The organism is Acinetobacter sp. SM34, from assembly GCF_022012365.1.
GTDB lineage: Bacteria > Pseudomonadota > Gammaproteobacteria > Pseudomonadales > Moraxellaceae > Acinetobacter.
On the sequence record NZ_JAKLTP010000002.1, the window covers coordinates 1 to 57,671 of the forward strand.

The following is a 57,671-nucleotide window of genomic DNA, read 5'->3' on the forward strand; positions in this document are numbered from 1 at the left end:
CAGCGTATTCTATAGAGTTTTTAAACCAACACAACCCCTATTATAGAATTTTCTATAATTTCGCATTCGAGTGTTTGTTTTTTAACCCAGAAAGATATTTTTAGCATATTTAAAGGTTGTTTTGAGTGTTTTTTACACATTGCAACATTCATTTTTTAGATCATCTCGACCATTTTTATTTTTAATCTTCCCTCTCAAAATAATAAAACCAGCTTTATGCTGGTTTTATTTAAATTTATTAATTGGAATGCTCTGCTAGCCATGACATAAACTTCTGACGTTCTGCCTTATTTGCTTTTTGCCATAATTGAATCAGTTGCTGATCGCCAGTGATTGCTAAAGCTCCTGACTCACTAGAGGCAACCGCCGCTACTTTAGGTTGAACTGCCATTTGTGTATATACAGGGGCAGGCTGATTCTCCAAAGCTGTTTTCTTTTGAGTTAAATCTGTAGTTTTTGAAAATATACCCTGTCCCAGCCAAGGTTTTTGCTCTGTGTTTGCACCCGCTTGTTGAACCACTATCTGATTATTTTTATCAAACAGTGCCACAATGGGTTGTTCAGCATATTTTTTGGCCGCTTCAAAATTTGCTGGTGCATTGACCAAGTCTAGTCGATATTCTGTACCATCTTTTAAATCTGGTGTTTTAATAGTCACAACACCAGATTTCACAATATCGTGTTCACCATTCAAATGTTCAAAATACTGGGTGTAACGCACACTGATATTACTAATCCCTGCATCGACTTTATATTGATTGTTCTTGGCACGAAATAATCCGGAATTAACTTCCTGATCATTCACCGCTAGTATTTTAATTTCTTCTGGAGCTGAAATAGTGACTGCCGAAAATGCAGCACCACTTACACTTACCATCAATGCAGCTGCAGCAAAAGTTAATTTTAAGCTCATCCCACTATCTCTTCTTTGAATATTAAAAATATATTGCACTATGCAATTAACAAATGACAATTTTATGACAAAGCTATTTTCAATACAGCTGTATTTTCAAGACTTTGTTGAGATAAGCTTTGCAACTTAACTGATTTATCTGCAATTCGCTTTAGCAATAAAAAGAGTGCTGTTTTAGCACTCTCTTAACTTCACTTAAAGGAAACATTCATCAGTTAAATCTTTTGAAACGCATACTATCATCAAGAAATGTTTTTTCTCCCGCTGATGCTTCAATTGAACCAAACACCAGTTCAGCACGTAATTTCCAGTTTTTAGGAATATCGAAAGTAGCTGCCACTTCATCATCAATTACAGGATTGTAATGCTGCAATGAGGCACCAATATGCTGTTCTGCCAATGATGACCATACGGCAAATTGTGCAATTCCAGTGGAATGCTCTGACCATGCCGGAAAATGTTCAGCATATAAGGGAAATTGTTCTTGAAGCGACTTTACCGCATCTTGGTCTTCAAAAAACAATACCGTGCCATATCCTGCTGCAAAACTGTTAATTTTTGCATTGGTATTTTCAAATGCACCTTCTGGCACCATTTTACGTAACGTTTCGCGCACAATACTCCAGAATTTCGCATGCGATTCACCATATAGAGTCACGACACGTGAAGTTTGTGAATTGAAAGCAGAGGGGCTATTACGCACTGCATCTTTAATGATTTCTTCTATTTTATCTGCTGTGATCGAAACATTTTGACCAATTGCATAAATAGTACGGCGTTGTTTCATATGGGCTAAAAATGACATGGTTTCACCTTCTTTGAATTTTAATAAGCGTAATTAGAATATATTGATCTTATGTTAATTTTAGAATTATTCCACAATTAAAAAAGTGACATTGTGTTTTATTTATGGAACAGTTTCATAGCTAATTTCAACTGATATAAAATAAAAAAGCACCCATTAAAAGTGCTTAATTGATACAGCGATGAGATTAATTCAAAATTCTAAATCGTTCAGCGTTCTGAGGTTCCTGTTTGATCTCTGCTTCTTGCTCTATAGAACCGAATACAAGTTGTGCCCGTAACAACCAGGATTCATCAATATGAAAATGTTCCGAAACTGCCGTATCAATACTCGGATTATAATGTTGCAAACAAGCACCAATACCAGAATCAGCTAAGGCTGTCCATACTGCATATTGCGCCATACCCGATGTCTGTTCTGACCAGATTGGAAAATCATCGGCATTAAAAGGAATTTTCTTTTGCAATTTTTGTATGATGTTCTGATCCTCATAGAACAGTACGGTTCCATATCCTGCCATACATTGCTCTATCTTCATTTCCGCACCGGAAAATACATGTACGGCAACTAATTTACGTTGTACTTCTTTGACAATTTGCCAAAATTGCTCATGGGAATCACCAAATAAAACCATAATTCTAGAACTTTGAGAATTTAACGCAGACGGACAACTTTTTACTGCTTCCTGAATAAGCTGGGTCAAGTAAGCCTGGCTAAAATGAACCTTCTTCCCCAGCACATAAATACTGCGACGCTTTTTTAAATGATCGACAAAAGTTAATTCATGCATCTCATCTGTGGTTCTTTTTTTAAATTTCAATTCTTTGGTGATATCTGCCGTTAGAACCTGACCAATTTTATCTAATAACGCCACAGCAGTACTCCCCAATACAAATGCTAAGCTTGTAATATTTTTAATATTCTAGCGGTTTTATTGAGGGATTCTTTGAATTAGATATTTTTGAATGTCGTTTTTTAAATCAAACAGTTATCGCAAAAACAACAAACTCCGCATTTAGCGGAGTTTGTGTGAAATATAACGCATTTTACTTTTCAGTTTCAAATAACGCGGCAACAAATGATTTTGCCGAAAACGGACGTAAATCATCAATTTTCTCGCCCACACCAATAAAGCGAATAGGCACATGGGTACGGCTTGCAATGTTAAATAACACCCCACCTTTAGCGGTACCATCCAGTTTGGTAATGGTTAGTCCTGTCAAACCTACAGCTTCATCAAACATTTCAACTTGATTAATTGCATTTTGACCTGTGCCTGCATCGACCACCAACATAATTTCATGCGGTGCTGTAGCATCAATTTTTTGCATCACTCGTTTTACTTTGGTGAGTTCCTGCATTAAATTACTTTTATTATGTAAACGTCCTGCAGTATCAGCAATCAGGACATCTACACCTTTGGCACGTGCACTTTCAAAAGCATCAAAGATCACAGAAGCACTGTCTGCACCATGACCCTGTGCGACAACTGAAATATTATTGCGCTCACCCCAAATCTGAAGCTGTTCAGTGGCTGCTGCACGGAAAGTATCCCCCGCGGCCAACATGACTTTTTTACCTTCACCCTGTAAACGTTTTGCCAGTTTACCAATGGTTGTGGTTTTACCTACGCCATTCACACCCACGACTAAAATCACAAATGGACTTTTGTTCGGATCAATATGTAAAGGTTTAACACGCGGTGCCAGCAAAGCCACCAATTCTTCTTGCAGTGCTTTGTAAAGCGAGTGTGAATAGATCAAATCGCCACGTTCAGTACGCTCGGTCAAATTGGCAATAATGGTTTTAGTGGCTTCAACACCAATATCAGCAACCAGTAATTGCTCTTCAACTTCTTCCAGCAATTCATCATCGATTTCTTTACCACCAATGAGAATATTAACCATACCATCGGCAAGGTTTTTACGGGTTTTGGTCAACCCTACTTTCATGCGGCTGAAAAAGCCGCCTTTAGATGTCTCATCTTGCTCTGTTTCTGTGGCTACAGGCGCAGAAACAGTAACTTGTTCATTTTGAGTTTCAACAATAGGGATATTTACCGCGGGTAAATTCGGTAAAGTGACATCGTCATCCCCGATATCAGCATCAATCAAAAATTTATTTTGCCCATTAGATTGCTGTTGCATGCCGAATCCTTGAAAAGCATTGCGTTAAAAAATAAGAATTCTAGCATAGTTTTGTCGCGCATTTCCCAGTAGACATTGAACACACCAAAAACCAACAACTTAAGCTTGCTTTCAAATTGGAGTTTCTGAAAAAATATTTATAAATTTAATTCATCACTTGGGTAAGTCTTGTGCTCAAAAGTTACCACTCACTTTTTCCAAAGCTGAATTTTTCTAAAAAGTATATGTTAACGATCAGCTTGGTATTGCTTACGCTGCAAAGCGATTTAACGCAGGCAGAAACGCGGAGTGAACTGGCACGTACCACCTTTGAAACTACACTGAAGAATGGTTTAAAAGTGATTATCCGGGAAGACCATCGTTCTCCCATGGTGATGACGCAAATTTGGTATCGCGTGGGCAGTAGTGATGAATCGGGAAATCTATTAGGGATCTCACATGTACTGGAACATATGATGTTTAAAGGCACACAAAAAGTTCCCAATGACGAGTTTACCCGCTTAAGCCGTATGTATGGTGGCAGGGTCAATGCTTCGACTTTTACCAATTACACCAATTATTATCAGCTCTATCCTAAAACCTATTTACCGATGGCCTTGGAACTTGAAGCAGACCGCATGAGCAACTTGTTGTTTCGCCAACAAGATTTTGAACCGGAAATTAAAGTGGTGATGGAAGAACGGCGCTTGCGTACCGATGACAACCCGACAGCACTGGCTTTTGAACGTTTTAAATGGATTACTTATCCAACCAGCCATTATCGCCAACCGGTGATTGGATACATGAAAAACCTGCAAAACATTCAGCTGGAAGATGTCAAAAAATGGTATCGCGACTGGTATAGCCCGAATAATGCCATCTTGATTATTGTCGGCGATGTAAACGCTGAAAATGCCTTACTGCAAGTGCAAAAGTATTTTGCCGATATTCCTGCCCGAAAAACCCCGCCACGTAATGACGTATTAGAGTTTGATCATGTTGGTTATCGTCATATGGAACTGAATCTGCCGGTTAAAGTGCCGAATCTGTTTATGGCGTGGAACGTGCGTTCCCTACCTACAGCAAAAAATCCACAAGATGCTTACGCATTAACCATTATCAAAAACATTTTGGACAGTGGAATTTCTTCACGACTGCAAGATCGGCTGGTGCGCGATAAAAAAATATTGACCGCAGTCAGTGTGTCCTATGACCCTTATAGTCGCGGAGACAGCTTGGTGAGTATTTCGGCCTTGCCCGCGGAAGACGTGAGTTTGCAAGAGGCTGAAAAAGCTATTCAGGCTGAAATTGAGCTGTTAAAAACAGAGTTGATTAAACCCGAAGAAGTCAATCGCGTGACAGCGAAATATGTTTCCAATTTAGTCTATAGCCAAGATGACATTGCCGGGCAAACCCGGATGATGGGCAATCTAGAAATCAATGGTTTAAGTTTTCGTTTGATGGATGAATTACCAAAACATTTTGAAACCGTCAGCCCACAGGATATTCAGCGCGTGGCGAATGTTTATTTTAGCCGGGACAATCTGAGCACCTTATACCTCTCGCCTGAAAATAAAGCCCAATAGTCGAATTTGCCATGATCAAGCTGCCTCCTTTTCTTATTTTCAGTACCATGATCGGGTGTCAAGTCGTAATGGCGGATGTGGCTTTAGATACCATTCCAGATGACAATCCAACACAGCTCAAATCTATTCCACTTTTACAAAGCTTAAAAATTCCCAATCAACAAAGTCAATTTTATGCCCCTTATGTGCATGAGCTGAAAAATAAATATAAAGTTCGCACGCTCTTTGTAGAATCAGCAGATTTGCCTATGGTTGATATTCAGCTGACATTTAATGCTGGCTCAGCCCGAGATGAAGAAATTGCACCCGGTTTATATGGCATTGCCAATATGGCGGCAAAACTGATTGATGAAGGCACAGAAAACTATACGGCCAATGAAATTGCCAATGCTTTTGAAAGTGTGGGAGCGCGATTTAGTGCCCAAGCGTATCGGGACATGTTCATTGTAAAATTACGGGTATTGTCTGATCCTCAAAAGCTTGAACCCGCCTTGGCGATGATGATGGAGCTTTTGAAGCATGCCAGCTTTGAAAAATCCAGTATCAGTCTGGTATTAAGCAACACGCAAGTCGGACAAAAGCAAATTCAGGAAAGCCCAAGCCGAATGATGAGTGTTCTGTTTTATCGGGCTTTATATGGGAAACATGCCTATGCCGAACCGATTAGCGGAACTCAGCGTAGCATCAGCAAAATCACACCAGCACAATTAAAACAATTTAGTGATCAATTTTTGGTGGCACAGAACCTGAACATTGCCATTACAGGTCAACTCAGTACCAAACAGGCACAACAACTTTCTGAACATATTTCCGGGAATATGAAACAAGGTGAACAAGCTAAACCCTTGGCTCAACCCGTCGATAAATCAAGTTTTGATATTCGCCACATTAAATTTAGTTCAAGTCAGGCACATGTAATGATGGGTCAATTAGGCCCCTCACGCTTCGATCCGGATCGCCTAGCCTTGGAAGTTGCCAATCAGATGTTTGGTGGAAGTGGCTTCAACTCTATCTTGATGAAAGAACTGCGGGTTAAGCGCGGTTTGAGTTATGGGGCTTATAGTTCATTTTCCTTTAGCCAGGCTCCAGGAGCCTTTAGCTTCAGCTACTCTACCCGTCAAGATCAACTGCTCGATAGCCTGCAAGTCGCCCATCAGGCTTTGGTCAATTTTGTCCAACAACCCATTGACCGGAAACAGCTGGAAGAAACCAAAGCAGGCATGTTACGTGCCTTTCCGAATAATTATAGTAGCAATGCCAATATTAACGCCCAGTTAGGTTCTATAGGATTTTACAACCAGCCGGCAGACTACTTGAGTCACTATCCAAAATTATTAGAAAAAATTACTGCACAAGATGTGCAGAATGCCATTCAAAAACATCTACATCCTGAACGTCTTACCATCATTATAGTGAATGAGAAATTAGATAAAGCCGCATTGGAAGCAGTACTAAAACAAGACCTGAATCCGCAAACTCCCAAAAACACACCTGCAATCAAGCAGATCCCGGAAACTATTATTGCTCCGGTTGCAAAGGCGGTAACTGATGCGCCTGTGTCATCTCCAACTGATGCGCCTGCATCAATTTAAAATAGTGGGCATAAGGAATCTGAGGTTGCTGCATCAGCAGCAAAGCCATTTCTTGAGTATCTGGATAATTGGCTTGAGCTGAAAGTTTCACAACATTTTCAAATTGTTGAACCGAAATGGGGCGATGCAGAGCAATGAAAGCAAGACTCAGGATAATGACGATGATTGTAGCGATAAATCCGTTATAAATATCTTCAAGCTTTATTTGAGATTTTAATTGAACAATTTTTTGTAAAGCAATATGCATAACCTACCTCGAACTCAAGGTAGTGTAGGATGCGGCATGCAGAAGTACAAGCAGATTTGCTCAATTTCGCCGCATTTGTAACAGAAATTGAGCAAATCAAAATGATCTAGTAACCAACTACATTCCTGATGACCGCATAATAAAGCACCAGAGCAATAATCCCCATGACCAGGGCAATTGCAAATACACCCACCCCTCTTTCTGCATGCACAGGATGCAGTTCATCATCATCCGCTATGCGCAGCAATTCACCATTATAGAGGCTATAAAAATCCTCACGTTGTTGCACATCGAGCTGGCGAGTAAAATCATAAACCCTTTTACGCTGTGCCAAGCAAAAATTACCCAGATGAATTTCCTGGTGGAAAATGGCTTCATCCAAATTTCTACGATGCTGATGCGCGAGTTCAATGATTTGATCTGGAGTAGGAGGCAAATCAAAGGTGAAACCGTCTAATGTTTTTGTCATGTTATTCTCCTTATATTTTCAAATTCCTCTACTAAGATACTAAGCAAAAATTATTTTGTATATTGTTTAATCATGTAACCTTGATTTTAATGCTATAGCCCACATATATTGTTTGACAATCTGAGTTCAATGTAATATTACTTTAACAATACTTAGTTAAATTAGTATCAAGACAAATTTAATCGTCTTACTAGCAATCATAATTACAATAAGGAGTTTAATATGATTCAACAACTCTCTCCTCAAGATCTAGAACATGCATATGCAGATGCCGTGAATACCATTCAATCTCAAATGAATTTTTCAGATGCAGTTCAAAAATTGGAAGAAGTCGCTCGTGCCGGGCATGGTAAAGCCGCTTTATTTTTAGCAGAACTTTACTATCAAGGCTTCCGGGTAGAACGTGACTCGCTCAAAGCACAATACTGGCAGAAACTGGCCACGATGCAAGCCTAATCAAACGTCACCAAGGTGGCGTTTTTTAATCCCTTTTGTTTTTAAATACATATTTATTTACATTGTTTCTCAAAGCTTACACAGAACTTTCATTTAAATTTCTTACAATAACTGCTGAATTCACTACATGTCTCTGGTATGAATCGAATTAACTCATTACAACTGGTTCCTAAAGACTTATTTTTTAAAATCACGATTTTAAAATCAATGATGTACTGCGGTGTTCTTTGGGGACTCTATCATCAACAAGGCTGGGCCATGATGGCCGACCATGAAGATTACATTTTTCCATTTTGGCTGAACGGCATTCAGGCACAGAAATATGCACAGTTGCACTGGCCAAATTATACACCGCGTAAAATTACGCCAAAGGATTTTCAGGAATCCTTGCTGCCGACCTTAACTCGCTTAAATGTAACACCTGCACTCTGTCATTCGTCGAGTCGAAAATTTAAATTGACCACTCAACAAATGCGGCATTTCTTTTTTTCTGATTCTGTGCAACCGGCTTAATGTTTTCTGCCAACAGCAATAATGAAAAATAGGGAAATGTAAATTTTTATTTATGACCCGAAAAGTATTTGCATTTTTCTTATTTCGCGCTAAGTTTAATGTCAAATGAATAACAAAAAGGATGATAATAAATGACCAATGTAGCACAAGTTATTCAGAACAAAATTGAGAAAACGATTTTTACTATTAGTCCTGAATCGACGGTACTTGAAGCAATTTCACTTATGGCAGCTAAAGGCATTGGTGCACTGGTCGTGACTGACCAAGAAAAAGTGGTTGGTATTCTGTCTGAACGTGATTACATGCGTAAAGTGACGTTGATGGAACGGACCTCTAAAGAAACGACAGTCGGTGAAATCATGACTGCTAAAGTACTGACCGTGACTAAGTCCACCAGTGTTGAAGACTGTTTAAGTTTAATGACTGATCGTCATTTACGTCATCTTCCTGTAGTTGAAAATGCAAAACTGGTAGGGTTAATCTCGATTGGTGATTTGGTAAAAGCTGTAATGGATGATCAGCGCAAACTCATTGATCAGTTACAACAATATATTGCGAGTTAAGATTTAATGCCTAAAAAACCTCTCATGTCGAGAGGTTTTTTTTAATCCCTCTAAATCTCCCTTTAATAAAGGGAGACTTTTAACCATCCTCTTTTAAAAGATAAGCCATATATGGCACTAGAGAGATTTTTATAATTAATTCAAACCCAATTTTGCAGCCACATAGTCTGAGTCTTTATCACCACGACCCGATAGATTCACGACAATTTTCACATCTTTGGCCATTTTTGGTGCTTCACGTAAAGCCCATGCCACAGCATGTGAACTTTCCAGTGCAGGCACAATTCCCTCTACACGTGAAAGAGTCATAAAGGCATCCAGACACTCTTGGTCTGTCGCAGTGGTATATTCCACACGGCCCAAGTCTTTTAGCAAGCTATGCTGTGGACCCACGCCCGGATAATCCAGACCTGAAGCAATCGAGTGTACCGGTAAAGGCTCACCTTGCTCATCTTCAAGCACATAACAGGCCATACCATGAAGCTGGCTTGGTTTACCCAGAGTCAAGGTTGCCGAATGCATATTAGTATCCAAGCCATGTCCTGCAGGTTCTACACCTACAAGTTTAACGTCTTGATCATTTAAGAATGCTGTAAAAGCGCCCATCGCATTGGAACCACCGCCAACGCATGCAACCACATAATCAGGATTTGATCCAAAACGATCCTGGGTTTGAACCTTGATTTCATCACCAATAATAGACTGAAAGTCACGCACCATTTTCGGGAATGGATGTGGACCTACCACTGAACCAATCGCATAGATGAAGTTTTTCGGATCTTTTAAGTATTCTTCAAAGGCACTGTCCACGGCATCTTTTAGGGTAGCGGTGCCACGTGTAACTGAAATCAGGGTCGCACCCAAAATCTTCATCTTCACTACATTGGGATGTTCTTTTTCAATATCCACTTGACCCATATGAATTTCACATGGAATACCCACCAAGGCACACGCGGTTGCAAGTGCCACACCATGCTGACCTGCACCCGTTTCAGCAATTACTTTTTTCTTACCCATATATTTAGCAAGTAAAGCTTCGCCTAAACAATGGTTAATCTTATGTGCACCGGTATGGTTTAAATCTTCGCGTTTCAGGTAGATTTGTGCTCCACTCAATTGATCGGACAGACGTTTGGCATGAAACAGTGGACTTGGACGACCGACATAATTGGTAAATAAATCAGCCAATTCATTTTGAAATTCAGCAGTATGGCGGATTTGCTCATACGCCACATTGATTTCGTCCATCGCTTCTTTTAAATGAGGTGGAATAAACTGACCACCGTATTGTCCAAAGAAACCTTCTTCATTGGGTAATGGGATGCCATTAATTTGATGATCCATTTTCAATTCCTTCATTTAAAAAGAACGCATTTGATTTCAATACGCTTAACGAGCCAAATATTTTGTCATATCTTCCACACCCTTTAAGGTCATGGGATACATATGATCTTCAAAAATCTGTTTAATTTGACCAATAGTATGGGTGTAATGCCAATAACTGTCTTGTTCTGGATTAAGCCAGGCCGTCTTTTCAAAATGTTGACGTAAACGCTGTAACCAGACATTACCTGCTTCATCATTCATATATTCAACAGAACCACCCACAGAGTTCAACTCATAAGGTGCCATACTGGCATCCCCTACCACAATTACCCGATAGTCGCGCCCATAAGTATTGAATAAATCCCAAGTATTCATGCGGGTATTAGAACGGCGGATATTGTCTTTCCAGACATAGTCATACAAACAGTTATGAAAATAAAAATATTCTAAAGTTTTAAATTCGGTTTTGGCCGCGCTGAACAGTTTTTCACATTCGGCGATATACGAGTCCATCGACCCACCAACATCGAACAACATCAGCACTTTAATACGATTGCGACGTTCCGGAACCAGCTGTACATCTAAAATGCCCTGCTTGGCCGTTTCACGAATGGTCCCGTTAATATCCAGTTCTTCAGCAGCGCCCTGACGGGCAAACTTGCGTAAACGGCGGAGTGCCATTTGCATTTGCCGTGTACCGAGTATTTGCTCATCATCCAGGTTTTGATATTTACGCTGCTCCCAAACCTTGACTGCAGAACGTTTACGCTCTGGCCCACCAATACGCACACCTTCAGGATGATCGCCATAGGCACCAAATGGCGATGTGCCACCAGTACCAATCATCTTGTTACCACCTTGATGCTTCTTGTGCTGCTCACGAAGACGCTCTTCCAGCATCTTCATCAGTTCTTCCAGCGAGCCTGCTTTTTTCAGCTCTTCACGTTGTTCTGGAGTGAGATGCTTTTCTAAAAGCTCGAGGTCGAACCAGTCTTTCGGCAGTTTATGTACCTGATTGAGCAAATCATCCAGATCAAAAGTGGAAATACCATCGAAGTAATCTTTCATTGCACGATCAAACTTGTCAAAGAAACGCTCATCTTTGATCATGACCGTTTTAGCCAGTTGATAGAACTCGTCCTGATTGGCAAAAACCAGCCCTAAAGCAACCGCTTCATTCAGATCAATCAGTTCACGCGTTGATACTGGCACACCGTATTTGCGTAAGGTATAAAACAATCGCACAAACATGGCGATGTCTCCTTAACGACGCGACATAAAGGCTAAACGTTCAAGCAATTGCACATCTTGCTCGTTTTTAATCAGCGCACCATACAGCGGTGGAATCGCCTTGGATTTGTCATGCTTGCGCAAAATATCTTCTGGCATGTCATCTGCCATCAGCAGGCTTAACCAGTCAATCAGTTCAGAAGTGGATGGTGGTTTCTTTAAGCCCGGAATCTGGCGAAGCTTGAAGAATACTTGTAAAGCTTCATTCACCAAAGCTGTAGACACTTGCGGGAAATGCACATCAATGATCTCGCGCATGGTCGCTTCATCAGGGAATTCAATATAATGGAAGAAACAGCGGCGCAAGAATGCATCCGGCAATTCCTTTTCATTATTTGAAGTAATAATCACGATAGGACGTTGTGTCGCCGTGATGGTTTCACCTGTTTCATAAACAAAAAACGACATTTTGTCGAGTTCATGCAACAAGTCATTCGGAAATTCGATGTCTGCCTTGTCAATTTCATCAATCAACAACACACAGCGCTCTTCACTGGTGAAAGCTTCCCACAATTTTCCTGGCTTGATGTAGTTTTTAATGTCATAAACACGATCATCGCCTAACTGGCTATCACGCAAACGCGATACAGCATCGTATTCATACAAGCCTTGCTGTGCTTTCGTAGTTGACTTGATGTGCCAGGTGAGCAGCTTCAGCCCCAGGCTTTCAGCCACCTGTTCGGCAAGTAGCGTTTTACCTGTCCCCGGCTCACCTTTAACCAAAAGCGGTTTTTGCAAACGACGTGCAGCTTTGACAGCAAGTTTTAAACTATCAGTCGCAATGTACTGATCTGTACCGATAAATTGTTGGGTATCAACAGACATGATCTAACCTTATTGTTTTACTTAAAGCGGTGAACTATTTTTGTTTAATTCGAATTTTGCCTTGTTGGCAGTGTATTTTGACCATAAGGCACCAATGACCAAACCTACTCCGAGCACAAACAAGATCAGAGAGGCATTTGACCAAATCAGCGTCTTTTCTTTGGTGAGCACACCGAACAGCAAGCCGAAAATAGCTGGAGCGATAGCAGCATTATTTCCTTCAGAAACTGTGGGTGTCAGTAAAATGGCAAAGCCGATGAGCCAGGTCATGCCACCTAAAGGTTTAGGCAAACGTTTTGCAATCGCATACCAAGCCCATAGAATAATCAGACTGCCTACAAGATAAACCGTGACAGCAATACTATCTTCAGGAATTGAATCTAGTAGTGAAAGAAAACCATTCATCTTACAACTCCTGATTAACCATTAAGCACCACGAAGCCCTTCAGGTGCAACAGCATTTGGATTGATTAACCCTTCTGGAGGTACTTGAATAAAGAAGCCTTTAGTTTCAATAGAGTCGATCACATGCAACACATTTACACGTGCCAATTTACGACCTTCAGATAACTCTAAATCCATAACAAAAGTTGCACGACCAAATGCAACGCGCATCGCTTCCGGTAAAACTTCTAGCGGATTGATTGCCTCAGCTTCATTTTCAGTGGCTTCTGGACGGGCGATGTAAAGATACATTTCATCTTTTTTGCTAGATTTAAAAATTGAACATTGCATAGTTGGAACAGTACTCATAAAACTCAGGACAAAGCATACAGCAAAAAAAAGACTGATACATTAATGATTATTAACGCATCAGTCGTGATTGTATATAAATGTTAATTCTTTAAACAGAATGGCTAAAAATTAATCTATCACTTTCATTTGGGTAGACAGATAATTTTCATCTGCATGCAGAACTTCAATCAATGGCTTGGTCAGTACATCATAACGCCAGCCGAGCAGATAAGCAGGTAAATCCTGCTCATCATTATGAAAGACCACGTGCTGATACAGTGCATTCAGCCATTTTTTACGCATCAATACTTCTTTAGGTACTGTTGTTTCCTGCACCACAGCCTGAATGACATTATCGACTTTTTCACCAATCTCTTTGGATGAGTGACGAATTGGACGTGCCATACGCAGTGGCCATTCTGCCTGTTCAGGCAAGAATTTAAGTAAATCCAGAATGGTTTTACCATATTCACGCACAATATTTTGACGGATATCTTTAATGCTGGACAACTGGAACTGATTACGCGGATTTTTTTCCACCAGATCAATCAGGGTAGAATTTTTCAGGATAAAGCTACGCGGATAATTCAGGGCTTTGACCATCTGCTCACGCCATACAGCCAGCTGCTGTAACTGCATCAATTGACGACGTGAATGACGATAATTGCCAATATCGTGATAAAGCAACTCTACAGGCGTTTCCTGACCAATTTCATGAGTCAGATGACGACAATCTTCTAGTGCAAAATCCAGTAAATATTTATCGCTTAATTGCTGCTGAATTTTATTGGACAGGTTCATCAGATACAGTACGTCATTCGCCGCATAGGTGAGTTGCTCAGAGCTTAACGGACGTGCCAACCAGTCAGATCGGGTCTGGTCTTTATCAATTTCAACATCCAGCATGTGCTTTAATGCATTTTGATAGCTCATCTGTAGCCCATGCCCTAAAAAAGACATACCAACCTGGGTATCAAAAACATTTCTTAAGCTTTTTTGCTGTGAATAATGATAGATTAAATCGATATCTTCACTGCAGGCATGGAAGATATTCTGCTGAGCATCAAACAGTCTTGCCCAGAATAACGACAAATCCAGACTTGTGCCATCCAGCAAAAACACCTGATCGGCAACATTGATTTGAAATACACCCAATTTGGGCCACAGGGTATCGACCTTGATGAATTCGGTATCCAATCCATAAATGGAGGTCTGCCCCATCAAGTGCAAAATATTGTCTAAATCTTTTTGTTGCTGAATAAACTGAAACATATTACCGAGTCTAAAAACCAGATTCTCTTAAATGTATTTTAACCTATATATAAAATTTAGATATAACTAAATTTACATTTGGCCCGTATATTCTCTATTTATAAGTATTTTTTAAAAAAGGCAACCATTTTTTATATATTTTTTGTATAAGTTTAAATTAAATTCAAATAAATGTTACTTAAGTCTTGTTTCATATCTTAAATGATAAAATAAGCACCTAAGTACTTATTTCATACGCATACGATTATGCACCGCCTGACTTAAGGTATGACTATCGACATACTCAAGCTCTCCTCCTTGAGGAACACCTTGAGCTATCCGGGTCATCTGTACAGGCAAATGCTTGGTGGCTTCAACCAGATAATGTGCTGTCGCCTGACCTTCTACAGTAGCATTGGTTGCCAATATCACTTCAGAAACAGTACCCTGACTTAGGCGCTGAATCAGATAAGGAATCCCGATTTCTTCAGGGCCAATACCATCTAGCGGCGACAAATGCCCACCCAGTACATGGTACTTGCCACGAAAACTGCCACTTTGCTCAATCGCCATGACATCTGCAGGTGATTCCACCACACAGAGTAGCTGATCATCACGCTCATGTGACAGGCAAATGTCACACACTTCATTTTCTGTCAGTGAATGACAAACACTACATTCATGAATATAGGTCGTGGCTTCATTCAAAGCATGTGCCAAGCCGACTGCACCTTCACGGTTTTTCATGATCAAATGCAATGCCATGCGCTGAGCCGATTTCGGCCCAACACTTGGCAAAATACGTAAAGCTTGAACCAGTTGATCAAATCGATCACTAAACACTGGGCGTATTCCTTAGAATAAACCAGCAAGGCCTGGTGGCAAGCCCATACCAGAATTAGCGGCTTTCATTTTTTCTTCAGAAATGGCTTCAGCTTGACGTGCAGCATCATTCATTGCAGCTGCGATTAAATCTTCAATCATGTCGGCATCATCTTGAAGCAATTCAGGGCTGATTTCGATACGTTTCACCACATTGCGGCAAGTCATGGTTACTTTAACCAAGCCACCGCCTGCTTCAGCCTGGACTTCAGTTTGTGCAAGCTGTTCTTTGGCTTTTTTCATGTTGTTTTCAACATCTTTCTGCATGCGCTGTGCTTGCTGCATCAACATATTAATGTTCATAAAATTCTCCGAACAATCAATTACTAAATTAATGTTTATAAATTAGATTAAATCTAAACCACGACCAATGTCGCGAATAATATCATCAATATCTTCTAAACCAACAGATACGCGAATTAATCCTTCACGAATACCTGCAGCTTCTTTGGCCTCAGGTGAAAGCTTACCGTGAGTAGTGGTTGCTGGATGGGTAATGGTGGATTTGGCATCACCCAGGTTACCAGTAATTGAAATAAATTGGGTGTTGTCGACCACTTTCCAAGCCCCTTCACGGCCACCTTTCACTTCAAATGACACAATCCCGCCAAAGCCGCTTTGTTGTTTAGCTGCAAGTTCATGACCGATATGTGAAGGCAAACCAGCGTAATATACTTTTTCGACTTTGTCGTGCTGATTTAGGAATTCAGCCAGCTTTTGTGCGCCTTCTGAATGCGCTTTCATACGTAAACGTAAAGTTTCCAGGCCTTTCAAGAACACCCAGGCATTGAATGGACTCATAGATGGACCAGTAGTACGCACATAACCAAATACTTCTTCAAGCAGTTTATGATTACCCACCACAGCACCACCCAAAGCACGTCCTTGACCATCCAGATATTTGGTTGCCGAGTAAATGACTAAGTCCGCACCAAATTGAATTGGTCGCTGTAAAACAGGAGTACAGAAGCTGTTATCAATCGCCAGCAATGCACCATTGGCGTGGGCAATATCGGCCAAGGCCTGAATATCCGCCACTTCAGCTAATGGGTTGGATGGAGATTCAACAAACAGCAATTTGGTTTCAGGTTTGATGGCATTTTTCCATGCATCAAGATCGGTTAAATCGACAAAATCGACACTTACACCAAATTTAGCCACATATTTTTCAAACAGGGAAACCGTAGAACCAAACACAGCACGTGAACAGATCACATGATCGCCCAATTTCAAGTATGACATTGCCACAGCCATGATTGCTGCCATACCAGAACTGGTTGCCACTGCACGTTCAGCACCTTCCAAAGCCGCAAGACGTTTTTCAAACATTGCAACAGTCGGATTGGTAAAGCGCGAATAAATATTGCCAGGTTCCTGACCTGAAAATTTAGCTGCGGCTTCTGCGGCATTTTCATAGACGAATGATGAAGTCAGGAAGATCGGCTCGCCGTGTTCACCTTCAAAACTGCGTGTATGACCTGTACGAATGGCTAAAGTGTCTAATTGGTATTCAATGTCGTCTTGTTGGCTCATCTTCTCTACCCAGTCCTGTGGACTGCCGTTGCTAATAATTGCCAACATTTTGAGCGCCTATGGCATTTAAGGTCAAGGTATAATGCATAAATATCGCCTACACTTCGATCAATCCACTCAGATGTCAGTATGCCCAGCAATGATTCAAGTTAAAAATAAAATTGCGCAACATAAAAGCAAACTCAAAAACTTATCTACCCGCTTGTTTGATTCAGGCTCACTGGTTTTGTCACAAACCACCGCATATGAAGTGATTGGCGAATACAAGAAAACCCGGGTGCGCTATTACGCCTCACCCGATAAACAATATAAAGAACCACTGGTTTTTGTTGCACCTCTTGCAATCAGCATGGCTATTTATGACCTTTATCCTTACCGCTCTCTGGTCAAGCATTTTCAACATAGTGGCTTTGATGTCTATCTGCTGGAATGGGGTCGATATAACTATAAAGACCGCTTTTTAAATTTTATGTCTTTTATTGATGATGCGATTCCGCATTGTATAGACCAGATCCGAACTCACTCGCATAGTGATCAAATTTCACTGCATGGCTGGAGTATGGCCGGTGTATTTGTCATGCTGTATTGCGCATTGCAAAAACCGAACCACGTTAAAAATCTGATTGTATTGGGCAGTCCTATAGACAGTCATGCCTCGGGTCGTACCGGCAAACTTTTTCAAAAGGTCAATCAACTGATTGCCAAAAATAAAGCCTTGCAAAACAAGATTTACTCAGGAACCGTACCCAAGCATCTGATTCATAGCCCCGGTATACTCAATTCACTGGGTTTTAAAATGATTGATCCTATAGGATGGATTCAGAGCCAAAAGCAGCTTTTAGCAAACCTGGATAATCCGCAAGCCTTATATGAACATGCCACCATGGGCAATTTTCTGAACCGGATGATTGACTACCCAGGTGGCATCAATCAGGACATGATTTTTAATGTCTGGCTACAAAACCCGCTAAAAAACGGCGTTATTACATTACAAGATAAGAATATCGAATTAAAAAATATAGACTGCTCTTTATTGGTAGGTGCGGGTCGTAGCGACCAGATCGTATCTAAAGAGGCAGTTAAGCCCTTAATTGAATTGACAAATAGCCAGGATGTCACGTTTACTCTCATCCCGGGTGGTCATTTGGGCTTAATGTCAAGCCAGTCCAGTGCCAACGAGTTCTGGCCATTTATGACCACCTGGCTAAAACAGAGATCGAGCAAAATATAAGGGATACATCATGATTCAGTCAGTTGCATTTATCGGCTTAGGCGCAATGGGTTACCGTATGGCAGCCCATTTACCTCAACATTTCGATACGGTGTATGTATGGAACCGCAATTTCGAAAAAGCCAAGCAACATGCAACTGAATTTGGCACCCAAGCTGTAGAACTTGAGCAAGCTGTACAGGCAGATGTCATTTTTTCATGTTTGCCAACCAGCAAAGAAGTCGAACACCTGATTGCAAATATCAACATCAAACCTGGTGCTATATGGGTCGATTGCACCAGTGGTGTACCCGCATCAGCAAAAAAACTGAGCCAGCATTTAAAAGCACTTAATGTAGACTTTCTGGATGCACCAGTTAGTGGTCAAACCATTGGTGCTGAAAAAGGCAGCTTGACAGTAATGATTGGCGGTGAAGCCAGTGCTTTTAAAAAAGCCCTGCCCGCAATTCAAGCCTTTGGCCAACTGATTAAACATGTCGGTGAATCAGGTGCAGGTTTCGCGGTTAAAGCGGTAAACAATATGTTATTGGCGGTAAATCTTTGTTCTGCTGCAGAAGGCTTTACGACATTAAAAGCCCATGGCGTCAACCTCAATGAAGCTTTAGACTGCATTAATGCATCGAGTGGTAAAAGTGGCGTGACTGAAACTGTATTGCCACAACGCGTTTTAAACCGCGAATTTCCCCTGACCTTCGCCCTGCCGTTATTGGCAAAAGATACAGGGATTGCCCTAGATCTGGTTCGTGAAGCCAAACTTTCTGCACCCGTGATTGCCTTAACTCAAAGTCTGATTCAGGCGGCCAGCAATCTAGCAGAAAAAGACAGTGATTTTTCTAGTGCTGTGAAAATGTATGAATCCTGGAGTAAAATTACACTTGAGTAATAACTCGCCATTGAATAATAATAAAGAAACCTAATATTGTGTAGAAGTGTTCTACACAATATTCCATTAGAGGAAACCCTCATGACTAAGTTTACTGTTGCAATGTTGGCTAGTTTTGCAACTTTTTTTGGGGCAACGGCATTTGCCGCGACGGCCGAGCAAGAATGTCAAAAATTGAAAAATGACCATGATGTCATTTATGCGTCTAAAGGTTTTTGCTTTAAAGACCCTGAAGCCAAGGCGAAGTTTGGCAATGACAATTGCTATACAACTAAACCAAAATTTTCAGAAAAAGAGCAACAACGACTTGACGCCATCAAAGATCGTCAGAAAGAATTGAACTGTAAATAACTACAGTACCCAATCACTTCAAGGATTAGACATGCTTTACGATGATCAGAATATTTTTGCACGAATTATTCGTAATGAACTTCCTGCAATTAAAGTGTACGAAGATGACCAGGTTCTGGCTTTCATGGACATCATGCCACAAGCTGAAGGTCACACGCTGGTCATCCCTAAAACACCTGCGATAACATTGCTAGATCTACCGCCTGACGCTGCTGCTTACACAATTCAAATTGTGCAAAAAGTTGCCCAAGCGATGAAAATAGCACTTGATGTTCAAGGGATTGTACTCATGCAACTGTCAGGTGCATCTGCGGGTCAAACGGTTCCGCATGTACATTTCCACCTTATTCCAAGTTCGGTTCATGAATTGGGCAAACATGCTTTACACATGGGTGATCAAGAAAAAATCCAAGCATTAGCGGAAAGAATTAAAGCTGAACTTTAAAATTCACTAGAATTTTAACTTGTCAAAAGTGGAGCATAAGCTCCATTTTTTATATCTGGGATTATCTAACTTTATCTCATGGATTTTAAATAAAAATTAAATAACTGAAAAATAATAAAAAATATTAATTAAAGTAATTTTCATCGTCATAAAACTGTCATATAGCTTTCACCTCCCTGTCATAAAGTTTGCAGATACTGCATAGCAAGTTGGTGAGCTTCTGTAACTTTTTGTACTTAAGCAAACTAAAAAGAAGTGTTAAGTAAGGCGAATGCCATTTAGAACCGTTTTTTGGAGAAATCTCAATGAAAAAATTGCTTCTCGCTGCTGTTGTAGCGGCTATGGGGATGAGTGCAGCACAAGCAGCGCCAACTTTGTACGGTAAATTAAATGTTACCTTAGACCAAGTTGACAACAGTAAATTTGATGGCAAAAACGTTACAGAAATAAACTCTAATGCTTCACGTTTAGGAGTAAAAGGCGAAGAAAAATTAACTGACAAGATGTCGGCAGTGTATTTAGCTGAATGGGAAGTTTCAACCGATGGTAATAAAGATAAAGACTGGGGAATGCGTAACCGCTTCTTGGGTCTTAAATTTGCCGATATCGGTACATTAAAAGCGGGTAACTACGATTCTTACTTCAAAACTGCTGCGGGCAATAACCAAGATATTTTTAACGATCACAACCACCTTGACATGACCAGCATGCTATATGGTGAAGATCGTTTAAATAACGCAATCGGTTTTGAAACCGATAAAAAGTTACTTGGCGGCCTGCAATTCAATATTATGGCGCAGCAAGGTGAAGATTCAGCGACCGACAATGACAGTAAAGGTCAAAAAGGCAAACGCAGTGGTTTTGGTGATGGCATTTCAACTTCACTTGGCTATGAAAACAAAGACTATGGTGTGGCTGCAGCAATCGCGGGTAACTTTGGTGTGGCAGGCAAATACAACGCTTATAGCCTAACAGGTATATATTCAGATGCGGTTCGTGTAACTGGTTCTGTTGATTTAAGCAAAGCTGGTGTAAATGGTCTGGTTTTAGGTGCTCTATGGCAAACTGCTCAACCAACTGACGATACGGTAACAACATCAAGCACAAGTGGCACTCCTCCTGTTACCACAATCACCTCTTATAAAGGTTTACAAGAAGATGCTTACGGTATTACTACCGCTTATGCGATTCCATCTACACCATGGAAATTAAAGGCTGAATATCTATCTGCCAATACTTCTGTAGATAGTAAATCTGACCGTCAAATCGACCAATATGGCGTAGGTGTCGATTACAATCTAAATAAACAAGCACGTTTCTATGGCGTAGTTGCTCAACAGAAACGTGACTGGTTAACAAAAGACGATAAGAAAACTGTGATTGGCCTGGGTATGGAATATAATTTCTAAGCCCTCTTCATCTACTTAAACCAGTTACTAAAAAGACCACATTCGTGTGGTCTTTTTTTTGATGCAAGAATCTTCACTTCTTCTCCCATCTATCCTACATTTTAAGTCAAGATGTTTAGTTGAATTTACACAGAACATATTAAATGGAAATTTAAACAAGAACCATTATCAGTTAATTGGTTATATCTCCTAAAAAGATACAAGTGTTTTAGTTGGATTTAAAAGTATATAAGTATTTTAGTTGGAATTAAAAATTAAATACGCAGTGTTTTAGTCAACTTTATAATGACAAAAAATTAGTATAATTTTTAACACGACAAAGATATATGTTATTGTTTTTAAAATTAAAAATAATATATTTTTATTTTAATTGTTCAATCTATTTATTTTTAGTTATTTTTTGTTTAATAATACACATTATGTTTTAAAAAATAGGCTTATGTGCATGAGCTTAATACCCAAAGATTTCAATCAAAGATTAGTTCGTGAGATCGCAATCATTTTAATAATTAAGGTTGCCCTCTTGCTAACGATTAAACATATCTGGTTCGACGCCCCTACCATTCCTCAAAATTTTGACAATCAAGTTGCCGAGCATATTGCTGGCAATCCTTCCCCAATCAAGGAGACACGTTGATGATTTCTGAAAGCGTGGTCGATCTCTCGCGGTTCCAATTTGCAATGACCGCGTTGTATCACTTTATATTTGTACCTCTCACTCTTGGTCTGGCTTTTATTCTTGCCATTATGGAAACCACTTATGTGATTTCCGGTAAAGAAATTTATAAAGACATGACCAAATTCTGGGGAAAACTTTTTGGTATTAACTTTGCCTTAGGGGTAACTACAGGCTTAACCATGGAGTTCCAGTTTGGTACAAACTGGGCGTATTACTCACACTACGTGGGTGATATTTTCGGTGCACCACTGGCTATTGAAGGATTAATGGCGTTTTTCTTGGAATCGACTTTTATTGGTCTATTCTTCTTCGGCTGGGATCGACTTTCTAAAGTTCAGCATTTAGGCGTGACCTGGCTGGTTGCACTCGGTTCCAATATGTCGGCACTTTGGATTTTAGTTGCCAATGGCTGGATGCAAAACCCTGTCGGTGCAGCATTCAACTTTGAAACCATGCGTATGGAACTGGTTGACTTCGGCGCACTGATTTTCAACCCGGTGGCTCAGGTTAAATTTGTCCACACCGTATCTTCAGGTTATGTGACTGGTGCAGTTTTCGTTTTAGCGATTTCCAGTTTCTACTTGCTCAAAAAACGCGATGTTCCTTTTGCACGCCGTTCTTTCGCGATCGCTGCAATCTTTGGTTTAGCTTCTACTCTTTCAGTGATTCTGCTTGGTGATGAATCAGGTTATGAACTTGGCGATGTGCAAAAAACCAAATTAGCTGCAATTGAAGCAGAATGGGAAACTCACCCAGCACCTGCACCATTTACCTTGTTTGGTATTCCAAATCGGGAAGAACAACGCACTGATTACGCCATCAAAATTCCATATGTGATGGGTATTATTGCCACTCGTTCTCTTAATAAAGAAGTGACTGGCCTAAAAGACCTGATGGTTCAACATGAGCTTCGTATCCGTAACGGTATGATTGCATATAGCGAACTTGAAAAACTTCGTGCAGGCGATCGCTCACCAGCGCTGATGGCTTCTTTCAAAGAAAATCAAAAAGACTTGGGTTACGGCTTACTTCTTAAAAAATATACACCAAATGTAGTAGATGCTTCTGAAGAGCAAATCAAAGCAGCAACCAAGGATACTGTTCCTAACGTAACTGCCCTGTTCTTCTCGTTCCGTGCGATGGTGGCTTCTGGTTTCTTAATGTTGTTGCTATTCGTCCTTGCAACTTATGCAGTAGCTAAACGCAATGCAGAAAACAAACCATGGTTACTTAAATTTGCACTTTACGGTCTTCCACTGCCTTGGATTGCTACACAAACTGGCTGGTATGTGGCTGAAGGTGGCCGTCAACCGTGGACCATTGGTGAGGTTTTACCTACACATCTTTCTGCTTCAAGCTTAAGTACTGGTGATATTTGGGGTTCAATCTTAGCGCTTGCAGCATTCTATACAGTACTTCTGATTATCGAAATGTACTTGATGATTAAATTTGCTCGCTTAGGCCCAAGTTCTTTACATACTGGCAAATACCATTTTGAAAAAGCTGATGATCAAAACCACGCTGCTGCGGAGGCTCAATCATGATCGAATATGAATTACTCAAAATCATCTGGTGGGTTCTGGTTGGTGTACTACTGATTGGCTTTGCCCTCACCGATGGCTTCGATATGGGCTCCATGGCAATCATGCCATTCGTGGGCAAAAACGATGAAGAACGTCGTGCCGCAATCAATACGATTGCTCCACACTGGGACGGTAACCAGGTCTGGTTCATTACTGCAGGTGGTGCACTGTTTGCAGCATGGCCAATGGTCTATGCAACAGCATTCTCTGGAATGTACTGGGCATTACTCCTAGTTCTCTTTGCCCTGTTCTTACGTCCAGTTGGTTTTGACTACCGCTCAAAACTTGAAAATAAAAAATGGCGTACCTCCTGGGATTGGGGTTTAGCTGTTGGTGGTGCAGTTCCTGCTTTAGTGTTCGGTGTTGCCTTCGGTAATATGTTCTTAGGCGTACCCTTCACTTTAGATGAAACAGTACGTTCAACTTATACTGGCAGCTTCTTTGCACTGCTTAATCCGTTTGCCATTGTTTGTGGTTTGGTCAGCCTATCTATGCTGTGCGCGCATGGTGGTGCCTGGTTGATGCTTCGTACAGATGGTGACTTACGTGCACGTTCTGCTAAAGCAACTCAGTTGATGGGTGTAGTGTTCCTAGTCTGCTTCCTGGGTGCTGGCGCATGGTTATACTTCGGTGGTATTGAAGGTTATAGCCTAGCTCAACCATTTAATACCAATGGTGTTGCAAACCCGCTTGCCAAAGAAGTCATTACCAATGCCAACCACGGCTGGATGAATAACTACACTACATATCCAATCACTAAAATTGCACCTATTGCTGGTATTTTAGGTGGATTGATTGTGGTGCTTGCTGCAGGTAAAGCTAAAGCCGGTTTAAGCTTCCTTGGTTCATCACTTGCTGTAATTGGTGCTATTTTAACTGCTGGTTTTGCATTGTTCCCATTCCTTATGCCTTCAAGCATCAACCCTGTTGCCAGCTTAACCATGTGGGATGCGGTATCAAGTAAAAATACACTAACTGTAATGACTGTTGCAGCGTGTATTTTTGTGCCAATCATTTTGTGCTACACCACCTGGTGTTACTACAAAATGTGGGGCGTTATTACCAACAAACACGTTCAAGAAAATTCACACAGCCTCTACTAAGGCTGTGTTAGAAAAACTAGGAGTTATTCAATATGTGGTATTTTGCTTGGATTCTCGGGATTTTAATGGCGTGCTTTGCAGGCGTATTAAGTGCCCTTTATATCGAACATCATCAAGATTTAGATGAGGAATAAACCATGACAGAAATCGCAATGACAGCAGAAGAAAGCAAGCCAAATAAATTTGTAATGGCCATTTCATTTTTGATGGCATTGCCACTTGCTACGGTGCTATTGATTCACCCTGCACTCATGCTAGATGCCAATGGTCACTATAACCATAGCGCATTAATGATGATCATGATTGGCATTTCAGGTGGATTTATTTACGGAGTAGGATTTCTGCCTAAGTTCTGGCTGTGGAAATGGCTATTTAGCCCATATATCGCATGGCCGCTGATGATCTGGGGTTACTACACCTGGTTCCTCACCTAATATAATCTTGAAATTTAAAAAGCCCTCAATTGAGGGCTTTTTTATGTCTATTTATAACGCGCTAAAATCTTTTGTCGTTCTTCTTCTGATATATCTTCAGGTAACATAAAACATTCACGATACTTTTGAATAAAAACCTGAATAAGCTTTTGACGATCAGGCAAAGTATGCTTTAAATAAATTTGTGCAACCATCATCGTTAAATTATTAGATTGCTTAATGACCATTTTTTTGTGTTCATTACTCAAGCCAAATGTATGACGCAAAAATATTTGCTTCCCGCTATGTACAATTGAATTGAGATAATCTAAAGAGAACAACTTGAACTCTTCGAGTTGCTCAACAATATGCTTTATTTCCTGAATTCCCTTCAAAGCTTCAATCATTGGTGTTGCAGTAAAACGGCTAATACTTTTATGTTCTTTTAAAGTGAACTGCTCTATTGAATTCATCATACCCAACTCATTCACTTGCTCATCCGTTGCTGCAAATAATATCCAATAAGCACGTACCAAAGATTCAAATTGTGTACGAAACAATGCAAGAGCTGATGTAAACAGTTCAGCTTCTAACAATGTTTTAACTGCTAATCCATGCTCAATCGATATATCGCAACATTGATATACCAAATCTAAACGCATCCCGCCATCTACAAATTCAGAATTATCTAGTTCTTTGTTCAATTCATTGATCATCAAAAAAGACTTTTCATACAAATCCATTTATATCCCCCAATAAAAAACCGGATATCAAATCCGGTTTATTTCATCATCAACGATGTGTATGAATCGACATCACAATACCCATACTGGCCAGTAAAGCAATCACTGCCGAACCGCCATAACTCATCAATGGCAATGGATCTCCAGTCACAGGTAAAATACCACTGGCCATACCTGAATTTAAAAAGACAAAGAAAAAGAAAGTCAGACCAATCGAACCTGCAAACAAACGGCCAAAGTTATGAAAACTGTTCAGCCCGATCATGAGACAACGAATAATAATAGCTGCAAAAAGGCTGAATAATAAAAATACACCTACAAAGCCATATTCTTCAGCATAGGTCGACATAATAAAATCGGTATGATGTTCAGGCAAGTAACCCAAGTGTGACTGAGTACCGGTTAAATATCCTTTCCCGGTTAAACCGCCAGAACCAATGGCAATTTTAGACTGAATGATATTCCAGCCCGCCCCCAGCGCATCGGACTCCGGATCAAACAAAGTCAGCACACGTTTCTTTTGATAGGCTTGTAATACAAACATCCATAATACTGGTGCTGCCACTGCCAAGGTAGTCAATGCAGCTAAAATTAAACGCCATGACATTCCACACAGGAATAAAGCAAAAATACCCGGAATAATTAAGCCAATATTCAAATCGGGCTGCAAAGCTACCAAAACAAAGGGAATCATCATCAAGATTAACCCAATCACGATATTGCCAAACTTGGGCGGGAATGCACGACGCGAAAAATACCATGCCATCATCAGCGGCATGGAAAACTTCATCAATTCACTCGGCTGCATACTGCCAATACCGGGAATGGTCAGCCAGCGTTTTGCTCCCAAACGGGTATCCCCAATCACCAAAACCAGCATCAGCAGTACCAGTGAGATGATATAAAAATAGGGACTTGCAGCCTGATAAACTTTCGGAGGAACCTGGGCACATAAAAACATGAGGATGAAGCCCACAGCAAAACTTGTGGCTTGGCGAATCACCATGCTGTTATCTTGCATTGTCGCACTATAAACCACCATCAGCCCCAAAGCTGCATTCAATATTAAAAAAGAAAGCAACCATGGATCTAAATGCAATCTAGTCCATCGGGATGAGTCATGTTTGATGCTTCTACCATCACGTAATGAGTGACGTAAAAAACGATACTGGGGTGATGGTATCATTTGAAATATTTGAACGTGTGGATGAGGTAAGAAATTATAAAATTAAAGTTATTCAGATAATACATCTGTAGCCATTTTTATTTTATTTTTGCGCCATTAAAATCAGTTTTGCCAGTTCCAGATCATCAGCATAGGTAATCTTGATATTATCTGATCGCCCCTGTACTACTTTCACCTGCTCACCTATATACTCCAGAGCACTAGCTTCGTCAGTAATGGTCATGCCATCCTGCAATGCTTTTTCAATCGCATGCTTCAAAATGCCTAATCGGGAGATTTGAGGAGTTTGTGCTTGCCATAAATGATTGCGACTGACCGTCTTATCAATCGCATTTTCATGTGCAACATATTTCAAAGTATCACGCACAGGAATGGCCAAAATTGCACTGCAATTTTCCTGAATAGCGGTATTAACCAAACGGTTCAGACAATCTTGAGTCACACATGGACGTGCTGCATCATGTACAAATACCCAATCGTCTTCAGCTGCAAATGCGCCAAGATAGCTTAAGGCATTGAGAACCGAATTGACCCGCTCTGCACCGCCCAAACAAAAATGAGCCTTTTCAGGATTTGAAAATGTTAAGGTTTTTGCAACATCATCCTGTGCCCCAATAGCAAGAACATAACCTGCCAAAGGCAACTGATTCAGACGTGCAACGGTATGTTCAAGTACGGTTCGATCTTGAATGACTTGGTATTGTTTAAGTTCTGTTTTAGAAAAACGACTTCCGGAACCAGCAGCAGGAATGACTGCCCATATTTTAGGGTTCATCTTCGACTGGTGCTCCAGTGTCATTCTCATTTGTTCTTAAATCAACTTTGGCATTTGGATCAATATAAATCGGTTTATAGTGAGTACCAATGGTGCTCATTTGCACAAAAGTTTCATGTGGCTTGATCAAGCCCAAATCTAAACGTGCATGCTCTTCAATGGCTTCAATACCATTTTTCAAGTCATAGACTTCTGCAGCCAGAACTCGATTACGTTCTTTGAGTTCGGTATTTAATTCTGTTTGTTGTTGAATTTTTTGTGCCAGCTTCTGATGGTCATGGTAACCACCTTCACCGAACCAAAATAAGTACTGAAACCCTGCGATCAAAATGATCGCAAGGCCCAATAATACTTTACTCATTAAAGAGTCGAATACATTTAACATAAATGGCATTCAGTCGCTTAGTTCAAACCTTTGAACTCAGCTTTACCGCGATAAGCAGCATTAGTCAATTCTTCAATACGAAGTAATTGGTTATATTTCGCTACACGGTCAGAACGGCAAAGTGAACCAGTCTTGATTTGACCAGCGCCAGTACCTACTGCAAGATCCGCAATAGTTGAATCTTCAGTTTCACCAGAACGGTGTGAAATCACTGTAGAGTAACCATTTGCTTTCGCAAGGTAGATTGCATCTAAAGTTTCAGTCAAAGTACCGATTTGGTTGTATTTAATAAGAATAGAGTTAGCCACTTTCTCATTAATACCGCGTTGTAAAATCTTAGGATTTGTAACGAACAAGTCATCACCAACCAACTGGATTTTATCGCCCAAGATTGAAGTAAGGTAAGACCAACCTTCCCAGTCAGACTCATCCAAACCATCTTCAATAGAGATAATTGGGTATTGTTTTACTAAACCAGCTAAATAGTCAGAGAATTCGTTGCTTGTGAAAGCCTTGTTGCCTTCGCCCGCAAGAATGTATTGACCATTTTTGTAGAATTCTGAAGATGCACAGTCAAGTGCAAGCATGATGTCAGAACCTGCTTTGTAACCAGTTTGACCAATTGCTTCAAGAATTACAGTGATCGCTTCTTCGTTAGAACGAAGGTTTGGCGCGAAACCGCCTTCATCACCCACAGCAGTGTTTAAACCTTTTTTGTTTAATACTGATTTCAAAGAATGGAAGATTTCAGCACCGGCACGCAACGCTTCAGCAAATGAAGTGAAACCTACAGGCTCAATCATAAACTCTTGAATATCAACGTTGTTGTCTGCATGTGAACCACCATTGATGATGTTCATCATTGGGACAGGCATAGTCAAGATTGAGTTGTTGCGAAGGTCTGCGATGTATTGGAAAAGAGGAATTTTCTTTTCATCAGCAGCAGCGCGTGCAGCAGCCAAAGACACAGCTAGAGTTGCGTTAGCACCTAGTTTTTCTTTGTTTTCAGTACCGTCTAAAGCAATCATCGTGTTATCGATGTCTTTTTGTTCGAATACAGATTTACCAAGCAAAGCATCACGGATTACAGTGTTTACGTTGTTAACCGCAGTTTTAACACCTTTACCTAAATAACGTGCTTTATCGCCATCACGAAGTTCTAAAGCTTCACGAGAACCAGTTGAAGCACCAGATGGTGCACATGCACGGCCTACTACGCCAGAGGCTAAGATTACGTCAGCTTCGATGGTAGGGTTACCACGAGAGTCCAAAATTTCACGTGCACGAATGTCAACGATTTGGCTCATGAACAATTCCTCAGTTGATTAATAAAGATGATGCGTCAAAAAGACGCATCAATGTAAATTGGGTTTAGTGTGTGTCGAGCTTTTGAAAGCCTTTCACCAAAGTATCTAATTCTTTCAATTGCGCCAAGAATGGCTCAAGTTGTGACATACGTAATGCACATGGACCATCACATTTGGCTTTGTCCGGATCTGGATGTCCTTCTAAGAACAAACCAGCCAAACCAGTTGCCATACCTGCACGCGCCAATGTGGTAATCTGCGCACGACGACCGCCAGCAGAGTCTTCACGTCCACCTGGAGTTTGTAGCGCATGGGTAACATCAAAGAACACTGGGACATTCATTTGTTTCATGGTGTCAAAACCAAGCATATCGACAACAAGATTGTTGTAACCAAATGCTGAGCCGCGCTCACATAAAATCAATTTATCATTACCCGCTTCCAAGCACTTGTTCATGATATGACGCATTTCATGCGGTGCAAGGAATTGTGCTTTTTTGATGTTGATAATGGCATCTGTTTTTGCCATTGCTTCAACCAGGTCAGTCTGTCGACTTAAAAATGCAGGCAACTGAATAATGTCAGCAACTTCTGCCACAGGAGCAGCCTGATATGGCTCATGCACATCGGTAATGATGGGTACATTAAAGTGTTTTTTGATGTCCGCTAACCATTCAATCCCTTTTTCCAAGCCTGGGCCACGGAAAGAGTTCAAGCTTGAACGGTTGGCCTTATCAAAACTTGCTTTAAACACGTAAGGAATGTCCAAACGTTTGCAGATATCTACATAAGTTTCTGCAATTTCAAAAGCGAGGTCTTTTGACTCAAGTACATTCATTCCGCCGAATAATACAAATGGCAAGTGATTTGCCATTTGTATATCGCCTAAACGTACAATTTCTTGTGGTTTTAATTGCGACATTTAAACTTTCCTAGTTTAGTCCTACCCAGCCATTATTTGGTTTTTTGGTACTGTTTTTTCGCAGCATCAATGAAGCTAGCAAACAATGGATGACCATCTCGTGGTGAACTTGTAAATTCCGGATGGAATTGTACAGCAATAAACCAAGGATGTTGAGGAATTTCAACTGTTTCTACCAAATGTTGTACTGGTGAATAACCTGAAATCTTCATGCCTTTTTCTTCAAGCACTGGAATATAGCGGTTGTTCATTTCGTAACGGTGACGGTGACGTTCAATGATTTCTGCTGAACCATACACGTCACAAGTTTTAGTACCCACAACCAGTTCAGATTTTTGAGCACCCAGACGCATGGTACCGCCAAGGTCTGAATCAACATTACGTTGTTGAACTTCACCACGCTCATCCAACCATTCAGTAATCAAACCAATTAAAGGTGATTTAGTAGAACGGTTAAATTCAGTAGAAGTAGCATCAGGAATACCTGCAACATTACGTGCGTATTCGATTACAGCCAACTGCATACCTAAACAGATACCCAAGAATGGCACACCGTTTTCACGTGCGAATTTAATCGCTTGCATTTTGCCTTCAGTACCACGTTCACCAAAACCACCCGGAACCAGGATTGCATCAGCATCTTTTAATACTTCGCTTACATCTTGGCTTTCAAGTTCTTCAGCATTGACATAGTCGATTTGAACTTTCACACGGTTTTTAATACCAGCGTGTAAAAGTGCTTCGTTTACAGATTTATATGCATCTGGAAGCTCAACGTATTTACCAACCATTGCAACACGCACAGTGTATTCAGGGTTCAATAACGCGTCTACAACATGATCCCAGTCAGAAAGGTCTGCTTCTGGAAGGTCGTTATAGCCAAAACGTTCACAGATTAAATCATCAACGTTTTGTTCATAGAAGGTACGCGGGATTTGATAAATAGAACGGGCATCTTTACATACCACAACTGCACGCGCTTCAACGTTGGTAAATAACGCGATTTTACGTGTAGTGTCGGCATCAACATCATGTTCGGTACGGCAGATCAGGATGTCTGGTTGAATACCAATAGACAACAGCTCTTTTACAGAGTGTTGGGTAGGCTTGGTTTTGAGCTCTGCTGCTGACTTGATGTATGGAAGTAAGGTCAAATGCATAAGCATCGTGCGTTTATGACCAAGTTCTACCATTAACTGACGTACAGATTCCATGAATGGGAGAGATTCAATGTCACCTACTGTGCCGCCAATTTCAACAATGGCAACGTCATAACCTTCGCCAGCGCGAAGCACACGTTCTTTAATATTATCGGTAATATGTGGAATAACCTGAACAGTACCACCCAGATAGTCACCACGGCGTTCTTTATTTAAAACATCCTGATAAACACGACCTGAGGTGAAGTTATTCAATTTGGTCATTTTCGCACGACGTAAGAAACGTTCGTAATAACCCAAGTCCAAGTCAGTTTCCGCACCATCCTCTGTGACAAAAACTTCACCGTGTTGGAACGGACTCATCGTCCCTGGATCGACATTAATGTATGGATCCATTTTGACCATGGTCACTTTTAAACCACGGGCTTCTAAAAGCGCAGCCACAGATGCAGCTGAAATACCTTTACCTAGTGATGATACAACACCACCAGTAACGAAAATAAAATGGGTCATTAAGTTTCTCGTACAATGGAGCCTAAATTGGCCTACAATGTTGTGCGATTTTACTTTACTCTGTACCAATAAAGCAAAGTCATTCCGCATCAATTCATAGAACAACAAACAATTGGTTATTCTATCAGCATTTCCGATAAAAAATTAGAGTAACTTCATAGGATTTTCATATTCGTAATTGCTGTTATAATGGCAACATCCAATTAATGCTTTATTTTGTGCGATTATGAATAAGAAACTTTTACTTTGTGGTGCCATTGCAGCAGGTTTACTTTTAACAGCGTGTGTAAAAAAAGAAACACCAAAGGAAGATGAGCAAGAACAGGTTGAAACAACTCAACAAACTGAACAATTGGATCAACCTGCACAAGCAGAACCTTTAGAAGCTGTTGAAAATAACGAAACCCAAATTCCAACACAGGTAGAAGTTGAACGTCAGGAAACAGCAAATACCACGACTGAAATTCGTCGTGAAGTACGTGACGCACCGCAACAAAAGCCGGCTACTGAAGCAGCCCCTAAAGCTGAAGCTCCGAAAGCCGAACCAAAGCCGACTTCAGAAGCATCAGCTAAATCTAATAATGAAGCACAATCTGAAGATGATGCCGTTGCTGCTGCCATTGCGGCTGCAACTCCTGCACTTGAAAACTAAATTTTATTTATATATAAAAACCCAGTAAAATCACTGGGTTTTTATTATTTTATAGATATCAACCAACATAATAAATAAAATTATGATTACCCCCCACAATCCATTAAACCGGTTTAATATAATAAAAATACACAACAAAAAATATTAAAATCAAGATTGATATTAATAAGTACGTATTTACATTATTAAAACTTTTAATGAATTTCAAAATATCCACAAATCAATTCCTCAAAAATGTCAATCAAAACATTATAACATTTTATAATGTATTTTTTAAATTGTTTTATAAAAGATAATTTGAAATTAACTTTTTGTTTTAATTAAAAACAAACCCAATAGTTAACCACATCACATATACAAAAAATAATATGAATCATATAATCATTTTAATTTACTCAGTTTAAGCTACAATAAATGAATATTTATTAATAATGTAAAAACATGATAAAAAAATGTTGTGCCTTACTTGAGCTCAATCAATTAAAAATTGCCTTTATTGAAAGCGCAAGCTCAGGCTATCTTTCCAGTCAATTTTCTATTTGCAAGAACAGTGGCGCCGAAATCCTGCTTGGCGGACTGGTCAGTTATGATCCCTCTATCAAGATTAATATCCTGAATATTGATGCTAAGCTTATAGAAAAATATACGGCTGAATCTGCCGAAGTCACAGAAGCCATGGCCTTACAGGGCAAGAAATTATTTATGCAAGCCGATTTTGTAGTGGCTTGTACCGGTTTACTCAAACCTGGTGGTAGTGCAACAGAAAGCAAACCTGAAGGCACATTTTTTATCTCAATTTTATATTTAAATAAAATTCATAACTTTCATTATTTTATTGATGGAACACCATTAAAACGGCTGGCTGTTTTAACCCAATATATTGCAGATGAAATAACCAAACTCATTCAGGGAATTTAATAATGTTTAACATTAAAACTTTCGCATTTAGCCTCATACTACTGCCCTGCACCTGTTTTGCAACCGTAGGCGGCCCTCAAAATATTGAAGTTCTGGGGTATGAAGGCAAAGAACAAAAAGTTTATCTGCTTAAACATTATCTGGATGGTCGTGGTCGCCTGCCACAACTCTATTATTATCAATTAAAAAACAACAAACAGCCTGAAAAACTGATTCAGGTGAGTTCACTGTATATCAATCCTAAAACCAAGAAAATTGATTATGACCAAGATAGTCGGCAGTTCGATAAGGAAATAGCGAAAATTAAAAAGCGGCTTAATCCCCTCGCGCCTATACCCAAATCAAGCATCAAGATTCAGGTGTTAAATAAAACCACCTCAAAACAACAGTCATGGTATGACCCTAAACAATATATTCCTAAATATACTTATAAATACCAGCTCAGCAGTAAAAACTTTAAAAGCCAGATCCACCAAGCAATTGATTACCGCTATGGATTAAACATCTCTCAAGCCTACAAAGTTCCTCAGCAACAGAAAATTTTAGCAGTGGTTAAATATCTGGGCCTGCCTTATGAAACTGGTTATAGCATTGAAGATCCGGTGTTATTGACTGCAAAAAAATAAAGCCTCTAATGAGGCTTTATTTTTGATTCAACACTATCAGACTTAAGCAGCAGAACTACGCTCGGCAATTGGAACCACTTTACGTAGTTCAGGACCGGTATAATCCGCACTTGGACGAATAATACGGTTATCCGCGCGCTGTTCCATTACATGCGCAGCCCAACCTGTTACACGCGACATCACGAAGATTGGCGTAAACAGTTTGGTTGCAATACCCATAAAGTGATAAGCAGAAGCATGGAAGAAGTCAGCATTACAGAATAATTTCTTCTCGCGCCACATCACTTCTTCACAGCGTACTGATACCGGATACAGTACCGTATCACCCACATCTTTCGCCAAACGTTCAGACCAGATTTTGATGATGCCATTACGAGGATCATTGTCTTTGTAGATGGCATGACCAAAGCCCATGATCTTTTCTTTACGTTCAAGCTTGCCCAGCATTTCACGTTCAGCTTCGTCGGCAGAAGTCCAGTTTTCAATCATTTCCATAGCAGCTTCATTAGCACCACCGTGTAATGGACCACGCAGTGAACCAATCGCACCGGTAATGCATGAGTGCATATCAGACAATGTTGAAGCACATACACGTGCCGTAAATGTTGATGCGTTGAATTCATGCTCTGCATAAAGAATCAGCGACACATTCATCACTTGCTCATGCAATTCATTTGGCTTTTCACCACGTAATAAATGCAGGAATTGAGCACCGATAGAATCATCATCGGTATTTTCTTCAATACGCACGCCATCATGGCTATAACGATACCAATAGCAGATGATGGCAGGTAAGGTTGCTAAAATACGATCTGCAACATCTTGCTGCTCAGCAAAAGACTTTTCTGTTTCCAGGTTGCCCAGCATGGAAACGCCAGTACGCATCACATCCATCGGATGTGAATCTGCTGGAATACGTTCCAATACTTCTTTCAATGCTTGAGGCAATGCACGAAGCGATTTCAGCTTCGCCTTATAAGCTGCAAGCTGTTCAGTCGTTGGCAATTCACCAAAGAAAATCAGGTAAGCAACTTCTTCAAACTGGCAGTTCTCCGCCAAATCTTGCACATCATAACCACGATAGGTTAAACCTGCGCCGCTCTTACCTACTGTCGAAAGTGCGGTTTTACCTGCAACCTGTCCGCGCAATCCTGCACCTGTCAGTACTTTTCCTTCAGCCATTTTAATTCTCCTTTTTGAATTATTTATTTAAACAGTTTATCCAGAGTATTTTCAAACGTATGATAATCCAGGAATTCGTAAAGTTCTTTACGCTGTTGCATCTTATCCAATACGTTAACTTGCGTACCATTTTCACGAATAGAACGCATCACTTCCAAAGCTGCTTTCTGCATTGCACGCGTAGCAGAGAGTGGATAAAGCACCATGCGAATGCCTTGTTCCCCCAACTCATCCACTGTGTAATAAGGTGTATCACCAAATTCGGTGATATTGGCCAATACAGGAACACCCACCGCATCACACACTGTTCTGTACATGGTGATATCTGTCATCGCTTCTGCAAAAATGGCATCTGCACCCGCTTCAACACATGCACATGCACGGTCAATCACGGCTTGCAGACCTTCTTTTTGTAAGGCATCAGTACGCGCCATCACTACAAAGTTTGAATCAGTTTTGGCATCTACCGCAGCTTTAATACGATCGACCATTTCTTGTTGGGTTACAATTTCCTTGTTCGGACGGTGTCCACAGCGTTTTTGTGCCACCTGATCTTCAATATGTACAGCTGCAGCACCTGCTGCAATCATCTGCTTCACAGTACGTGCGATATTAAATGCACCGCCCCATCCTGTATCAATATCTACCAGTAATGGCGTATCTACACGTTCGGTAATACGACGCACATCTTCTAATACGTTATCTAAACTGGTCATACCCAAGTCAGGCAATCCATAAGAATAGTTGGCAACTCCTGCGCCCGATACATAAATGGCTTTATAACCCACTTCTTTCGCCATCATGGCTGCATAGGCATTCACTGTGCCGATAATTTGTAATGGCTTTTCAACTTCCAGTGCTTGTCTAAATCTTAAGCCTGCAGACATTTGTTGTGTCATCTTCCTTTCCACAGTTTCACTTTATTTATCGAAGTTTGAGTATATCCATAAACCCCTGTTTGGCCATGACTATTTAGAATCTTTACTCTATAACTTTAGTCAAATATTCACCAAAACTATAGTAATATTTCGTTTCTTCATAATTGTTTCTAAATAAGACAAAGCCGTTATTTCAAGAAATGTGTACATATTTTTGCTATGATTGCAATTGAATTAATTTTTTTGATTGTTGACACTAATACGCCATATGCAAGAACTCGCTCAATTAGAACCGCTCGCTCGTGATACACCACAAACAAAACGTGGTCATGAACGATGTCTGGCGCTTTTACTCAGTGCCAACGAGCTATTTCTGAAACATGGTTACGATGCCGTGTCCTTAGATGATATTGTCAATCATGCCGGTGGTTCCAAAGCTTCAATCTACAAATTTTTTGGCAATAAAGAAGGTCTATTTACCGCGATCTGTGATTATCGCCGTGAACTGTTTTTTAAAGATATCTGCATACCTTTTGAACACGGCAAAGACGATCTTCGTGCCTATTTAATTCAGACCCTGATGAATGTTAAGCAACATTTAATGCTTCCAGAGAATGCAGCCTTCCTTCGCTTAATCATTGAACAGACACAGCGCAGTCCACAACTTGCTCTATACATTCATGAACAGGGTCCAAAGCATATTCAAATGGCCATAGCCAATGCTCTAACCAAAGCTGATGAAATCGGCATTATTAAATGTAAACAACCGATTTATTCTGCTCAACTGTATTTTGGAATTATCCGCAATATTGAATGGTGCGTTCTAATGGGTGTTCCGATCCGTGAAAATGATCAAGAAACAATCAATTACATCACTTATTGCGTAGATCGTTTTCTGAAAGGCCATCAACAGGTCTAGTTTTTTTGCAATTCTCCCTGCATATAGTATATTAATCGATTCCCTTTCCATTTAACCAACCAACAACTAATTGTTGTTTTTTTCTATTCAGCAATTATTGTGGAGTAACCATGGCTCTACGTCATTTTCTAACTTTACGCGATTTATCGACTTTAGAACTGAATCAAATTTTGCAACGCGCGATTGAACTCAAACGTAAGCAACATAACAACGAAGTTTTCCAACCTTTTGTTGGCAAAGTCATGGGCATGATTTTTGAAAAATCGAGCACCCGTACGCGTGTTTCGTTTGAAGCAGGTATGAGCCAGTTTGGTGGTAGCGCAATTTTCCTATCATCACGTGACTCGCAATTGGGTCGTGGTGAACCTGTAGAAGATTCGGCACGTGTGATTTCAAGCATGCTTGATATTGTGATGATCCGTACTTTTGGCCATGACATCGTGGAACGTTTTGCTTCTTATTCAAAAGTTCCGGTAATTAATGCCTTGACTGATGATCATCACCCTTGCCAGCTTTTAGCTGACATGCAAACTTTTATTGAACACCGTGGTTCAGTTGAAGGAAAAACCGTGGCCTGGATTGGTGACGGCAATAACATGTGCAACTCTTATATTGAAGCTGCACACATGTGGGGCTTTAAACTCAAAATTGCTGCCCCTAAAGGCTATGAACCACAAGCAAAATTCTTGTCTGAATTTGCCCATTGCGTAGAACTTGTGGATTCTGCTGAAGATGCAGCCGTGAATGCTGACTTAATCGTGACTGACGTTTGGGCAAGCATGGGCCAGGAAGAAGAGCAAAAAATCCGTGAAAAAGCCTTTGCGGATTATCAGGTGAATGAGCGTTTAATGGATTTAGCACATCCTGATTGCCTGTTCATGCACTGCTTGCCTGCTCACCGTGGCGAAGAGATTTCAGAAAACATGCTAGACCACAAAAATGCTGTGGTCTGGGATGAAGCTGAAAACCGCCTGCATGCGCAAAAAGCGCTGGTCGAATTCTTGATCAATGAAAATTTAAAGAAAGATTAAGTTTTCAGACTAAAGTTTTCTAAAAAAGCACCTTCAGGTGCTTTTTTTATGCGTATAAAAAGTTTAATTTAAGCCATAAACTTTTTAAGTGATTATAACGATGCCTTTAAAAAAAATATTTATATGTTTAAGTACTTTTTTCATGCTCCATACAGCTCAAGCCAAAGCCACAGAACTTGATCAATATTTAGTTAAGAAACAGATTTTAGACAACTCATTTAAAATCCAAAACAGTAAAGCACTCAATGAAATTTTAGATGTGATTAGTGATGAAGACTCACGCACGCTGCCTTTCCAGATTGATCAAAACATGCTGATGGAAAAATACAAAATGAGTGCGAATAAAGTAGAAATTGAAGGTATTATCACCACAGCTGATTTTTCCCAGTTTGCACAAGATGTGGGTGAAAAAGAAGTCAAAAAGCTGATTAGAAAAAATATCCTGCAAAGTTGTAATTTGTTGTTTGAAAATGAATTTCAGCGGGTCAATCCATATAAGGTCGAGCTAAAGCTTTCAGCTGAAAGTCAAAGTTATGACTTTAAAATCAAAAATAGTGAATGTACTTTCTAACAGCATAATTGGATACGTTAGTAGTGAATATATTCATGCACTAACGTATCAAACCTTGCGGCTGTAAAATAATAATCATCGCACCAAGTATGACGACTAATCCCCCTAACATATCCCAACGTGTCAAAGTTACATGGTCAACGAAACGTAGCCACATTAAAGCAGTAAAAATATAAATACCGCCATAAGCTGCATAAATTCGACCTGATGCGGCAGGATGCAAAGTCAGCAACCAGACAAACACCACCAATGCCAGAGCAGTAGGCAACCATAACCACTAGGATTTCCCTTGATTCAGAATCAGATAAGGGAAATAGCAGCCTAAAATTTCCATTACAGCAGTGACTAAGAATAATAAAAATGTGGTGATAACTTTATTAAGCTGGATATCCATAATTTTTAATTGGTCAGTTTTTCTATCTTTAGGAAAATGTCAGAATGAAAATAATAAAAAAAATAACCCGTGTGAACACGGGTTATTTAATTAATTAAGTTTGATTAAGCTGGTTCAGCAGTCTGATCTTCAAAAACTTCAAGTTTAAGCCCTACTGCTTTACCATTTTCTTTCTTCACAGATACCGCGACATTACCACCATGTTCTGCAAGCTCACCAAATAGAATCATCTCGGCAAGTGGCTTCTTCAAGTGTTCCTGAATCAGACGTTGCATTGGACGAGCACCCATCAAACGGTCATAGCCATTTTCAGCCATCCATTCACGTGCACTCTTATCCACTTCCAGAATCACTTTCTTCTCATCAAGCTGTGCTTGAAGTTCAGTCAGGAATTTATCAACCACATTTTCAATGACTGTCGTTGGCAATGCCTTGAATTGAATCACACCATCCAGACGGTTACGGAATTCTGGAGAGAATGCTTTTTTCATAGCTTCCTGGTTATCATTGCTGTTGTCCTGCTCCCTAAAGCCAATGCTGGCGCGTGAAATACTTTCAGCCCCAATATTGGTGGTAAGAACCAGAACCACATTGCGGAAATCTGACTTGCGACCATTATTATCGGTCAATGCGCCATGATCCATAATTTGCAATAACAAATTAAACACATCTGGATGTGCTTTTTCTATTTCATCCAATAGCAATACGCAATGTGGGTTCTTATGAATCGCATCTGTGAGTAGCCCGCCTTGATCAAAACCGACATAACCTGGAGGTGCACCAATTAAACGTGAAACGGCATGACGCTCCATATATTCCGACATATCGAAACGAACCAGTTCCACACCCAACAGTTTTGCCAACTGCTTGGTCACTTCAGTTTTACCCACACCGGTAGGACCTGCAAAGACAAAGCTACCCACCGGTTTATCCGGTGATTTTAGCCCTGCACGCGACAATTTAATTGCAGAGCCCAAGGCTTCAATTGCCTCATCCTGACCGAAGACCACACGTTTAAGATCACGTTCCAGATTTGAAAGCACTGTTTTGTCATCTTTCGATACGGTTTTCGGGGGAATACGCGCAATTTTGGAGATGATATCTTCAATGTTTTCAACCGTGATTAAAGTATCATCCTGCTCTGCTTTCAAACGACGTTGAGCACCCGCTTCATCAATCACATCTATTGCTTTATCTGGCAAGAAACGATCATTAATAAACTTGGCTGATAACTCCACCGCAGAAACTAAAGCTTTATCCTCATATTGCACGTGATGAAAATCTTCAAACTTGGATTTTAAGCCACGTAAAATATCAATGGTTTCTGAAATTGAAGGTTCATTGACATCAATTTTCTGGAAGCGACGCGACAAAGCATGATCTTTTTCAAATACTTGGCGATATTCCTGAAAAGTGGTTGAACCGATGCAACGTAATGAACCATTCGATAAAGCAGGTTTAATTAAGTTTGATGCATCCATGGTGCTGCCCATACTTGAGCCTGCACCAATAATCATGTGAATTTCATCAATAAATAAAATTGCTTCTGGTTTCTTTTTCAACGCATTCAACAATTGTTTCAAGCGTTTTTCAAAGTCACCGCGATATTTGGTTCCTGCAACCAAGGCACCAATGTCCAGACTATACACTTCAGCATTGGCTAATGGTTTAGGCGCTTTACCATTTACAATCAGCCAAGCCAGACCTTCTGCAATCGAGGTCTTACCTACACCCGGATCACCGACCAGCAAGGGATTATTTTTACGGCGACGGCATAGAATTTGTGCGGTACGTTCAATTTCTTTTTCACGCCCAATCAAAGGATCGGTTTTCCCTTTTTGCGCTTCTGCATTCAAATTGGTGGTGTATAAATCCAGTGGACCTGCATTTGACGAACTTGATGTTTCTCCATCCAGCTCTTCCACTTCTTCTTCAGCAGGTACGTCTTCTTTACGGGTACCATGCGATAAATATTGAGTTAATGTTAAACGATTAATCTGGTGACGTTTAAGTAAATAAACCGCAAAAGAATCCCGTTCAGAATACATTGCAACCAGAATGTCTGCACCTTCTACCGTACGATCACCACCACTTGATTGCACATGGAAAATTGCACGTTGCAGAATGCGATCAAAGCTTTCAGTCGGATGGGGTGCCTGATCACTATGTTCGGCCAGTTTAGGGGTGTGTTGTTCAACGTATTCTTCTAGCTCTTTACGGAGCACGATGATATCTGCTCCACACGCTTTTAGCGCATTTACAGCAGAGTCATTATCAAGTAAAGCCAACAATAAATGTTCAACCGTGAGAAACTCATGTCTCTTTTGACGAGCCATGCTAACAGCCAAACGTAAAGATACTTCTAATTGACGACTGAGCATGTAATCCCCTTAATCTTTTGGCTCAATCTGACAAAGCAATGGATGACCTTGAGACCGAGCATAATTATTGACTTGGTTCGCTTTCGTTTCCGCAATGTCTCGTGGATAAACGCCTGCAACACCTTTCCCTTCATAATGTACAGTTAGCATTACTTGTGTGGCTTGGTCAAGATTCAAAGCAAAGTATTGTTGTAAAATTTCAATTACAAAATCCATAGGGGTGTAATCGTCATTCATTAAAACAACAGCATACAGGGGGGGACGCTTTAACTCAGGGGGTGCTGTTTGCACAGCAATATCCCCTTCAGATTCATCCTGCGAGTCATTTCCTAAGCGTGGACTAATATGCCAATCGACATATCCTGATTGATGAAAAGAATTTTTGATGGTATTTAAACAATTTTGACGCTTATTCATTCGCATAGGATTTTTAATTCACATTTATTGCGCATTTGCTTCTGCTTGAGGGATTTCAGAAATAAATGCCGATTGACTCTCTATAGGTTTACCACGGCCCCAACTAAAACGCTTAATTACCGGTGTGCTTGTAGCACCAGTTAAACGAACTTCAATAAATTGTGGTGTAAAGCCTTTAGGCATGGTCCAACGTCCGGTTAAACGTTCATAATCTTCAAAATTAAAGTTCTTGTCTTCCATAGGAACAACCAAAACTTCAGTACCCTGAATTAAACGCAACTCTACAGTTCCAGAAATACCACGTCTATTTGGACTGATTTGCACCAGATCAAGTTGATATTCATAAGCATTTTCAGGTAAGGGTTTAATACCGATATTTTGTATGGTCAGGCTTAAACCACCGCGCTGACGCAATACTTCACGGTAAATTGCACTTAAACCTTCGGACTGGGTTTTATCTTCCCGTGCCTGATTTAATGCAGTAAATAAATCATTTGAATTACTGACTGCAACATCACGTTCCTGCACAGCCAAATTCAAGTTCTTATTCAGTGTTTGCAAACTCGTCTTTTGCTTTTGCACAACTTCTACCAGTTGTTCTGCATCCGCTTCATAGCCTACCACAGTCAAACCTTGCCGATGCCCAACTGAATAGCCCAGCAAACCACTTCCCAGAACAAGAATGGCAGCACTAATTCCTAGCGGTAAATTACCCTTTAAAAAAGGCTTTTTACTGAGCAAGGACAGTTGTGACGGAGTATTTGAGTCAGAATTCGGCATCGTCATCTCTTATTTTGATTCATTCAAAACACACATTTAAATCCAAATCCAAATGTGTGTGAAGCTGAAAAACGTTTTTTATGGTAATAAACCAATTCCTGCAAGGCCTGCATTTTCTGCAAATCCAAACATCAGGTTCATATTTTGTACTGCCTGTCCTGCTGCACCTTTCACCAGATTATCCTGTACAGATAACACAATCAATTTTTTCGGTTGCGGTTTATATAGCGCAATACGAAGCTGGTTTGCACCACGCACAGAACGTGTTTCTGGCGAGCTGTTGGCTGGCATCACATCGACAAACTGTTCATTGGCATAGAACTGTTCATACAGGCTTTGCAAGTCCACAGCATCACCCGCATCGGTTAAATCGACATAGATGGTGCTGAGCATGCCACGAATCATTGGCACTAAATGCGGTACAAAGACGATGTGATTAAATACATCTTTTTGACCGGAAATATTTTCCAGGGCTTCTACAATTTCAGGATGATGACGGTGACCTGCAACGCCATAAGCCTTAAAGTTGTCGGCATTTTCAGAATAAATCATGCCCAGGCTAGCTTTACGACCTGCACCCGAAACACCCGATTTAGCATCAATAATAATGCTTTCCGGTTTAACCAAAGCTTCAGCCTGTTTGAATAATGGAGCAAGGCCAAGCTGTACAGTTGTTGGATAGCAACCCGGGTTACCAATCACCTTGGCATTTTTAATTTTGTCACGGTTCAGTTCTGACAGACCGTAAACAGAATCTTTAAGAATATCTGGACAGGCATGTTCAAGACCATACCATTTTTCAAACTGTTCTAAATTTTGCAAACGGAAATCTGCCGCCAGATCGATCACTTTGGTATTGGCAGCGACCAGTTCTGCTGCATGCTTCATTGCCACACCATGAGGTGTTGCAAAGAATACCACGTCGCATTTTTTCAGTTCATCAATGTTTAAATCTGAATATTGAAGATCGGTATGTCCACGTAAGCTTGGGAACATATCATCTACACGGCGACCATTTTCGGTACGTGATGTCAGTACATTAACCTGCACATTTGGGTGTCGTAGTAAAAGACGCAACAATTCAACGCCTGTATAACCTGTACCACCGACAATACCAACAGTAATCACGATCACTACCTCAAATCTAAAGTTTTCATTTCGTAACTGCGTAGTATGACAGGAAGTTTTGGTTTTCTGAACTGTTTTGCTTGGTTTTATTGCCCAAAAGGCAAATTTCTCTCGTGTTAATCACACCCAATAAATGTGTTTTATTTAACCAAAATTGAAGTTTTTCACATGGGCTAAAACATACCTCCAAAAACTAATCCAACTTAAGCTCTTTATGCAGTTTTTCACCTTTTCTCAAAATTTCAAATTTTACGGTGTTCCCTTTTAGATAATTCGAACTTTCTACAAAAGCACTTGTATCAACAATATTTTCATCATTCATTTTCAAAATAATATCTTGAGGCAGTATTACATTTTGTGCAGGTGAGCCTTGCCTAATCACTTTAGCAACCACGCCAGTTTGAATACCATTATAAATTTTCTCCCTGTCAGATAATTCAACTGGATAAATACCTGTTATAGAATCAAATTTATAAAAATAAAGTACTGTGTATTCATCACTGGAACCACTCATTCGAACTGGTGTTCTCTGGATTGTACCTACAGGGATATTATTTAAATTATGTACATCATTTTTATTCTTATCATTCCCCATAATGCGAACATCAAAAATCGTTTCACTGCTTAACGGAATGTTGCTAAAGATGATAACTTGAGCTCCGTGCTGTAATGCTTTTTTCTTTATATCTCGCATACTTTTATCATAAGAATAATTCCTAAACTTTTCCTTAGATACAGGTATAAAGCCAGCTTCAAGCAATTCTATTGTCTTACTTTCCAAATCATCTACTTTGAATATATCAGGCTTCCAACGCAACATACTGTTATCGTAGTAATTTTCAGCGAATAAAGTTGGACTATAGCTAAGCAATATGGCACAACATACTTTTGACATATACTTCATAAACAGTAACCTATTTTATTAGATTTTTATTTAAATTATTGCTGTAAATACAATTACTAAACTTAAAATTAAAAGTCAAAAAAAGTTAAACAAATATCGATAACATATAGACTATATTGAAATTTGATACCAAACTTAATCAAACTTTCAAAACGAAATCAAATAATTATAACTCTTTAACAATCAGTGCCACCAATACGGCATTGGCGTAGTTTTTAAAATTTTGCGATGCAGTTGAAAATTTGCATCATGTTTCTGAACTTCCGCCCAGAAATGCGAACTGTGATCAAAATGTTTGGTATGGGCCAATTCATGTACACACACATAGTGCGCAATCTCTTTCGGAAACAGCACCAAAGCACTATTCAACATAATATCATGCTTAGAAGTACAACTTCCCCAACGCGTTTTCGGCTGCCGAATCGCACATTTCCCAAAACTCAAATTACTTTCTTGGCTTACATACTCTAAATAAATAGATAAATGTTCTTTTGCATAATTAATGATGAAGGCTTTTAAATACTGCTCAGGCTGACGATCGCTAATGAATAGCTGTAAATTTTCATCATCAAAAATAAAAGAGTGCTTTTGGCTTTGATAGGTTATTACAATTGATTGATCTAAATTAAACAACTGTAATTCATTCGGTAAACTCTTGTCTATTTGAATAATTTTTTCTTGTTGTTTCTGCCAGGTTTGAATCAGCCATTGCTCAGACTGATCTATAAAATTTTGAATTTGTCGTTTAGAGCACAATACCGGTGCAGTTAAACGGATCTGAGTCGGCTCAACACGTAAGCGTAAACGCGTCGATCTGACGTTTCGAACAATTTGGATTTCTGGTAGGTCGTTTAAAGTCATTTTGTTCTTTTTAATCTCCCCAAACCCCTCTTTTACAAAGAGGGGCTTTAAAGTCTCCCTTTCTTAAAGGGAGACTTAGAGGGATTATTTTTAGGAGGGTTAAGTTTAAACCGCAGTACGTTCTTCAATACCATTATCAGTTGCAACAACAGCAATATCGGCTTTATTAATCGCGAAGATACCGTTACATACCACACCCGGAATGTTATTGAGAGTTTTTTCAAGTTCAAGTGCATTTAAGATATTGAAATTATGCACATCTAAAATCACGTTACCGTTATCTGTTACCACGCCTTCACGGTAAACCGGATCACCACCTAAAGAAACAATTTTACGGGCTACAGCAGAACGCGCCATTGGAATGACTTCTACAGGCAATGGGAAATCATGACCCAATTGTTCTACCCATTTAGAATCATCGACGATACAAACGAATTTTTTCGCAATTGAAGCGACAATTTTTTCACGAGTCAGTGCAGCACCGCCACCTTTGATCATGTGCATATGACGGTCAATTTCATCCGCACCATCCACATAGGCATCTAAGCCGCCTACAGAGTTCATGTCGACCACTTCAATACCTAACTTTTTCAGACGCTGCGCAGTGGCTTCAGAACTTGCCACTGCAGCTTCTAATTGTAATTCTGGCAATAATTCGATGAGGAAGTTTACTGTACTTCCTGTACCTACACCCAAAATACCGCCTTTAGGCAAGTGTTTTAAAGCAGCTTTTGCAGCAGCTTGTTTCTTTTCATCTTGGGTAGCATACAGACTCATAACTTGGCTCAACTATTTTTTGACATTTGTTGCTGATTAAACAGCCCAAATGTACAGGGGTTTGTTACAATAAAGGCCTATTTTAAACTGTTAGATGGAAAATTAACATGCTGTCTCGTTTGGTTCGACAAATATTACAGGCAACGGTGTATGACGTTGCAATCGAAACCCCACTCGAAGCAGCGCCACGAATTAGTGAAAAACTAAATAATAACATTCGCTTTAAACGCGAAGATCTACAACCTGTCTTTTCCTTCAAGCTACGCGGTGCCTATAACCGTATTAGTCAATTACCGAAATCTCAGTTGCAACGTGGCGTTATTACGGCTTCAGCGGGTAACCATGCTCAAGGCGTGGCTCTATCTGGTAAAAAACTGGGAATTCGCGCCATTATTGTGATGCCGAAAACTACACCAGACATTAAGGTTCAGGCTGTAAAACGTCTAGGCGGTGAAGTGGTATTACACGGCGACTCTTTTGACGTTGCCAATAAATATGCAATTCAGTGTGCGCAAGATGAAGGCATGACTTTTATTCCGCCATACGATGATGAACTGGTGATGGCCGGTCAAGGTACCATAGCCAATGAAATTTTGCGTCAATGGCGTGATGTGGAGTATGTATTCGTTGCTGTAGGCGGTGGCGGTTTAATTGCTGGGGTTGCTGCTTATCTGGGTGATGTTGCTCCACATGTGAAAGTTATTCCTGTGGAATATGATGAATCTGCTTGTTTGAAAGCTGCTTTTGAAGCCAATGAACGTGTAATTTTACCTTCTGTAGGTTTATTTGCTGATGGTACTGCGGTCGCTCAAATTGGTGCAAAACCGTTTGAAGTGATCCAATTACAAAAATCGGATAACTCCGGCCCAATTGTTGAGCGTGATGTAGTCTTGGTCAACACAGACGAAATCTGTGCAGCCATTAAAGATACCTATGACGAATGCCGCAGCATTGTTGAACCTTCTGGTGCCATGGCACTTGCAGGAATCAAGAAATATGTGGCAGAACATGGTCTGGAAAATAAAAATATGGTGTCGATTGTTTGTGGTGCCAACATGAACTTCGACCGCCTGCGTTATATTGCTGAACGTACCGAACTGGGTGAACGTAAAGAAGCCATTTTTGCAGTCACCATTCCGGAAGAAAAAGGTTCATTCCTGAACTTCTGCCGCGCCCTGCAAGGCCGTAATATCACCGAATTCAACTACCGCGCTAGCGATGCAAGTGCTGCACAAGTTTTTGTCGGCATCAGCTTGAAAGGCGGTGAAAAAGAACGTCACGACATTTATGAAACCTTGAAAGTTCAATACGATGTAGATGACCTGTCTGATGATGAAGTTGCAAAACTGCATATCCGTTATTTGGTCGGTGGTCATGCAGACATTGAAAATGAACGTCTGTTCCGTGTGGAATTTCCGGAACGTCCAGGGGCATTATTAACCTTCCTGGAACGTTTAGGACCAACGCATAACATTACCCTATTCCATTACCGTAACCATGGTGCGGCTGAAGGTCGTGTTCTGGTTGGCTTGGAAGCAAGCGACGCGAAACAGAATCCGGATGGTTTAATTGAAACATTGGAAAGTATTACTTATCCATATGCGGAAATTACCAATAACCTGGGTTATCAACGCTTCTTGAAATAATTTTTTAGCATTACCTGAAATAGCCTGTATTCATACAGGCTATTTTTTTGCATTTAACTCTCGTTATTAAAAAATAGTTAGACAAATCACATCAATCGAAAGCTGTACATGGACTATTTTATAATCTTGAGCTAATCATTCCCTGTTTAGAATTCAGTTGAATGCAGTTATTCAATACCTAAGCTAAAGTTTAACACGCAAACTCTAAAATTTAGTGGCATCATAGTCGTTGAAATATGATGTAAAAATTGAAAACGAATTAGGATTAAAAACACATGGCACAGTTTGCAGTGATTGGTTTGGGTAGTTTTGGTGCAACCGTCGCAACCAAATTAGCCATTTTAAACCATGATGTGATTGGTATAGACAGCAATAAAAAATATGTAGAAACCATTTCTGATCAGCTGACTCATGCAGTCATTGCCGATGCCACAGATGAACATGTGCTCAAAGAACTGAATATTCAAAACTGTGAAGCCGTGGTGGTGGCTATTGGCGAAGACATTGAAGCCAGCATTTTATGTGTTTTGCATCTAAAAAATATGGGTATTAATAAAATTTGGGCTAAGGCCAAATCACAAGCCCATCACATGATTTTGACCCATCTTGGCGTGAATAAAATCATTCATCCTGAAGAGGATATGGGTAATCGGGTTGCCCAGTCATTAAGCTACCCGATGGTCAGTCGTTATATGGGTTTAGAAGACAATCATTTCATCGTTAAAATTGAAATTAAAAAGAGTCAGCAGGGAGAACGCTTTCATCAGCTTATGAGTCATGTTCCTGAAATTAAAACTATTCTGCACAAACGCGGCAAGCAAGTTTCATATAGCATTGATCCTAATTTAATTATACAAGAAGGTGATATCTTAGTCGTGGAAGGTGAAATTGAACCCTTAAGAAAACTGTCTGCCCGGTTTAAATAAAATATGAATCAAGCGCAAAACAAAAATCCTAATACGGTCAATCTAAGCCCACCCAGTTTACTGGCTCTGGGTTTCTTGAGCTTTATCGTTGTCGGAACTTTATTGCTCAAACTCCCGATTTCACATCATGGTGAATTAAGCTGGCTCAATGCCCTGTTCACTTCAACTTCTGCCGTGACCATTACCGGGCTGTCTGTGGTCAATGTCGGAGAAGCCTATACCACCTTTGGCAAGATCGTCATTATGCTGTTATTGCAAAGCGGCGGCCTGGGGTTTATGACTTTTGCCATACTGGCCGCACTGAGCCTTTCTTCCAATATCAGGCTCAAACAGCAAATGATGGCGCAGGAAACCATTGGTCAAACCAGCCTGGCCAAAGTGTCATTCACAATTAAAGGGGTGCTGTTATATTCCCTGTTTTTTGAGGCGATTGGCACATTGATTTTAACCATTGCCTGGATGCCAGAATACGATCTGGCCCACGCGTTCTTTTATGCCGCCTTTTACAGTGTTTCGGCTTTTAATAATGGTGGTTTCTCGCTTTTCCCAAACAGTTTAATGAGTTTTGCAGACCAGCACCTGATTACCTTTACCATTAGCATGCTCTACATTATTGGTGGAATTGGCTTTGTAGTACTGATGGATATCCAGCGCTCTCGTCGCTGGAAAAAATTAAGTGCCAATAGCAAATTAATACTCTCTACCATTGCAGGTTTGAACCTGTTTGCCTTTATTGTGATTTGGGTACTGGAAGCCAATAACCCCCTAACCCTGGCGAATATGAGTCTGGGCGATCAAGCCCTAAATGCCTGGTTCCATGCTACCGTTCCGCGCTCATCCGGTTTTAACAGCCTGGAGATGGCAAACATGACCGATGCTTCCACCTTAGTCACCATGATCCTGATGTTTATTGGTGGCGGTTCACTCAGCACGGCTGGCGGTATTAAGGTGGGTACTTTTATTATTGTGGTATTAAGTGTGATCACTTTTTTACGACGCTCAGAAGAATTAACCGTATTCAATCACTCAGTTTCTAAAACCACCTCATTTAAAGCCTTAGCCGTGGTTTCCATTACGGCCATACTGATATTTTTAGGATTATTTACGCTTCTTATTCTGGAGCCAAGCAAAAACTTCCTGGATTTACTCTTCGAAGCAGTTTCTGCCACCTGTACGGTAGGATTATCACGTGGCATTACCAGTGAATTACAACCAGCAAGTCTGTTTGCTTTAATCTTACTGATGTTTGCGGGTCGTTTGGGGCCACTGACTCTGGCCTACCTGATTGCTACCCCGAAAAAAAGCCGTTTAAAACACCCACCGGCAGATATTCAAATTGGTTAAACCCGATTCAATAAAAAACCACTCATAAAGAGTGGTTTTTATCATTCATGGATAAATTTTAATACCAATTCATCAAGGACACGCCTAAACCGACATAAGTGGCACGATGGTTATAATCAATCAGACTTTCACCGTAGCCATCAAATAATTGAAAATGACCACGCAATTTACCGCTAATCGGGAATGCCCAATCAAACTGCATAGCGCCGTGTGCATCATCGCCACCTTTTAGCGAGTGACGTAGCATCAGGGAAAATTCATGATCATTCTTGCGGTAAAATGCGGTTAAATCACCACGGCCAATATAGTTTTTAATATCCGGGTTGTTGTCATCTTTGGCATTTTCTTCAATGCGATACCAGGGACGCAACATCAGTGCGAAGTTATCACGCTCAAGTCCAACATTAAATATGACCCGGTTCCAGCTACGTGATAATGGATCTGCACGACCGTTGGACTGGTGGTTAAAGGTTACACCAAGCAGGCGTGCATTTAAGCCCAAAATTTCATAATTGGTACGAAAAACCAGACTGGCTTCAGGTTCATAATTGGTTTCACGAAAAGGACGCGAGGCATCTGCATTATAAACCTGCCAGTGTGATGACTGGGTATAACCCAACCAGATATCGCCATTATCACCAAACAGGTTTTCAACTGCTTTGGTTTTTAAAGACAACTGGAATTTCGCTTCCATCGATTTCAGGTTTTGCTCATCACCTACCTGTACCGTATTATTTTCATTCGGACTGGAAGGACGTTCATTTTTGTCAGAAGTCCAGAATCCCGGCAGTAAATAAACGGGCTGGTGGGCACGAATATTCCAGGTTCCAAGCTTACTTTCAGGTGCCAGCTCCCAACGCTTGTCCAGCAAAGAGGTATTGGGATCAATTTTGGGTCCCTCAACCGCAAATATGTTACTCACGCCATGACTGATTTTTTCTTTTATCGTTTCCGGTTCAGTCGGTGCAGGTGCAATTTGATTGGCTGCCTGACGTTCAGACACCAGTGCAGTTTTTTCAGCCTCAGGCACCTTGAACAAAGTGTCATAACAGGCCAAACGATCCGCATTGGATTCTAATGCCACGCATGCTTCGGGACTTGCAGGTGTAATTAAAGATTGTGGGGTTTGTGCATGAATATTCGTCACATACAAAGAACTGAGCATGATCATGCTCAGTTGCAAAGGTATGCGTTCCAGCGTTTTAAACGCCATAGGGTTTTACCTCAAACGTGGGGCTGTAAAAACTTTTCATCATGGTTTGTGACCATGCCAATTTTTTAGCAAATATAAGCTACGGAGCAGGATGTTTAGTTATTCTAAACAACTGCTTGGTAATGAAATAAAAGTAAAAAATGCTCGTCCCTTGCGCTAAAAACTAAGCCGTGTCCTGTTTTTAGCGCAAGCCATTTGATGAAATATCAACCGCCCCTATCTTTTAATTCACTTGTTGAATATTGAAGCCAAGTTCAATCAAGGCATCGCGCTTCGCTACTGGTGCCACCACAGCTTTTACTGGTGTTTGCTGAACCAGATATTGTTCTGCTACCCGTTTTAGATCATCCAGTGTCACAGCAAGTAAACGCGCACGTAATTGCTTACGAACAGCCGGTGTACGTGCATGCAGTAATGCATAGCAAGCACTAATCGCTTCTCCTGCTGGAGAGCCCGGTTTATCCATGCTTGCAACTAACCCCAAAATAGCTTCTTCGAGTTGATGCGGTTTGTGTTCGCTATTCAACAACCACTGGATACTGGCTTCAAAATCTTTAAAGGTTTCTGCCAGACGCGGATCGCGATAGCTATAGAAACGGAATGAACATGCATTGCCGTCATAACTAGCCCCACCACCGTAAGCGCCACCTTTTTCACGAATCGCACTGTGCAAGAAGCCATTGCGTAAATAAGCCGCCAAGATCATGAGCGGAGCAGCATCGGGATGAGACACTTCTACCGCAGGATATGCAGCTGCACAGAATTGAACATTGGCTTGAATTAACCAAGCTTCGTCATGATTGCTATTTTCTGTGACAATGGGTGTTAATTCTACAGCTGTTTGATCAACCGCAAGCTTGTCCCAAACCTCTTGAACTTCTTCAATTAAACGATCAGAGTGATGTTCTTCACACACCAGCAAGAATTGTTTTGGTGCCTGTAAAAGCAGACGATGAATGGCTTTTAGCTCTGCAATTAAGGCATCATAAGCGGCTTCATCTTTTTCAATTTTAGTGACCAAATCACCTAGCCAGTTCAATGCTCCCAAGCCGGTATTGTGATAATCACGTTGTGCCAAGGCACTATGATTACGCCCTGCAATTTGCATGGCATAGCTATGACCTGAACCCGAAATACGTGAATTCCAACGTGTTTTACGTTGTTGCAGCAACTCAATAATGCGGTCTTTTTCATCAAAACGCAGTTGTTCAAATGCCAGCTTCAACAAACGGATGGCTTCAAAATTATTCACCAGCGACTTGGTGGTCAAAGTCAGCCATGCGCTAATTTTATTTTTATCATCAATTTTTGAACGCAGTGATGCCCCCATCCCCACGCCACCGCTCACGGCGGTTTGCAGTTGTTGCAGTTCAAGATAACCATACTCGCCTGCACCCACTTCACCCAACAAAATAGAGAGCAGGTTAAAATATGGCGAGTGCACCACCTGGTCTGGAATTTTGATGGTCACTTGCTGATAGTAAAGACCATTGGTTCCTGCATGGTACAAATTCAACGGCGTATCCAAATTATTGCTGATAATTTCACGCAATTGACCTTGGACAATATGCAAATCTGCCGGGACATCTTCCAGCCCCACTTTAGGCAACAGGTTCAAATCATCCGGAGTATCCTGACGGACTTTGAGCGCTTCAGTTTGCTGAACAATTGCAGCTTTCTGTTCATCGGTCAGCTGGGCACCAATAGCTGCCAAACGTGCTTTTTCCGCTTCAGCTTCCTTGGCAGATTTAGTTGCATCCGGTACCAAAGTCATTTGTACACGATGCGGATTGTCCAGCAGATATTGTTTAATCAGGTTCGACAACCACATTGGGTCTTTGAGCTCTTCTTTTACTTGCTCAATGGCACGATCTACATCCCAAACCTGCACCGGATCACTATGATGAATCGCACTGCTCAAACCATTCAGAATCAGGCTTAAGCCATATGGCATGCCATCGCCATTGATTTCACGCTGATGCAATTCAATCTGGTGCAAAATGGCATCAACCATTTCAGCATCTACGGGTTTAGAGGCCACTTCTTGCAGAATCTTAAATACACCTTCTTTAAATTCTTGAGCATGTTCAGGATTTGAACCCTGTACACCACAATAGAAAGTCATTTCAAAGTTGGAATCGTCTACACCCATAATTGGACCGGTCGACTGGGCATAACCACAGGTTTCCAGATAATGGCGCAAAGGCGAAGCCGAATCTTCCAGTAAAATACCTTCCACCAAACGCATGCCTAAGCGCAATTTGATATCGCTGGCTTGAGGCAATAACCATGAAATCACGTGATAGGTTTTATCCTTCAGGTCTTCTGCATCTACCGCATAGGTCTCAGTCACTTCAATTGGCGCTGTTAAGCGAGTTTCCGGAGTGGAATGCAGAGTTTGGCCTTTTTCGAATTTGGATAAAGCCAAAGTTTCAAACTGTTCCTGCAAGTGATAGACAGATTCATTACCAAAGGTCATAAATACCGCATTACTTGGATGGTAATGTGATTTATAGAAATTAACTAACTCTGAGTAAGTTAAATCTGGAATATCTTTAGGGTCGCCACCTGAATTGTAATGATAGGTGGTGTGCGGGAATAAATGATGGGCCAATTGATGATACAGCTGATCTGAAGGCGAACTCATCGCCCCTTTCATTTCATTAAACACCACACCTTTATATACCGGCTGGCCATCTTCCAGCTCAATACGAATCCCTTCCTGGGCAAAATCCAGTTCATTTAAATTCGCGGCAAAAGCAGCATCCAAATACACTTCCAGTAAATTTTGAAAGTCTTTTTTATTTTGGGTCGCAAAAGGATAGGCTGTCCAGTCCGCCGAGGTAAACGCGTTCATAAACGTGTTCAATGAACGACGAATCATCAGGAAAAACGGATCACGAACAGGGAATTTTTCAGAACCGCAGAGCGCAGTATGTTCTAAAATGTGCGCTTCACCCTTTGAATCCATCGGTTGGGTACGGAACGCAACCAGAAAGACATTTTCATCCAGATCACTGGCCAGATGATAATGTATGGCACCAGTGACTTTATGCTTATATTCAGACACCCGAATATCTAAGGCCTCAACATGGTGTTGACGTATCAACTGAAACGCAGGATGAACAGTTTGAGAAATGGTTTCAGTGACATCTACAGTCATGTGATCTCCGACATTTACATATTTATAAGATGGTTTTGATTATACCTGAATATTGCGCTATTTGGATTCACAGCTTTACGAAATTCCAAGCATTTCAGTCAAGTTTATGCTGGCGCTTTTTTGAAAACAGGCTCTATTTACACAACAAAAAAAATAGCCACGAATGGCTATTTTTTATATCTCAGCACAGATGGCTATATCTTTAAGTCCATTTTGGCAGCAGATTGATGGCTGCTAAAGCGAATACACAACAATATTGCAATAAGTATCACCCCTGAAGCGGCAAAGCGGCTTAAATCCAGACCACCGGAAGCAATCGGTTTATCCAGAAAATCGCCTACTACTGCACCCAAAGGACGGGTGAGTACAAAGGCACTCCAGAATAAGAATGTTCGTGAAATTGTGCTAAATAAGTACAGCAATAGAATCACTAAGATGAGTGTGACAAAAACTGCAATACCGCCACTATAACCCAAGCCCATGCTATCTGCCGACCAGTCGCCTAAAGCCGTACCCAAGGTTTGGGAAAATGTAATGGTGAGCCAATAGAAAATTTCTGCACGAGGATAATTGACTGTATGGGGTGAGATACTTCCCTCTACCCTATACCAGATAAATAAAGACACACACACCAGAGCGAGTAATATACTCGTGCCGCCTGCATAGCCGATACCTAAGGATCGATCGACAAAATCTGCCAGGGTTGTGCCCACGGTGGTACTGGCAATAATAGTGAACCAATACAAATACGGATGATAAGCCTTTGCCCGTATTTGAAAAAATAGCAATAGAATAAATAGCGCGGCAAAAATAAAGGTACTGAGCAAATACCCCAGATTCAGCGACATAGACAGCGCATCTCCGCCTGTTTCACCAAAAGTTGTGGCAAAAATCTTGGTCAACCAGAATAGTGCCGTTATTGCAGGAACTTTTATCAGATGTTGTTGTAATTCAAGCTGTTTCATGAGGAACTGATAATCTAATGGTCATTTCATCATCATTCTCTGCAAGACTTAACCGAAAATTAAAACTCAAGCTTATTTTGTGGGATTGCGAATAAAAAAAAGTACCATCGAAGTGCTGATGGTACTTTTTTGGCTCAAATGCTGTCACTAGATCAAATATTTAAAATAACTATAATTGGGATGATTTTCTACAAACACATAGTTTTGCTTTTGATAGAAATGTGCCGCATTTTTGGTGTCGGTATTCAGGCACAGTGCTGAAAAGTTGGCACGCGCCTCTTTTTCCAGCTGTTGTAACAATTGCTTGCCCACGCCATGCTTACGATATTTAGGCAAGACATAAAAACGACGTACACGACCAATACGGGCATCAATTTCGTTTTCGTTCCACTGCTGATTTAAACCACCACAGGCGATCAGTTTCTCATCATCATAAACAAAAAGAAGAAATTCCCCAGGTTGATCAAACCTGTTTTTGCCACTTTCATACTCTTCAATCAGTTGATCAATAAGCTGGAATCCTTCTTTCTGAGCTTGCTTGGCTAATTCTGTGATTTGTGCAGGTAATTGTTCAGCTTTTGCAATCGTGATATTCATCGAACCTTCCTAATCTTTTCCTATAGTGCATTTTGTACGAGCATCAGTCATATATTGAATTTTATTCATCAATCTACAGCAATCATGAGCATTGGTGTAAACTTAGCGTTTTATTTTGAAATGTGAATGAAAGACATGACAACCGTTGATCTTTTTGCAATTGGTAATGCATTAATCGACCAAGAATTTAAAGTCTCTGACGATTTCCTGATTCAACAAAATTTGCAAAAAGGCACTATGCAGTTGACTGATGGTGAAACACAAGCAAATTTATATAATAATTTAAAAGAAACGCAAGTATACAAAGGTCAAGCATCCGGTGGATCTGCTGCAAATACCACCGTTGCGTTTAGTGCGCTAGGTAGTAAAGCATTTTATGGATGCCGTGTCGGTAATGATGAACTTGGACGCATTTATCTGAAAGGTTTAAATGAAGCCGGTATTCAAACCACTGAAAAATCAGTCAGTGAAGGTGTAACCGGTACCTGTATGGTTCTGGTGAGTCCGGATTCTGAACGTACCATGCAAACCTTTCTCGGTATTACAGCTGAACTGAGTGAAGCGCAAATCAATTTTGAACCTTTAAAGACAGCTAAATGGCTATATATTGAAGGTTATTTATCAACCAGCGATTCTGCACGTAAAGCAGTTAAACAGGCACGTGAAATTGCCAAAGCGCATGGGGTAAAAATTGCACTAACTTTATCTGATCCTGCGATGGTGCAATATGCACGTCAAGGTTTGGATGAGTTAATTGATGATGGCGTTGATTTATTGTTATGCAATCAGCATGAAGCATTAATGTATACAGAAACCGACTCAATTGAAGCAGCATTGGCTAAATTGCAATTAAAAAGCATATACACTGTCATTACATTATCTGCAGAAGGCGCTTTAATTTCCGATTCTGAACAGACCTTAAAAGTTCCAGGGCGTAAAGTAACAGCAGTTGATGCCAATGGTGCAGGCGATGCATTTGCCGGTGCATTCTTGTATGCATTAAATATTGGACTAAGCCTGAAAGCGGCTGCCGAATTGGCAATCCTGATTTCAAGTGAAGTGGTTTCACAATTTGGTCCGCGCCTGAGCGTCGAACATTACGCAGAATTATTAAACAACTTCCAGAAGGAATGTGCATAATGATTAAAATTGCCATGACGGAAGAGATTCCTGAACGTGAAGCACGTTCATACGAAAC

General features: G+C 40.5%; 61 protein-coding genes and 1 pseudogene (1 of these 62 running past the window's edge). 26 read left to right on the forward strand and 36 right to left on the reverse strand.

What is annotated here, in order from left to right; all coding sequences use genetic code 11:
- Window positions 1–238: 238 nt before the first annotated feature.
- The 4 genes from LZZ98_RS01705 to ftsY form a co-directional block, all read right to left on the reverse strand.
- Window positions 239–913 (reverse strand): YccT family protein, encoded by a 675-nt coding sequence (locus tag LZZ98_RS01705; protein ID WP_237786394.1) that lies wholly within the window; start codon window positions 911–913, stop codon window positions 239–241.
- 211 nt (window positions 914–1,124) lie between these two features.
- A complete protein-coding gene (locus tag LZZ98_RS01710) occupies window positions 1,125–1,718 on the reverse strand; it encodes a nitroreductase family protein (RefSeq protein WP_237786395.1) in 594 nt (197 codons plus the stop codon).
- 187 nt (window positions 1,719–1,905) lie between these two features.
- Window positions 1,906–2,592: a nitroreductase family protein gene (locus LZZ98_RS01715; RefSeq protein ID WP_237786396.1), complete on the reverse strand. Its 687-nt coding sequence runs from the start codon at window positions 2,590–2,592 to the stop codon at window positions 1,906–1,908.
- Window positions 2,593–2,764: 172 nt separating this feature from the next.
- Entirely contained in the window at window positions 2,765–3,865 is a 1,101-nt protein-coding gene (gene ftsY, locus LZZ98_RS01720) for a signal recognition particle-docking protein FtsY (RefSeq protein WP_237786397.1), read from the reverse strand.
- A gap of 224 nt (window positions 3,866–4,089) precedes the next feature.
- Between ftsY and LZZ98_RS01725 the strand changes: the two genes are divergently transcribed.
- Window positions 4,090–5,430: a M16 family metallopeptidase gene (locus LZZ98_RS01725; protein ID WP_237786398.1), complete on the forward strand. Its 1,341-nt coding sequence runs from the start codon at window positions 4,090–4,092 to the stop codon at window positions 5,428–5,430.
- 11 nt (window positions 5,431–5,441) lie between these two features.
- Window positions 5,442–7,022: a M16 family metallopeptidase gene (locus LZZ98_RS01730; RefSeq protein ID WP_237786399.1), complete on the forward strand. Its 1,581-nt coding sequence runs from the start codon at window positions 5,442–5,444 to the stop codon at window positions 7,020–7,022.
- Here the strand turns inward: LZZ98_RS01730 and LZZ98_RS01735 are convergent.
- Together LZZ98_RS01735 and LZZ98_RS01740 are read right to left on the reverse strand one after the other, a co-directional pair.
- Window positions 6,949–7,269 carry a hypothetical protein gene (locus LZZ98_RS01735; protein WP_237786400.1) on the reverse strand — a complete coding sequence of 107 codons (321 nt, stop codon included), beginning with the start codon at window positions 7,267–7,269 and terminating at the stop codon, window positions 6,949–6,951. The two genes, LZZ98_RS01730 and LZZ98_RS01735, sit on opposite strands and share 74 nt — an antisense overlap.
- A 106-nt stretch (window positions 7,270–7,375) precedes the next feature.
- Window positions 7,376–7,738, reverse strand: a complete 363-nt coding sequence (locus LZZ98_RS01740; RefSeq protein WP_086174202.1) for a hypothetical protein — start codon at window positions 7,736–7,738, stop codon at window positions 7,376–7,378.
- A 222-nt stretch (window positions 7,739–7,960) separates the two neighbouring features.
- On the opposite strand from LZZ98_RS01740, the gene LZZ98_RS01745 reads away from it, so the two are divergent.
- From LZZ98_RS01745 to LZZ98_RS01755, 3 genes are all read left to right on the forward strand, one after another.
- Window positions 7,961–8,194, forward strand: a complete 234-nt coding sequence (locus tag LZZ98_RS01745; RefSeq protein ID WP_086174203.1) for a hypothetical protein — start codon at window positions 7,961–7,963, stop codon at window positions 8,192–8,194.
- 138 nt (window positions 8,195–8,332) lie between these two features.
- Complete coding sequence (locus tag LZZ98_RS01750; RefSeq protein WP_086174204.1) at window positions 8,333–8,707, forward strand: DUF2750 domain-containing protein; 375 nt, start codon at window positions 8,333–8,335, stop codon at window positions 8,705–8,707.
- Between the two features lie 131 nt (window positions 8,708–8,838).
- Complete coding sequence (locus tag LZZ98_RS01755; RefSeq protein ID WP_237786401.1) at window positions 8,839–9,270, forward strand: CBS domain-containing protein; 432 nt, start codon at window positions 8,839–8,841, stop codon at window positions 9,268–9,270.
- A 135-nt stretch (window positions 9,271–9,405) separates the two neighbouring features.
- On the opposite strand, the gene trpB is transcribed toward LZZ98_RS01755, so the two are convergent.
- The 9 genes from trpB to LZZ98_RS01800 all read right to left on the reverse strand — a co-directional run bounded on the left by trpB (window position 9,406) and on the right by LZZ98_RS01800 (window position 17,112).
- Window positions 9,406–10,614, reverse strand: coding sequence for a tryptophan synthase subunit beta (gene trpB, locus LZZ98_RS01760; RefSeq protein WP_237786402.1), 1,209 nt, complete (start codon window positions 10,612–10,614; stop codon window positions 9,406–9,408).
- A 45-nt stretch (window positions 10,615–10,659) separates the two neighbouring features.
- Window positions 10,660–11,847 (reverse strand): vWA domain-containing protein, encoded by a 1,188-nt coding sequence (locus LZZ98_RS01765; protein ID WP_237786403.1) that lies wholly within the window; start codon window positions 11,845–11,847, stop codon window positions 10,660–10,662.
- A 12-nt stretch (window positions 11,848–11,859) separates the two neighbouring features.
- Entirely contained in the window at window positions 11,860–12,711 is an 852-nt protein-coding gene (locus LZZ98_RS01770) for an AAA family ATPase (RefSeq protein WP_237786404.1), read from the reverse strand.
- A gap of 21 nt (window positions 12,712–12,732) precedes the next feature.
- Window positions 12,733–13,116, reverse strand: coding sequence for a hypothetical protein (locus LZZ98_RS01775; protein WP_086174209.1), 384 nt, complete (start codon window positions 13,114–13,116; stop codon window positions 12,733–12,735).
- A gap of 21 nt (window positions 13,117–13,137) precedes the next feature.
- A complete protein-coding gene (locus LZZ98_RS01780; protein ID WP_131274068.1) occupies window positions 13,138–13,446 on the reverse strand; it encodes a YcgL domain-containing protein in 309 nt (102 codons plus the stop codon).
- A gap of 129 nt (window positions 13,447–13,575) precedes the next feature.
- Entirely contained in the window at window positions 13,576–14,718 is a 1,143-nt protein-coding gene (locus LZZ98_RS01785) for a ribonuclease D (RefSeq protein ID WP_237786405.1), read from the reverse strand.
- 225 nt (window positions 14,719–14,943) lie between these two features.
- Entirely contained in the window at window positions 14,944–15,540 is a 597-nt protein-coding gene (gene recR, locus LZZ98_RS01790; protein WP_086174212.1) for a recombination mediator RecR, read from the reverse strand.
- A gap of 12 nt (window positions 15,541–15,552) precedes the next feature.
- Window positions 15,553–15,882 (reverse strand): YbaB/EbfC family nucleoid-associated protein, encoded by a 330-nt coding sequence (locus LZZ98_RS01795; RefSeq protein WP_086197792.1) that lies wholly within the window; start codon window positions 15,880–15,882, stop codon window positions 15,553–15,555.
- 42 nt (window positions 15,883–15,924) lie between these two features.
- Window positions 15,925–17,112 (reverse strand): O-succinylhomoserine sulfhydrylase, encoded by a 1,188-nt coding sequence (locus LZZ98_RS01800; RefSeq protein ID WP_237786593.1) that lies wholly within the window; start codon window positions 17,110–17,112, stop codon window positions 15,925–15,927.
- Between the two features lie 139 nt (window positions 17,113–17,251).
- On the opposite strand from LZZ98_RS01800, the gene LZZ98_RS01805 reads away from it, so the two are divergent.
- The 10 genes from LZZ98_RS01805 to LZZ98_RS01850 all read left to right on the forward strand — a co-directional run bounded on the left by LZZ98_RS01805 (window position 17,252) and on the right by LZZ98_RS01850 (window position 25,230).
- The gene (locus tag LZZ98_RS01805; protein WP_237786594.1) at window positions 17,252–18,343 is read left to right on the forward strand and encodes an alpha/beta fold hydrolase; all 1,092 of its coding nucleotides are present in this window, start codon (window positions 17,252–17,254) and stop codon (window positions 18,341–18,343) included.
- Window positions 18,344–18,353: 10 nt separating this feature from the next.
- The gene (locus LZZ98_RS01810; protein WP_237786406.1) at window positions 18,354–19,226 is read left to right on the forward strand and encodes an NAD(P)-dependent oxidoreductase; all 873 of its coding nucleotides are present in this window, start codon (window positions 18,354–18,356) and stop codon (window positions 19,224–19,226) included.
- A gap of 81 nt (window positions 19,227–19,307) precedes the next feature.
- On the forward strand, window positions 19,308–19,577 hold the full coding sequence (locus LZZ98_RS01815) for a YARHG domain-containing protein (RefSeq protein WP_237786407.1): 270 nt from the start codon (window positions 19,308–19,310) through the stop codon (window positions 19,575–19,577).
- 31 nt (window positions 19,578–19,608) lie between these two features.
- Window positions 19,609–20,022 (forward strand): HIT family protein, encoded by a 414-nt coding sequence (locus LZZ98_RS01820; RefSeq protein WP_237786408.1) that lies wholly within the window; start codon window positions 19,609–19,611, stop codon window positions 20,020–20,022.
- 305 nt (window positions 20,023–20,327) lie between these two features.
- Complete coding sequence (locus LZZ98_RS01825) at window positions 20,328–21,431, forward strand: porin (protein ID WP_237786409.1); 1,104 nt, start codon at window positions 20,328–20,330, stop codon at window positions 21,429–21,431.
- Between the two features lie 445 nt (window positions 21,432–21,876).
- Entirely contained in the window at window positions 21,877–22,068 is a 192-nt protein-coding gene (gene cydP, locus LZZ98_RS01830; protein ID WP_086174219.1) for a cytochrome oxidase putative small subunit CydP, read from the forward strand.
- Window positions 22,068–23,654, forward strand: a complete 1,587-nt coding sequence (locus tag LZZ98_RS01835; RefSeq protein ID WP_086174220.1) for a cytochrome ubiquinol oxidase subunit I — start codon at window positions 22,068–22,070, stop codon at window positions 23,652–23,654. Before cydP ends, LZZ98_RS01835 begins: the two co-directional genes overlap by 1 nt.
- Window positions 23,651–24,796, forward strand: a complete 1,146-nt coding sequence (cydB, locus tag LZZ98_RS01840) for a cytochrome d ubiquinol oxidase subunit II (RefSeq protein ID WP_086174221.1) — start codon at window positions 23,651–23,653, stop codon at window positions 24,794–24,796. Before LZZ98_RS01835 ends, cydB begins: the two co-directional genes overlap by 4 nt.
- A gap of 32 nt (window positions 24,797–24,828) precedes the next feature.
- A complete protein-coding gene (gene cydX / locus LZZ98_RS01845; protein WP_002120988.1) occupies window positions 24,829–24,930 on the forward strand; it encodes a cytochrome bd-I oxidase subunit CydX in 102 nt (33 codons plus the stop codon).
- A 3-nt stretch (window positions 24,931–24,933) separates the two neighbouring features.
- Window positions 24,934–25,230 (forward strand): cyd operon YbgE family protein, encoded by a 297-nt coding sequence (locus tag LZZ98_RS01850; protein ID WP_131214359.1) that lies wholly within the window; start codon window positions 24,934–24,936, stop codon window positions 25,228–25,230.
- A gap of 47 nt (window positions 25,231–25,277) precedes the next feature.
- Here LZZ98_RS01850 and LZZ98_RS01855 read toward each other — a convergent pair whose 3' ends face one another.
- The 7 genes from LZZ98_RS01855 to LZZ98_RS01885 all read right to left on the reverse strand — a co-directional run bounded on the left by LZZ98_RS01855 (window position 25,278) and on the right by LZZ98_RS01885 (window position 32,200).
- Complete coding sequence (locus LZZ98_RS01855) at window positions 25,278–25,952, reverse strand: DUF6988 family protein (RefSeq protein WP_237786410.1); 675 nt, start codon at window positions 25,950–25,952, stop codon at window positions 25,278–25,280.
- Between the two features lie 49 nt (window positions 25,953–26,001).
- Window positions 26,002–27,138, reverse strand: coding sequence for a rod shape-determining protein RodA (gene rodA / locus LZZ98_RS01860; RefSeq protein ID WP_237786411.1), 1,137 nt, complete (start codon window positions 27,136–27,138; stop codon window positions 26,002–26,004).
- Window positions 27,139–27,220: 82 nt separating this feature from the next.
- Window positions 27,221–27,937: a 2-C-methyl-D-erythritol 4-phosphate cytidylyltransferase gene (gene ispD, locus LZZ98_RS01865; RefSeq protein WP_237786412.1), complete on the reverse strand. Its 717-nt coding sequence runs from the start codon at window positions 27,935–27,937 to the stop codon at window positions 27,221–27,223.
- On the reverse strand, window positions 27,903–28,298 hold the full coding sequence (gene ftsB / locus LZZ98_RS01870; protein WP_086174226.1) for a cell division protein FtsB: 396 nt from the start codon (window positions 28,296–28,298) through the stop codon (window positions 27,903–27,905). The genes ispD and ftsB overlap by 35 nt, the downstream gene beginning before the upstream one ends.
- 17 nt (window positions 28,299–28,315) lie before the next feature.
- Window positions 28,316–29,605, reverse strand: a complete 1,290-nt coding sequence (gene eno, locus LZZ98_RS01875) for a phosphopyruvate hydratase (protein WP_086197812.1) — start codon at window positions 29,603–29,605, stop codon at window positions 28,316–28,318.
- A 64-nt stretch (window positions 29,606–29,669) separates the two neighbouring features.
- Window positions 29,670–30,527, reverse strand: coding sequence for a 3-deoxy-8-phosphooctulonate synthase (gene kdsA / locus LZZ98_RS01880; RefSeq protein WP_086174228.1), 858 nt, complete (start codon window positions 30,525–30,527; stop codon window positions 29,670–29,672).
- A 32-nt stretch (window positions 30,528–30,559) separates the two neighbouring features.
- Window positions 30,560–32,200, reverse strand: a complete 1,641-nt coding sequence (locus LZZ98_RS01885; RefSeq protein ID WP_086174229.1) for a CTP synthase — start codon at window positions 32,198–32,200, stop codon at window positions 30,560–30,562.
- A gap of 226 nt (window positions 32,201–32,426) precedes the next feature.
- On the opposite strand from LZZ98_RS01885, the gene LZZ98_RS01890 reads away from it, so the two are divergent.
- The 3 genes from LZZ98_RS01890 (at window position 32,427) to LZZ98_RS01900 (ending at window position 34,396) form a co-directional block, all read left to right on the forward strand.
- Entirely contained in the window at window positions 32,427–32,852 is a 426-nt protein-coding gene (locus LZZ98_RS01890) for an internalin (RefSeq protein WP_237786413.1), read from the forward strand.
- 441 nt (window positions 32,853–33,293) lie between these two features.
- Window positions 33,294–33,770 (forward strand): CinA family protein, encoded by a 477-nt coding sequence (locus LZZ98_RS01895; RefSeq protein ID WP_237786414.1) that lies wholly within the window; start codon window positions 33,294–33,296, stop codon window positions 33,768–33,770.
- Window positions 33,770–34,396, forward strand: a complete 627-nt coding sequence (locus LZZ98_RS01900) for an aminotransferase (RefSeq protein WP_442862681.1) — start codon at window positions 33,770–33,772, stop codon at window positions 34,394–34,396. Before LZZ98_RS01895 ends, LZZ98_RS01900 begins: the two co-directional genes overlap by 1 nt.
- A gap of 42 nt (window positions 34,397–34,438) precedes the next feature.
- Here LZZ98_RS01900 and prpC read toward each other — a convergent pair whose 3' ends face one another.
- The gene (gene prpC, locus LZZ98_RS01905) at window positions 34,439–35,578 is read right to left on the reverse strand and encodes a bifunctional 2-methylcitrate synthase/citrate synthase (protein ID WP_237786416.1); all 1,140 of its coding nucleotides are present in this window, start codon (window positions 35,576–35,578) and stop codon (window positions 34,439–34,441) included.
- 23 nt (window positions 35,579–35,601) lie between these two features.
- Window positions 35,602–36,477 carry a methylisocitrate lyase gene (gene prpB, locus LZZ98_RS01910; protein ID WP_086174234.1) on the reverse strand — a complete coding sequence of 292 codons (876 nt, stop codon included), beginning with the start codon at window positions 36,475–36,477 and terminating at the stop codon, window positions 35,602–35,604.
- A 247-nt stretch (window positions 36,478–36,724) separates the two neighbouring features.
- Here prpB and LZZ98_RS01915 point away from each other — a divergent pair, with 247 nt between their 5' ends.
- The 3 genes from LZZ98_RS01915 (at window position 36,725) to LZZ98_RS01925 (ending at window position 38,977) form a co-directional block, all read left to right on the forward strand.
- Window positions 36,725–37,375 carry a TetR/AcrR family transcriptional regulator gene (locus tag LZZ98_RS01915; protein ID WP_237786417.1) on the forward strand — a complete coding sequence of 217 codons (651 nt, stop codon included), beginning with the start codon at window positions 36,725–36,727 and terminating at the stop codon, window positions 37,373–37,375.
- Window positions 37,376–37,485: 110 nt separating this feature from the next.
- Complete coding sequence (gene argF / locus LZZ98_RS01920) at window positions 37,486–38,406, forward strand: ornithine carbamoyltransferase (RefSeq protein WP_237786418.1); 921 nt, start codon at window positions 37,486–37,488, stop codon at window positions 38,404–38,406.
- A 142-nt stretch (window positions 38,407–38,548) separates the two neighbouring features.
- The gene (locus LZZ98_RS01925) at window positions 38,549–38,977 is read left to right on the forward strand and encodes a hypothetical protein (protein WP_228146544.1); all 429 of its coding nucleotides are present in this window, start codon (window positions 38,549–38,551) and stop codon (window positions 38,975–38,977) included.
- A gap of 40 nt (window positions 38,978–39,017) precedes the next feature.
- Here the strand turns inward: LZZ98_RS01925 and LZZ98_RS01930 are convergent.
- The 8 genes and pseudogenes from LZZ98_RS01930 to rpiA form a co-directional block, all read right to left on the reverse strand.
- Window positions 39,018–39,371, reverse strand: a pseudogene (locus tag LZZ98_RS01930) (YnfA family protein).
- Window positions 39,372–39,475: 104 nt separating this feature from the next.
- Window positions 39,476–41,752, reverse strand: a complete 2,277-nt coding sequence (gene clpA / locus LZZ98_RS01935; protein WP_237786419.1) for an ATP-dependent Clp protease ATP-binding subunit ClpA — start codon at window positions 41,750–41,752, stop codon at window positions 39,476–39,478.
- A gap of 9 nt (window positions 41,753–41,761) precedes the next feature.
- Window positions 41,762–42,175 (reverse strand): ATP-dependent Clp protease adapter ClpS, encoded by a 414-nt coding sequence (gene clpS / locus LZZ98_RS01940; protein WP_086174240.1) that lies wholly within the window; start codon window positions 42,173–42,175, stop codon window positions 41,762–41,764.
- An 18-nt stretch (window positions 42,176–42,193) separates the two neighbouring features.
- Window positions 42,194–42,949: a DUF6776 family protein gene (locus tag LZZ98_RS01945; RefSeq protein WP_237786420.1), complete on the reverse strand. Its 756-nt coding sequence runs from the start codon at window positions 42,947–42,949 to the stop codon at window positions 42,194–42,196.
- Window positions 42,950–43,027: 78 nt separating this feature from the next.
- Window positions 43,028–44,083, reverse strand: coding sequence for an N-acetyl-gamma-glutamyl-phosphate reductase (argC, locus tag LZZ98_RS01950; RefSeq protein ID WP_237786421.1), 1,056 nt, complete (start codon window positions 44,081–44,083; stop codon window positions 43,028–43,030).
- 187 nt (window positions 44,084–44,270) lie between these two features.
- The gene (locus LZZ98_RS01955; protein WP_237786422.1) at window positions 44,271–44,981 is read right to left on the reverse strand and encodes a PDZ domain-containing protein; all 711 of its coding nucleotides are present in this window, start codon (window positions 44,979–44,981) and stop codon (window positions 44,271–44,273) included.
- 183 nt (window positions 44,982–45,164) lie between these two features.
- Complete coding sequence (locus LZZ98_RS01960; protein WP_237786423.1) at window positions 45,165–45,842, reverse strand: M48 family metallopeptidase; 678 nt, start codon at window positions 45,840–45,842, stop codon at window positions 45,165–45,167.
- A gap of 105 nt (window positions 45,843–45,947) precedes the next feature.
- Window positions 45,948–46,619, reverse strand: a complete 672-nt coding sequence (rpiA, locus tag LZZ98_RS01965) for a ribose-5-phosphate isomerase RpiA (protein ID WP_067724695.1) — start codon at window positions 46,617–46,619, stop codon at window positions 45,948–45,950.
- 107 nt (window positions 46,620–46,726) lie between these two features.
- On the opposite strand from rpiA, the gene ilvA reads away from it, so the two are divergent.
- The 3 genes from ilvA to LZZ98_RS01980 all read left to right on the forward strand — a co-directional run bounded on the left by ilvA (window position 46,727) and on the right by LZZ98_RS01980 (window position 50,535).
- The gene (gene ilvA, locus LZZ98_RS01970) at window positions 46,727–48,265 is read left to right on the forward strand and encodes a threonine ammonia-lyase, biosynthetic (RefSeq protein ID WP_237786424.1); all 1,539 of its coding nucleotides are present in this window, start codon (window positions 46,727–46,729) and stop codon (window positions 48,263–48,265) included.
- A gap of 275 nt (window positions 48,266–48,540) precedes the next feature.
- A complete protein-coding gene (locus LZZ98_RS01975; protein ID WP_237786425.1) occupies window positions 48,541–49,191 on the forward strand; it encodes a potassium channel family protein in 651 nt (216 codons plus the stop codon).
- A 3-nt stretch (window positions 49,192–49,194) separates the two neighbouring features.
- A complete protein-coding gene (locus LZZ98_RS01980; RefSeq protein WP_237786426.1) occupies window positions 49,195–50,535 on the forward strand; it encodes a TrkH family potassium uptake protein in 1,341 nt (446 codons plus the stop codon).
- Window positions 50,536–50,593: 58 nt separating this feature from the next.
- On the opposite strand, the gene LZZ98_RS01985 is transcribed toward LZZ98_RS01980, so the two are convergent.
- From LZZ98_RS01985 to LZZ98_RS02000, 4 genes are all read right to left on the reverse strand, one after another.
- Complete coding sequence (locus LZZ98_RS01985; protein WP_237786427.1) at window positions 50,594–51,748, reverse strand: phospholipase A; 1,155 nt, start codon at window positions 51,746–51,748, stop codon at window positions 50,594–50,596.
- Window positions 51,749–51,971: 223 nt separating this feature from the next.
- The gene (locus LZZ98_RS01990) at window positions 51,972–54,911 is read right to left on the reverse strand and encodes an insulinase family protein (protein WP_237786428.1); all 2,940 of its coding nucleotides are present in this window, start codon (window positions 54,909–54,911) and stop codon (window positions 51,972–51,974) included.
- A 194-nt stretch (window positions 54,912–55,105) separates the two neighbouring features.
- Window positions 55,106–55,876: a COG4705 family protein gene (locus LZZ98_RS01995; protein ID WP_237786429.1), complete on the reverse strand. Its 771-nt coding sequence runs from the start codon at window positions 55,874–55,876 to the stop codon at window positions 55,106–55,108.
- A gap of 147 nt (window positions 55,877–56,023) precedes the next feature.
- Complete coding sequence (locus tag LZZ98_RS02000) at window positions 56,024–56,473, reverse strand: GNAT family N-acetyltransferase (RefSeq protein ID WP_086174252.1); 450 nt, start codon at window positions 56,471–56,473, stop codon at window positions 56,024–56,026.
- A 135-nt stretch (window positions 56,474–56,608) separates the two neighbouring features.
- On the opposite strand from LZZ98_RS02000, the gene LZZ98_RS02005 reads away from it, so the two are divergent.
- Both LZZ98_RS02005 and LZZ98_RS02010 read left to right on the forward strand, forming a co-directional pair.
- A complete protein-coding gene (locus tag LZZ98_RS02005; RefSeq protein WP_237786595.1) occupies window positions 56,609–57,613 on the forward strand; it encodes an adenosine kinase in 1,005 nt (334 codons plus the stop codon).
- Between the two features lie 14 nt (window positions 57,614–57,627).
- Window positions 57,628–57,671: the 5' end (the start) of a Rieske (2Fe-2S) protein gene (locus LZZ98_RS02010; RefSeq protein ID WP_171262901.1), read on the forward strand. It continues 268 nt past the right edge of the window; the window shows 44 of its 312 coding nt (coding positions 1–44); the start codon lies at window positions 57,628–57,630; its stop codon lies beyond the right edge, outside the window.

Excerpts from the sequence above, each read along its gene's own strand:
- LZZ98_RS01705 (WP_237786394.1), bottom strand. The coding sequence starts at position 913 with ATGAGCTTAAAATTAACTTTTGCTGCAGCTGCATTGATGGTAAGTGTA.
- LZZ98_RS01710 (WP_237786395.1), bottom strand. The coding sequence starts at position 1,718 with ATGTCATTTTTAGCCCATATGAAACAACGCCGTACTATTTATGCAATT.
- ftsY (WP_237786397.1), bottom strand. The coding sequence starts at position 3,865 with ATGCAACAGCAATCTAATGGGCAAAATAAATTTTTGATTGATGCTGAT.
- LZZ98_RS01725 (WP_237786398.1), top strand. The coding sequence starts at position 4,090 with ATGTTAACGATCAGCTTGGTATTGCTTACGCTGCAAAGCGATTTAACG.
- LZZ98_RS01730 (WP_237786399.1), top strand. The coding sequence starts at position 5,442 with ATGATCAAGCTGCCTCCTTTTCTTATTTTCAGTACCATGATCGGGTGT.
- LZZ98_RS01735 (WP_237786400.1), bottom strand. The coding sequence starts at position 7,269 with ATGCATATTGCTTTACAAAAAATTGTTCAATTAAAATCTCAAATAAAG.
- LZZ98_RS01740 (WP_086174202.1), bottom strand. The coding sequence starts at position 7,738 with ATGACAAAAACATTAGACGGTTTCACCTTTGATTTGCCTCCTACTCCA.
- LZZ98_RS01745 (WP_086174203.1), top strand. The coding sequence starts at position 7,961 with ATGATTCAACAACTCTCTCCTCAAGATCTAGAACATGCATATGCAGAT.
- LZZ98_RS01750 (WP_086174204.1), top strand. The coding sequence starts at position 8,333 with ATGAATCGAATTAACTCATTACAACTGGTTCCTAAAGACTTATTTTTT.
- LZZ98_RS01755 (WP_237786401.1), top strand. The coding sequence starts at position 8,839 with ATGACCAATGTAGCACAAGTTATTCAGAACAAAATTGAGAAAACGATT.
- trpB (WP_237786402.1), bottom strand. The coding sequence starts at position 10,614 with ATGGATCATCAAATTAATGGCATCCCATTACCCAATGAAGAAGGTTTC.
- LZZ98_RS01765 (WP_237786403.1), bottom strand. The coding sequence starts at position 11,847 with ATGTTTGTGCGATTGTTTTATACCTTACGCAAATACGGTGTGCCAGTA.
- LZZ98_RS01770 (WP_237786404.1), bottom strand. The coding sequence starts at position 12,711 with ATGTCTGTTGATACCCAACAATTTATCGGTACAGATCAGTACATTGCG.
- LZZ98_RS01775 (WP_086174209.1), bottom strand. The coding sequence starts at position 13,116 with ATGAATGGTTTTCTTTCACTACTAGATTCAATTCCTGAAGATAGTATT.
- LZZ98_RS01780 (WP_131274068.1), bottom strand. The coding sequence starts at position 13,446 with ATGCAATGTTCAATTTTTAAATCTAGCAAAAAAGATGAAATGTATCTT.
- LZZ98_RS01785 (WP_237786405.1), bottom strand. The coding sequence starts at position 14,718 with ATGTTTCAGTTTATTCAGCAACAAAAAGATTTAGACAATATTTTGCAC.
- LZZ98_RS01795 (WP_086197792.1), bottom strand. The coding sequence starts at position 15,882 with ATGAACATTAATATGTTGATGCAGCAAGCACAGCGCATGCAGAAAGAT.
- LZZ98_RS01800 (WP_237786593.1), bottom strand. The coding sequence starts at position 17,112 with ATGAGCCAACAAGACGACATTGAATACCAATTAGACACTTTAGCCATT.
- LZZ98_RS01805 (WP_237786594.1), top strand. The coding sequence starts at position 17,252 with ATGATTCAAGTTAAAAATAAAATTGCGCAACATAAAAGCAAACTCAAA.
- LZZ98_RS01810 (WP_237786406.1), top strand. The coding sequence starts at position 18,354 with ATGATTCAGTCAGTTGCATTTATCGGCTTAGGCGCAATGGGTTACCGT.
- LZZ98_RS01815 (WP_237786407.1), top strand. The coding sequence starts at position 19,308 with ATGACTAAGTTTACTGTTGCAATGTTGGCTAGTTTTGCAACTTTTTTT.
- LZZ98_RS01820 (WP_237786408.1), top strand. The coding sequence starts at position 19,609 with ATGCTTTACGATGATCAGAATATTTTTGCACGAATTATTCGTAATGAA.
- LZZ98_RS01825 (WP_237786409.1), top strand. The coding sequence starts at position 20,328 with ATGAAAAAATTGCTTCTCGCTGCTGTTGTAGCGGCTATGGGGATGAGT.
- cydP (WP_086174219.1), top strand. The coding sequence starts at position 21,877 with ATGAGCTTAATACCCAAAGATTTCAATCAAAGATTAGTTCGTGAGATC.
- LZZ98_RS01835 (WP_086174220.1), top strand. The coding sequence starts at position 22,068 with ATGATTTCTGAAAGCGTGGTCGATCTCTCGCGGTTCCAATTTGCAATG.
- cydB (WP_086174221.1), top strand. The coding sequence starts at position 23,651 with ATGATCGAATATGAATTACTCAAAATCATCTGGTGGGTTCTGGTTGGT.
- cydX (WP_002120988.1), top strand. The coding sequence starts at position 24,829 with ATGTGGTATTTTGCTTGGATTCTCGGGATTTTAATGGCGTGCTTTGCA.
- LZZ98_RS01850 (WP_131214359.1), top strand. The coding sequence starts at position 24,934 with ATGACAGAAATCGCAATGACAGCAGAAGAAAGCAAGCCAAATAAATTT.
- LZZ98_RS01855 (WP_237786410.1), bottom strand. The coding sequence starts at position 25,952 with ATGGATTTGTATGAAAAGTCTTTTTTGATGATCAATGAATTGAACAAA.
- rodA (WP_237786411.1), bottom strand. The coding sequence starts at position 27,138 with ATGATACCATCACCCCAGTATCGTTTTTTACGTCACTCATTACGTGAT.
- ispD (WP_237786412.1), bottom strand. The coding sequence starts at position 27,937 with ATGACACTGGAGCACCAGTCGAAGATGAACCCTAAAATATGGGCAGTC.
- ftsB (WP_086174226.1), bottom strand. The coding sequence starts at position 28,298 with ATGTTAAATGTATTCGACTCTTTAATGAGTAAAGTATTATTGGGCCTT.
- eno (WP_086197812.1), bottom strand. The coding sequence starts at position 29,605 with ATGAGCCAAATCGTTGACATTCGTGCACGTGAAATTTTGGACTCTCGT.
- kdsA (WP_086174228.1), bottom strand. The coding sequence starts at position 30,527 with ATGTCGCAATTAAAACCACAAGAAATTGTACGTTTAGGCGATATACAA.
- LZZ98_RS01885 (WP_086174229.1), bottom strand. The coding sequence starts at position 32,200 with ATGACCCATTTTATTTTCGTTACTGGTGGTGTTGTATCATCACTAGGT.
- LZZ98_RS01890 (WP_237786413.1), top strand. The coding sequence starts at position 32,427 with ATGAATAAGAAACTTTTACTTTGTGGTGCCATTGCAGCAGGTTTACTT.
- LZZ98_RS01895 (WP_237786414.1), top strand. The coding sequence starts at position 33,294 with ATGATAAAAAAATGTTGTGCCTTACTTGAGCTCAATCAATTAAAAATT.
- prpC (WP_237786416.1), bottom strand. The coding sequence starts at position 35,578 with ATGGCTGAAGGAAAAGTACTGACAGGTGCAGGATTGCGCGGACAGGTT.
- prpB (WP_086174234.1), bottom strand. The coding sequence starts at position 36,477 with ATGACACAACAAATGTCTGCAGGCTTAAGATTTAGACAAGCACTGGAA.
- LZZ98_RS01915 (WP_237786417.1), top strand. The coding sequence starts at position 36,725 with ATGCAAGAACTCGCTCAATTAGAACCGCTCGCTCGTGATACACCACAA.
- argF (WP_237786418.1), top strand. The coding sequence starts at position 37,486 with ATGGCTCTACGTCATTTTCTAACTTTACGCGATTTATCGACTTTAGAA.
- LZZ98_RS01925 (WP_228146544.1), top strand. The coding sequence starts at position 38,549 with ATGCTCCATACAGCTCAAGCCAAAGCCACAGAACTTGATCAATATTTA.
- clpA (WP_237786419.1), bottom strand. The coding sequence starts at position 41,752 with ATGCTCAGTCGTCAATTAGAAGTATCTTTACGTTTGGCTGTTAGCATG.
- clpS (WP_086174240.1), bottom strand. The coding sequence starts at position 42,175 with ATGCGAATGAATAAGCGTCAAAATTGTTTAAATACCATCAAAAATTCT.
- LZZ98_RS01945 (WP_237786420.1), bottom strand. The coding sequence starts at position 42,949 with ATGCCGAATTCTGACTCAAATACTCCGTCACAACTGTCCTTGCTCAGT.
- LZZ98_RS01955 (WP_237786422.1), bottom strand. The coding sequence starts at position 44,981 with ATGAAGTATATGTCAAAAGTATGTTGTGCCATATTGCTTAGCTATAGT.
- LZZ98_RS01960 (WP_237786423.1), bottom strand. The coding sequence starts at position 45,842 with ATGACTTTAAACGACCTACCAGAAATCCAAATTGTTCGAAACGTCAGA.
- rpiA (WP_067724695.1), bottom strand. The coding sequence starts at position 46,619 with ATGAGTCTGTATGCTACCCAAGATGAAAAGAAACAAGCTGCTGCAAAA.
- ilvA (WP_237786424.1), top strand. The coding sequence starts at position 46,727 with ATGCTGTCTCGTTTGGTTCGACAAATATTACAGGCAACGGTGTATGAC.
- LZZ98_RS01975 (WP_237786425.1), top strand. The coding sequence starts at position 48,541 with ATGGCACAGTTTGCAGTGATTGGTTTGGGTAGTTTTGGTGCAACCGTC.
- LZZ98_RS01980 (WP_237786426.1), top strand. The coding sequence starts at position 49,195 with ATGAATCAAGCGCAAAACAAAAATCCTAATACGGTCAATCTAAGCCCA.
- LZZ98_RS01985 (WP_237786427.1), bottom strand. The coding sequence starts at position 51,748 with ATGGCGTTTAAAACGCTGGAACGCATACCTTTGCAACTGAGCATGATC.
- LZZ98_RS01990 (WP_237786428.1), bottom strand. The coding sequence starts at position 54,911 with ATGACTGTAGATGTCACTGAAACCATTTCTCAAACTGTTCATCCTGCG.
- LZZ98_RS01995 (WP_237786429.1), bottom strand. The coding sequence starts at position 55,876 with ATGAAACAGCTTGAATTACAACAACATCTGATAAAAGTTCCTGCAATA.
- LZZ98_RS02000 (WP_086174252.1), bottom strand. The coding sequence starts at position 56,473 with ATGAATATCACGATTGCAAAAGCTGAACAATTACCTGCACAAATCACA.
- LZZ98_RS02005 (WP_237786595.1), top strand. The coding sequence starts at position 56,609 with ATGACAACCGTTGATCTTTTTGCAATTGGTAATGCATTAATCGACCAA.